Source organism: Pseudomonas sp. ANT_J28 (assembly GCF_008370005.1).
GTDB lineage: Bacteria > Pseudomonadota > Gammaproteobacteria > Pseudomonadales > Pseudomonadaceae > Aquipseudomonas > Aquipseudomonas frigoris.
Genome location: NZ_VOBM01000030.1, coordinates 1 through 55,993 on the forward strand (window position 1 = coordinate 1; position 55,993 = coordinate 55,993).

Genomic DNA, 55,993 nt, shown 5'->3' on the forward strand with positions numbered 1-55,993 from the left:
TGCCTGAAAGTGTCCGGATGGCCGTGGAATCGGTGTCCGGATGCTCGTGGAATGAGTGTCCGGATCAGCGTGGAATCAGTGTCCGGATGTTGGTGGAATGGGTGTCCGGATGGTCATGGAATCCCCACATTATGACTCGCGGCACGGGAATCGTCGGTTACAACGTACAGACAGCGGTCGATACCCAGCACCATTTGATCGTTGCGCATGAGGTTATCAACGTCGGTTCCGACCGCGATCAACTCAGCTCGATGGCCAAGCAGGCCCGCGAGGCGATGGCGTCAGAAACGCTGTCGGTAGTGGCTGACCGAGGTTACTTCAAAAGCGAAGAAATCCTGGCTTGTCACTATGCAGGCATCACTGCCTATGTGCCAAAGCCGATGACCTCTGGAGCTAAGGCCGACGGGCGTTTCAATAATGATGCCTTTATCTATGACGCGGCAAAAAACGAATACATTTGCCCGGCTGAAGGGGCGCTGATCTGGCGCTATACCAACGTTGAAAAAGGCCTGAAGTTGCACCGCTACTGGAGTTCGAAATGCCGGGGTTGCGCAATGAAACCGCAGTGCACACCGAGCACGGAACGGCGGGTTCGACGCTGGGAGCATGAAGCCGTACTGGAGGAAATGCAGAACAGGCTGAGCAACGCGCCGGAAATGATGCGGATCCGAAAACGAACGGTTGAGCATCCCTTCGGGACGCTCAAGCAATGGATGGGTGCGACGCACTTTCTGACCCGGAAACTTAACGGGGTGAGTGCAGAGATGAGCTTGAATGTGCTCGCCTACAACCTGAAACGGGTCATGAAAATCCTCGGCACTACTGGCTTGATGAAAGCGCTAACGGCGTAAAAACCGGTCTTTTTTACCCCCCTCCAAATGACTTTAAGAGGCTGTTGAGCCGTTTTAACTGTTCCTGGAGGCGTCGTGGTATTGATCAGTTTGCGAAACGTCCGCACGGCCTTTGGGCGTCAAAATAAAAACCCAATCAGGCGTTTTTACACACTCTGGGCCGATTTCTGCCTATCGCCACCGGCAGCAATGGGTCGTTCTCTGCCTGTCACCGCCACACAACGTGGCGGTCGGCTGAGGGATCCGTCGGTGTTGGAGGCCCGAAATCATCGAGCGGTGCAGTACTGACCGTGGTCAGACTGAAGGTGATTAGCATCACGGAGAAGGCTCCCGGCCCTCGAAAGAAGGCGAGTGAGCTGTGCTCCGGTGCTGCGATTTTCATGGTTTTCCCCTCGCGTCTGACCCAAATGGCAGCTGCGTTGCAAAGACCGACGCAAAAGCCGAGCCATACCCTGATATGAGGAGAAAACTATTAATAATCAGTAAGTTGTATGAGTTTTATGTTGTCGGCGTGTAAAGGCAGTATTTGCAAATGGGGGATATTCCTCACTGTCGGGGGAACGATCAATAAGGCCAGGTTTTGCGGGTAAAGCTAAGACAGCACGTTATGATAGGCACGCCCGCGAACACACTCTTCACGTCCGCCCCAGAGTCAGAGCCACGAATGCCACAGATCACCCATTTCAAATCCCCGTGCCCCGAGCACATCAATAGCCAGATCCTGCAGATGGTGGTCGATTATCTGACCGACATCAGCATGGTCGCTATCGCGCCGAGCAATCTGTTGTACAACGTGTACCAGTACGCGATCGGCTACGAGGTTCACCTCTATCTGGAAGCATTGAACGGGGTGAAAGGGATTGCGGTGGAATTGCTCGTCGCGACCGACGAAGACGACCCGGAGAAGGTCGTCGGCTTCCTGCTGTACCTGCCGGTCAAGGACGATCCCGATGCATGCGGTGTTGCGTATATGGCGGTGAGTGCCAGCCATCGGCGTCAGGGTGTCGCCCGAAAGATGCTGCGGGAGATGGTCGGCCGCTACCCTCATGCCGAGCTGACGTGCGCGGTCGCCAAGGTTCCTTATTTTGAGGCTATGGGGTTTCAGGTAGTGGGCGTGCGCGCTACTCAAGTGCTGATGAACACCGGCGACCACGGCACAGACGGCTTGATGGCCGTGCTGGACGTGGCGTGGATCTACAGCTCGCACGAGGTGCGGCAGATTCATACGTACCTGCTGCAAAAACACGGCAAGCGGGCCATGCTCGATGCGGAAAAACAGCGTGACCGGCATCTGGACCAGATGACGCGCAAGGCGAACGAGTTTGTGCGGGAGCGACTCGGTGAAGGTGCGGTGTCAGCTCCTTCCCCTCGGCTGCGGCTGGTCTAGTCGCTTCGACTCAACGTAAAAAAAACCCTTGGTGCGAACAACGCGCCAAGGGCTTTTTTGTGTCTGGCATTCATGCAGATAAAAAAAGAGCCTCAAAGCTCTTTGATGGGGAGGAAGTAGAGCCCTCGAGGCTCAAGATGCGCATGAAACAAGTGGTGAGCTTGGTAGGGGTTCATTTCACTCACCACTTACGCAACGGCTTGAGCAAACAAGCGGCTGCGTAGAATCATCGTAGAAAGTTGGGGGTTGGCGCTCAAGTACCGCTAGTCGAATCGATCTTTCCAGCGTCAGTTTCCGCGATTTTTCCAACGTCGCCACGGGCACTTCTTTCGACCATTGCGATGATGGTTTCGTACAGTTCGTCCTGTGCCTGCACGGCGCTGATTTCCCCATTCGCGGCGGCGTGTGACAAGGCTTCCGCCGCACCGAGCATCGCCCGCACTCCCGCTGCCTTGATCTCACCCGCGCCAGCGAAAGGGGCGAGGGTGGTTCGGCATTTGTTCAGGAAAATCGCTTCGTACTCACGCTTGATCTTCTCCAGTTCCGGGGAGCTGGCCAGTGCAGCGATGACCCCGGGAATCTCGTTGCCCTGAAGCAGCACGCAGTCAACGTACGACGAAGCAATCACCCTGGCGGTGCCGGGTAAAGTCGGTTCGCTGCTCTGAAGTGCCGTATCCATCAGCGCTGTCTGTCGGGCATCGAAGTCTTGGTAGAGCGCCGCCAGCAACCCGGGCCGGGTCGTGAAGTGATCGTAAACCACCGGTTTGGTGATCCCTGCTTGCTCGGCAAGGCGCCCCAATGTCAGCGCGTCCGTACCTTCTTCCCGAACGAGTTGCCAGGCGACGTCCAGCAACTGGCGTTGGCGGTCCTCCCGGGACATTCGTCGTCGCGGTTGCGGCGTGGAATCTTGCGCGTCTGTTTCTGTGGTTGACATGGCTATGTACCAAAAGTAACTTACTGATCGTAACTTACCAAGAGTATATAAGGTCCGCCTTGTGCTCTCAATCAGGAGTTTCCAGCATGCACGCGCTTATCGTTGTGGCTCATCACGATCCTCGTTCGCTTACCCATAGCCTGGTTGCGCAAGTCGCTCAGGGCATCACCCTGGACGATCCCGGTCATACCGTTGAAATCGCCGACCTCTCAGCCGAAGGGTTCGATCCGAGGTTCAGCGTCGCTGATCTGGCGGTGCATCACCGGGAGTCGCCGCCTCCTGCTGATGTGGTTGCCGAGCAAGCTCGGATAGACCGCGCCGATGCGGTGGTGCTGGTTTATCCGGTCTACTGGTGGTCGATGCCGGCGCTGCTCAAGGGCTGGATTGATCGGGTGTTCGCCAACGGCTGGGCGTTCGACTTCACTGCGGATGCCAAGCTGGAGAAGAAGCTTGGCCACCTGCGGGTTCACCTGATCGGTTTGGGCGGTGCCGACGCTGCAACCTACGTCCGGCACGGTTATGCCGACGCCATGAAGACGCAGATTGACCATGGGATTTTTGATTATTGCGGTGCGCGGGTGGTGACGTCCGAGCTGCTGCTCGAATCGGAAATTCAGGACCCAACGGCGCACCTGGACGCCGCGAAAAAACTCGGTCGCGAGCTCTTTGCGGCCTCCAGACACCTCAATCCTGTTAGACCTGCTCTCCCGGCCAGCCCGCCCGACGCAAGGCGTTGAGCCGCGTCCCGGCATCCTGTCCCGGCACCGCATGGCCATAGCCTTCGGCGGCGTCGGAGGCCAGCAAGGCATTGATGATCGCTTCCACCATCGCTTCGGTGGCGGCCAGGAACAACATCGCTGATGTGGTCGTTGTTGACCATGCTCAGGTTGTCGGTGGTCGGCGCACGCTTACTCTCGTAAGCGGCCGGCGGCACGTGTTGATTGCCGGTGGCGAAGGCGATGAAGATGTCTCCGCTGTGGTCTTCATTGCCGCCGCCGCCGGTGCGGGCCAGGCCGAGGCTGGCGCGCTGCGCGAGGCGCGTGCACTGATGCGGCAGCAACGGTGCATCGGTGGCCAGGCAGACGACGATCGAGCCCATACCCGGATGCGGCAAGGACGCCTTGAGAAATGGCGAGTCGGCCTTTTCCATGTAGCGCCCGACCGGGTAACCGTCGACCCGCAGTTCGTTGCGGATGCCATGGTTGGCCTGGACGATGGCGCCGACGGCCCAGCCGCCCTGAGCACGGTTCAATTGCCGCGAAGCGGTGCCGATCCCACCCTTGAGTTCGTGGCAGATCATGCCGCTGCCGCTGCCGACGGTGCCTTCGATTACCGGACCACCCATCGCCGTGCGCAGGGCTTCGGCCACATGTTCAGGCTTCACGTGGAAACCGTTGATGTCGTTGAGCAGACCGTCGAAGGTCTCCAGCACTACCGGCATGTTCCAGTAGAGTCGCCCATCATCGGGCTGGTTCTGGCGATCCAGCGCCACCAGCGCATCGCGCACCACACCCAGGCTGTGGGTGTTGGTGAAGGCGATCGGACTGGTCAAAAGGCCTGCTTCGCGAATCCATTCAAGACCGGTCGCGTCGCCGTTGCCGTTGCCGTTGAGCACATGGACGCCGGCAAACCGGTTGCAGGCTGGTGGAACCGGCACGCGGCTCGATCACGGTGACGCCGGTCAAAATGTCGCGACCGTTCGCGGTTCGTCCTCGCACATTGCTGTGGCCGACCCGCACGCCGGGCACATCGGTGATGGCGTTGAGGGGGCCGGGTTGCAGTTGGCCGAACTGGATGTTCAGGTCGCGGGCACGTGGTTTCATCGTTTCTCTCATCTCGTGGCAGAAAAAGCGGGCCAGGTTGGGCGCGGTACCTGTGGGAGCGAGCTTGCTCGCGATAGCGGAGTGTCAACCACCACCACGTCGTAGCCGCTGCGGCTGGCGAGCAATTTTCCCTCCAGAACTTCGGCACTGTCGAAGGTGTCGTAAACCGGCGCGATCCCGGTGTCACGCTTGAAATCCTGCAGGGTCGTAGGGCCAATGTAGTCATACCAATTGTAGACGTGAACCGTCGGGCCCTCGGCGGCAACCGCCGATAAAGAGACCGACAAACAGGCGCCCAGTCCAAGATTGATATACGAGCGGTGACGACTCATGATGCGGCACTCCTGGCCTGCTGCAGGCCGGTGATGATCAGGTGCTTGCAGCGTATCGGCAGGGAGTGGACTCACCCATTCCCATCATGGGTTACTCGAAAGGGGTAGGGCGTGGACGCGTTGTTGAAAGAGTTACCGGTGCACCAAGGACTGGCGCGGGTATTTGGAGCCTTGGGGCAGGACGGGTTCTGGCGTGTGCTGGTCGACACGCTGCGGTTGCTGGTGCCGAGCAAGAAGAACTGGCGGATTGGTGTTGCAGCCGCATTGACTGGAGGGAGCACTGCAAGTCTCCTGTGGGAGCGAGCCTGCTCGCGAAGAGGGCGGCACATTCAATATTGATGTTGGCTGACACGACACCTTCGCGAGCAGGCTCGCACACAGAAAGCAGAAATCAATCCTCCAGCCTGAACACCAACGCCTTCAACCCGCATTCAACATCGGCATCGGGAAACTCCGGCGGATTGTCCAGCCGTTGCTCGAAACGCAGGCTCGGTGCTTCGCGGGTGACGCCGTCGATGAGGAAGTCCGCACCGAACGCCGGATCGTTCATGCACGCCAGCACCGTGCCCTGAGGGCTGAGCAATTCCGGCAGGCGGCGCAGCACGCGCTGGTAGTCCTTGGTCAGCAGAAAACTGCCTTTCTGAAACGACGGCGGGTCGATGATCACCAGGTCGTAAGGGCCCTTGCCGATCACCTTGCCCCAGGATTTGAACAGGTCATGACCGAGGAACGTCACCTTGCTCAGGTCGTGGCCGTTGAGCCGGTGATTGTCGCGACCACGGCTCAGGGCCGGGCTGGACATGTCCAGATTGACTACGTGCGTCGCACCCCCTTCGATGGCCGCCACCGAGAATCCGCAGGTGTAGGCGAACAGATTCAGCACACGCTTGCCCTGGGCATTGGCCCGCACCCAGTCGCGGCCGTAACGCATGTCGAGGAACAGGCCGGTGTTCTGTTTGCGGCCCAGGTCCACCCGGTAATGCAGGCCGCCCTCGGTGATCGTCATCTCGTCGATCGCGTCCCCCAACAGCCACTCGGTGGTGCTTTGCACCAGATAGCGATGTTGCAACAGGAGCGTGTGCGCGCCGGATTGCGTCCACGCAGGCGATTGCGCGATGTCCATCAGCTTCTGTTTCAGCGCGTCCAGTTGCGATGCTTCGGGTTCCTTGAACAGAGACACCAGCACCACGCCCTGCAGCCAATCGACGGTCAATTGCTCCAGCCCCGGCCAACACCGGCCCCGTCCATGGAACAGCCGGCGGGTTTCTGCGGAGGCAGTTGCCAGGGCCGTCAGTAAATGGTCGTGGAGGGTGGAGAGGGCGTCTGAGTTCATCGGGCAGCGTCGGCAATGTGAGGGGGCGGCATTTTAAACATAATTGCGGTGCAAGGACCGCTGCAAGGCACCGAGAGTTATCACGTTTTATTTAACTTTACGTGAGGATTTGGCGATCTGTCGGCTCGCATACTTGGCTCCAACGATCAACCGCCGGGAGCCGAACATGTCGCCGTTACCTGTTTCACCCGTCAGCAGCCATCCCCGCTGGCTACGGCTGACCCACTGGCTGAATGCCCTGGCGGTGCTGGTCATGGTCACCAGCGGTTGGCGAATCTATAACGCGTCTCCGCTTTATGACTTCAGTTTTCCCAAGGCAATCACGTTGGGTGGCTGGCTCGGTGGCGCGTTGCAATGGCATTTCGCAGCGATGTGGTTTCTGGCCTTCAACGGTCTTGTCTACCTGATCATCAACCTCGTCAGTGGTCGTCTGAAACGGCGCTTTTTCCCGGTCTCACCTAAAGGTGTCCTGCATGACTTGTGGGCCGCGTTGAGAGGGCGGTTGGGGCATGCCGATCTGAGTCATTACAACCAGGTGCAACGGGTGGCGTACCTGTTCGTGATGATCGACATCACGCTGCTGGTGATTTCCGGGTTGGTGTTGTGGAAATCCGTCCAGTTTCCGCTGTTGCGTGAACTGCTGGGCGGTTACGAAGTCGCGCGGCACGTGCACTTCATTGCGATGTCGCTGTTGGTGGCCTTTGTCGCGGTTCATCTGGTGATGGTCGCGCTGGTTCCCAAAACGTTGTGGGCCATGATTGTCGGTCGCAAGGAGGTCGTATGAAACAGCGCATTCAAGGCTCAGGGCTGGACGAGTCGTCCATCCTGACAGATGCCAGGAAAATCATTGCCCCACAGATCGAGGACCGCTCACGACGCTCGTTCCTGATGCGCAGCCTGACCCTCGGCGGCGTGGCCATGTTGTCCGGCTGCAACCTCACCGACAACGAAAGCGTCGACACCGCGTTGTCCTCCATGTCCCGGTTCAACGATCGGGTGCAGGGCTGGTTGTTCAACCCCAATGCACTGGCGCCGACCTATCCCGAGTCAATGATCACCCGGCCGTTTCCGTTCAATGCCTTTTACGGCATCGACGAGGCACCGACGGTGGAGGAAGAGAGTTATCGACTGGAAGTGACCGGCATGGTCGCCGACAAGCGCAGCTGGCGCCTCGAAGAGCTGCGCGCCATGGCCCAGACCGAACAGATTACCCGACACATCTGCGTCGAAGGCTGGAGCGCGATCGGGCGCTGGGGCGGCGTACGGTTCAGTGATTTCCTGAAGCGGGTCGGTGCCGACACGGATGCCAAATTTGTCGGCTTCAAATGCGCGGACGACTATTACACCAGCATCGACATGGCCACCGCACTGCATTCGCAAACCTTGTTGACGCTGACCTATGACGGCGCGGTGCTGCCTCGCCAGTACGGCTTCCCGATGAAACTGCGCATGCCCACCAAGCTGGGCTACAAGAATCCCAAACATATTCAGGCGATGTTCGTCACCAACACCTATCCGGGTGGCTACTGGGAAGACCAGGGCTACAACTGGTTCGGTGGTAGCTGATGGCGCCTGGCCACTTCACTGCGCAGCGCCCGCTGCGCTCATTCGCAACCTGTGCTTCAAGGAGTTCCATCATGAAAAAGTTAGCGACCACCGTACTGTCCATGTGCCTGGCGTTTGGCACCGCCAGCGTGTTTGCCGCCGATGCTACAACCAATAACGGCATGAGCAACGACAGCATGAGCAAGGATTCAATGTCTAAAGACGCCATGCACAAAGACACGATGAAAAAGGACGCCATGACCAAGGATTCCATGAGCAAGGACGCGATGAAGAAAGACAACATGTCCAAGGACGCGATGAAGAAAGACAACATGTCCAAGGACGCCATGAGCAAGGACGGAATGAAGAAGGACGCGATGTCCAAGGACACAATGAAAAAAGAGGCTCCTTCGTACTGATCCGAACACCCTCCGTCGAGGCCAGACCCTGGTTTGCAGGCGCCCATACACCACTGTATGGCGCCTGATTTCATCGCCCGCTTGTATCAAAAATGAATTTCCGCGAAGTCCGCTGCTCATACCTGATAGGCAGCGGATTTAAGCGCGCGAAATCATTCAGGCAATCAGGGAGTGGCACAGTCATGAGACCAGTATCGACAGCGGGCGATCATCTCCTTGGCGGGTTGATTCTTGTGGTTGAGGACGACCCGCTGATCCTGGAGTTTCTCTGCGAAATTCTTCAGGACGAAGGCTTTGTGGTCGAACCGCAGATCAGCGCGGATGCCGCATCCGCGTACCTGGAGCAACATTCGGGGGGCGTCCGTCTATTGCTCACGGACATCACCATGCCGGGCAAACTCAATGGTGCGGACCTGGCCAATCTGTTTGGCGACCGCTGGCCCGACAAACCGATCATGATCATGTCCGGTTTCGAAACGCCGGAAAGCGCCGGGGTTAGGCATTCGGTGTCGTTCATCAAGAAACCGTGGGCACTTGGGCAGTTGCTGGACTGTGTGGAAGGTGCCTTGAAGTCGAAACATACCCTGTAGAATGTGGCGGGCCTATACTTCAAGAGTCGGCACACTCGGTGTGACATGCAATCGTGTTTGATGTATGGGGTGGCGCGTCGAGTGATCGTTCACGCAGGCCAAGGCCTGCCTTCGTCGTAGGGAGGAGAAGATCATGGCGCGTAAATACATCGACTGCCGCGAGTTTCCAAGCGATGCCAAATGCTCGGTCGCACTGTCCGCAGACTCTGAAAACGAACTGCTCGAAGCCGCCGCACAGCATGCGGTCAGTGTTCACAAGCACACCGACTCACCGGAACTGCGTGCTCAATTGAAGACGATGTTTCACGACGGCACCCCGCCTGTTGACGCACCGCGTCCCACTTAGCAAGGAAGTCCTCTTCAGGAGTTGCCGAAGGCTCGGACCGCGTTCGGCAGCTCCTCGCAAATGCTACATTGTTCGGCGAACCCGCCTGGCACTTGCGAGAGGAAGCTCCCCCTTGTCTGCTCAAGAATCTGTCTTCAATACCCCGCTCCGCGCTTTTCTGTTCGATATGGATGGCACCGTCCTCAATTCCATCGCCGCTGCCGAGCGGATCTGGGCGGCCTGGGCCTTGCGCCACGGCGTCGATGTCGACTCATTCCTGCCCACCATCCATGGTGTTCGCGCCATCGACACCATCAATCGTCTGGCGTTGCCCGGGGTGGATGCCGCGGCTGAAGCGGCGTTCATCACCGAGGCGGAAATCGAGGATGTCGAGGGGATCATCGAGGTGCCTGGCGCGGCGAATTTCCTGAAATCGCTGCCCGCCAACCAGTGGGCGATCGTCACCTCCGCGCCGAAGGCATTGGCGTTGCGGCGGATGGCCGCGGCGGGTATTCCAGTGCCTTTGGTGATGGTCACTGCCGAAGACGTCAGTGCCGGAAAGCCTGATCCCGCGGGCTATCGACTGGCGGCCAAGCGCTTGGGCGTCGAACCGGCCGATTGCCTGATTTTTGAAGACGCCACCGTGGGCATTCTCGCCGCCGAGGCGGCGGGCGCGGGCCTTATCGTGGTGACCGCGACCCACGACCATCCGCTCCAGACCCCGCATGCCACGATTGCCAGCTATGAGTTAGTTATCACGCTAGTGGACCCCGACGGGCATGTCCGCCTACAGAAAATCTAATGTGGATGTCTAATAAACCCCGGGAATCAACCGCCAACTGCGGGCGCAATAAGCCTCGTATTCGTTGCCGAACTGCGCCCTTAACAGCCCTTCTTCGGCGTGAATGCGGGCGATCAGCGGGATCAGCGTCACCGCGGCCAGCAACAGGCCAACGCCGGAGCGAAAGGCCAGGGCCCAGCCCACTGCAGTGATCATCAGCCCCAGATAACTGGGGTTGCGCAAGGTGCGATAAATCCCGTCGGTGACCAGCGTGTGCCCCGGCTGAATCGCCACCAGTCCACTGAAACGCTTACCCAGCACAAACACCGGCCACAGCCGCAGCGTGCCGCCGATGATGAACAGTAATGCCCCGAGCCAGCGCACACCTTCGCCACCAAAGGTCCAGAAATCGATCCGGTCGGTGTAGGCCGGCAGGTACCCGCTCAATAGACCGATCACCCCGAACGCCGGCAGCACCCAACGATTGGCCCGGTCTTCCTGTTCACCGGAACTCAGGTTGACCTCAGTGAACATGGACGCGATGGCCATCACCAAAGTGGCAAACACAATAACCACCAGCGGTGCATGAGAGAAAAATGCCGAGAATCCGCCAAGCCCCCACACCGCGAGCCCAAGGTAGGCGAGGGTGGAAACAACGGCGAAAAATGCCAATTTGGCTGAGATTTTCATAAGCACCTCGTCTGATTCTTTTCAGTTTAGAGACCCGGCGCCTCTCACGCGTTCAACCCGGCCCTGGCATTACGCCGAATCACCTGCGGCGGCTGTCCGAACGCCCGAAGGAAGGCTTCGCGCATGCGGCGGCAGTCGCTGAAGCCGGATTCTTCGGCGATCTGATCGAGGGTCAGGCGCCCGCGTTCCAGCATCTGCCGCGCCGCTTCCAGGCGCAGGTTCTCGATGGCTTTGGCCGGTGATTGACCGGTTTCCGCCCGAAAGGCCCGGCTGAATTGCCGAGGGCTGAGGCGCGCGACGTCCGCCAGTTGCTCCACCGATAACGTCTCGGTGAGGTGTTCTCGCGCATAGCCGAGCACGGTTTGAATGCGGTCGGATTTCGCCTCCAGTTCCAGCAGCGCCGAGTGCTGCGACTGGCCGCCCGCGCGGCGGTGGTAAATCACCAGTTTCTGCGCCACGGAACGGGCCAGTGCGGCGCCGTGATCCTTTTCCACCATGGCCAGCGCCAGGTCGATGCCGGCGGTCATCCCGGCGGAGGTCCAGATCGAACCGTCGACGACGTAGATGCGGTCTTCTTCGACTTTGATCGATGGAAACCGCGCTTGCAGCTCCCGTGCATAAGCCCAGTGGGTGGTGGCCCGCCGTCCGTCGAGTAAACCGGCCTGTGCCAGGACGAACGCCCCGGAGCATATCGACGCCGTGCGCCGCGCGGTTTTAACGCTGTCGCGCAGGTAAGTCAGTACGCCCTCGGGCGCCTGCTCGAGGATGGCGTCGCCGCCCACCACAATCACCGTGTCGAACACTCGCTCATCAAAAGCCTGGGTGCCGACACTCAAACCACCGGAAGCACGCAACGTGCGGCCATCTTCGGAGATCACGCTCACTTCATAGAGCGCTTCGCCAGCGCTGAAATTGGCGTACTCGAACACCGGCATGGCCGCCAGCGCCATGGACTGGAACCCTTCAAACACTACAAATGCCACGGAAGTCATCGAGATGTCCTCAAAAGGTCATGTCCGAAAAACGTACTTTAAACGTCATTTGAGACGGCCGTTAGACCCTTTATAACGGTTCACACCCGGCGAAGTTATCGCCTCACTGTGAAGGAAATCGACATGGCCCTCTCATCCAAAGGTACCGCTCTGATCACTGGCGCTTCTTCGGGCATCGGCGCGGTGTATGCCGACCGTCTCGCGCGGCAGGGTTACGATCTGATTCTGGTCGCCCGCAGCCAGGCGAAACTGAGCGCCCTGGCCAACCACTTGAGTAATGAAACCGGCCGCGCCGTGGAAGTGGTCGCCGCCGATTTGAAAGACAAGGCCGACTTGCGGCGGGTCGAAGAAATTCTACGCTCCGACGCCAGTATCACCCTGTTGGTCAACAACGCCGGGGTCGGCGCTGTCATGCCGCTGCTCGGCAGCCCCGTGGATGACATGGAAGACATGATCACCCTCAACGTGACCGCGTTGATGCGCCTGGCTTACGCGGTGGTGCCAGGCTTCGTCGCTCGCGGCACCGGGACGGTGATCAATATCTCCTCGATCGTTGCCATCGCCCCGGAAATTCTCAACGGCGTGTATGGCGGGACCAAGGCATTTGTCCTCGGCCTGAGCCAATCGATGCACCGCGAGCTGGCCGACAAAGGCATTCGTATCCAGGCCGTATTGCCCGGTGCCACCGCCACCGACTTCTGGAGCGAGGCCGGCAACCCGGTGGAAAACCTGCCGCAAGAGATCGTGATGTCTGCTCAGGACATGGTCGACGCCGCGCTGACGGGCCTGGCGCAAGGCGAAGTGGTGACCATTCCGGGCCTGCACCAAGGCGACCAGTGGGACGCCTATGAAGCCCAGCGCCAGACGCTTTCAGGTTTGTTCGGCAACTCCACGGCAGCACCGCGTTATCGCTGAAGCGGTAACCGTGGGAGCGGGGTGAACTAAGCTTGGATTAGGACCGTTCACCCTAAAGGAGCTCCGCCATGCTTCACATCAGAACGCCGTTGATTCTGCATCCAGACCTGTCGACCCCATCTCGACGAATATGGCTCAAGCTGGAAAACCTGCAACCGAGCGGCTCTTTCAAACTTCGCGGTATTGGGCTCTTGTGCAGCCAGGCAGCGGAGCAAGGGAAACGCAAAGTGATCTGTCCTTCCGGCGGCAACGCCGGGTTCGCCACCGCCGTGGCTGCCGCCATACTGGGGTTGAAAGCCTGCATTGTGGTGCCGCACACCACGCCGGAAACCACCCGCGCACGGATCAGGAAAACCGGTGCCGAGGTGATCGTCCATGGCAAAGTCTGGGACGAAGCCAATCTACGGGCCAAAGAACTCGCGCAGGGCGCTGATACCGAATACGTACCGGCCTTCGATCACCCGGTGTTGTGGGAAGGGCACAGCACGATGGTCGATGAAATCCTCGAGGATTGCCCTCAGGTCGATGCGCTCGTGATGTCGGTAGGGGGCGGAGGTTTGCTGGCGGGGATTCTCACCGGATTGATCCGCCACAAGCGCATGGACTGCCGGATCATCGCGTGTGAAACCCAGGGTTCTGCGTCTTTTGCCGCCGCTGTCAGTGCCGGACATCCGGTCAAATTCCCCCGGATCGATACGGTCGCCAAGTCGCTCGGCGCGACTCAGGTGGCCGCCTGGCCGGTGCAGCATATCCTCGATTTCCCGCACGAGTGTGTCGCGCTCAGCGATGACGAGGCGATCATGGGCGTGGTGCGTTACGCCAACGACCTGCGTCAGTTGGTCGAGCCGGCGTGCGGCGTTTCGTTGGCGATTGGATACCTGGACCATCCGGCGATTGCCGAGGCCCATGATGTGGTGATTGTGGTGTGCGGCGGCGTGAGCATCAGCGCGCAATTGGTGGCGGGTTGGGCGCGATTATCCACCGGTGTTGAAGCAAGGTAGGGCTGCAAACGCTATCCGGGTGCTGCAGCCCCACCGCTACTTTTTCAGCCTTTATTGACCCGCGGCAACGCCTTCCTGGACGAGGATCGCTCTGGCCAGGTCTTCGTCGCTGGCGTTGAGGCCTGGATGTTCCTGACGAATCTGCTTTAAGTATGACTCCAGATAAACACCACGAATCGCGCCGCCACTGGCAACGAAGCTGGAGGCGTCATCCCGGGCAGGAATCATGAGTTTGTGGTCTTTGAACGTCGAGTACAACGATGCGGAAACCCCGGCTGACGTGGCGACATCGCCCGCATCCACTTTGGCCATAGCGGAGCCGAAGGGTAAACACAGCAAAAGGGAAGAGATGATAATCAGACGGCGCATGACGGTGTCCTCTGAAAGCGTGAAGCAAAAAAGGAAGTACCTCATATTCTAGGATGCGCGGCGGCCGTCAGGAGTTCCCTGTCGAAGCGTTAACAGTCCAACACCTGCGTCTGAAAAAGCTCAGTCCTTCGCCGCACACACGATGATCTCCACCAATAACGCTGGCTCTGCCAGCTTTGCTTCGCCGCAGGCGCGGGCCGGAGCGTGGCCTGCCGGTACCCAGGCATCCCACACGGCGTTCATCGCCTCGAAGTCCGCCATGTCGGCGAGCCAGATGGTGGTTTGCAGGCGCCTCGCCCAACCTCGTGATGCGCAGCATGTTCAGCGGCTCGGCGCTGGTGGCGGCCTTGTGCATACTGGCGGTGGCGTATAGGAGCGAGGCCAGCAAAGCGAGCGGCTTGCTTTGCGTGGCGATATTCTCCAGCCTGATCGATTATCGGGAACGAGGGCTGACGTGAAAGGAGCGCAGGGCAGGTGAGCGTCGATGACCTGCAATGGCTGGACGCCGAACAGGCGCGGGAACTTGAACCGACAGTGTCCTGCATCGCTGCGCTCTGCTCGCCGTCCACCGGGATCGTCGATTCCCATGCCCTGATGCTGGCGCTTCAGGCGGATGCCGAGGCCAGCGGCACGTCGCTGGTTTTTCATACGCCGCTGGCGTCTGCCCGTTGCACCGAGCAAGGTTTCGAACTGCAGATGGGCGGCGCCCAACCGATGGCTTTGAGTTGCCGCGAGTTGATCAATTGCGCCGGCCTGTCCGCGCCTGAGGTGGCGAGCCGGATTGAAGGCTTGCCGTCGCAGCACGTTCCCGAGGCACGATTGTGCAAGGGCAGCTATTTCAGTTTCAGTGGTCGGGCGCCGTTCCGGCATCTGGTGTATCCGGCCCCGGAAAGTGCGGGGCTGGGTGTGCACATGACGCTGGATCTGTGCGGCCAGGCGCGCTTCGGGCCGGACGTCGAATGGATCGGCGAGGGGATTTATAGAAACGTCGCACCGCCCCGTTCGGCTGCGAAGCAGTCGTCAATCCGGACAAATCGGCCTGTCTGAACGGACGCGGGGGCCGCTTCGCGACCCAACGGGGATAAATCCCCTCGCCACAACGCAGCTACACAGGTCGCGGAGCTACCGGTAATCAGCGTTTGCAATGCCGCTCGCCCTGAGGGCTATGCTTGGCAGTGCGCCCATCACAATGGGAGACCTCCGATGATTAACGTACGCACTGCCCGCATGCTTGCCGATTACAAGCGCTGGGCCAATCAACGCCTCTTTGACAGCCTGACCGCCTTGCCACCAGGTGAGGTCAATAAAGAGCGCGTGTCGGTGTTCAAGAACATGATCGGCACCCTGAACCACATCTACGTGGTGGACTGCATCTGGCAGGCTCACCTCGAAGGCCGAGGGCACGGCTTCAAGACGTCACACGATCTGCTGCACCCCGAACTTCCTGAGCTGCGCCTGGCGCAAAAGGACATCGATCACTGGTACTGCGACTGGAGCGAACGGCAGACCGATGCCTCACTGGATAAACCCGTCGAGTTCAGCTTTGTCTCGGGGGAAAGCGGCATCATGAGCGCCGGCGCGATACTGATGCACGTGGTCAACCACGCCAGCTACCACCGCGGCTGGGTGGTCCAGATGTACTTCGAAATTCCGGTCATGCCGCCGGTCACTGACCTGCCGGTCTACCTGCGCGAGACCGACCCCGAGTCTTTCAAATCGATTAATGCCCCGGCAGTGGAGCGGCCATGTGTTGGGCGATTCGCGAGCGCAACCAACGTTCTGCCGGATCGTTATCGTTGACCCCGTTCCAGACCATGGACAGTTCGGACAGCACGATGTCAAACGGCGGGTCGTCGGCCCGCAACTGGCTGCTGCCTTCGATCAGCGCGCACGCCGCGTAGTCCGGCACCGTGGCGAGCATATCGGTGCCGGTCAGCAAGGCGCGCAGGCCGGCGAATTGCGGCACCAGGATCTTGACGCTCAGGTCGCGCAGCTTCTTGCGCTTGGCGTTGGCCGGCAGTTCCTTGGTGTAGCTGATCCCGACGGAAATCTCCCTGCTGGCCAGCATCGACGACATCAGCAAGTAATTCACCCGTCGCACCACCACCACAACGTTCTGCGCCTCTTCGCGTATTTGCTTGAGCAGCGGCGGAAACAGGCCGAACTCGGCGTCGTCGGACAGGCCGATGCGAAACACATCGCGGCTAGTGGACGGGTCGAAATCCTTGGCCCGGCTGACCGCGCCGGAGATGGTGTCCATCGCCGGCTGCAACTCCTTGAGGATCGCCAATGCGCGCTGGGTCGGCTCCAGCACACGACCGTAACGCACCAGCAGCGGGTCGTCGAACAGGTCGCGCAACTTGGCCAGTGAGGCACTGACGGCGGGCTGACCGAGAAACAGCTACTCCCCGGCCCGGGTCAGGTTCTTTTCGAACATCAGGGTTTCGAGAATGACCAGCAGGTTCATATCGACGCGGCGCAGGTCGTTGCGGTTCATGCGGGCTTCTCGCTGGGTTTCGGGGGCTTTTCAGTAAAGCACCAAACATGTGGCGATGAGGCAAGCCCCTCGCCACATGATCATTCCCACGCAGAGTGGAGCGTGGGAACGATCATGTGGCCGGGCCCGATTCGGTCAGCACTTTCCTGAACGTTTCCACCAGCGGTCGCAAATTGATCCGGTGCCATGCGGCCCACAGCGGCGTGGTGAAGGAAATCCATGGCACTTCCCGCAGCACCACGCCGGGTGGTGCGTTGCGGCTCAGGCCTTTCTGAATCATCGCGATGCCCAGCCCCGAAGCCACCAATCCCAATGCGGTCTTCGGCGACGGGCGGTTCGCTGACCAGCGCGATATCCAGACTACGCTTACGCAGGCCTTCGAGTTGTTCGGCGGAATTGAGGTTGTACAGCGCGACGTGCTCGTTCGGCCGGTCGACCCGCAGCACCCGCAAGGCGTTCGGCAGGACGCCGGCGTGTATGGCATTTTCGATGTAGCCGATGCACAAGCCGCCTCTTCACCACGACCTAGGTGCTTGCCCAGGGATTCCAGGCGATTGGCGTGGGTCAGCTGGGCACGGGTTTCAGCCAGGAAAGTCTGGCCGTCGCGGGTCAGGCGAATGCGTTGCTGGCTGCGTTCGAACAGGGTCAGGCCAAGGCGCTCTTCGAGCTGGGCGATCTGTCGACTCAGGGGCGATTGTGAAATGTGCAGGCGTTCGGCGGCGCGACCGACGTGTTCTTCTTCGGCGACGGCGTCGAAGTAGCGCAATTGGCGGATGTCGATCATGTCAGACCTATTGGGTTCGTCTGGGCACCGCGCTGGCGCAGGACGTCGAGATCGTGGTCGGTGGTCCTTACAGCTCGGGCATTTTGGCCGGTGGCACGCACTTCGAATACCAGAAAGCCAGCCCGGCGATCATCAACAAAGTTGAGCAGATCAAACGCATTGCTGCCACGCATGGTGTCGACATCAAGGCAGCTGCGTTGCAGTTCTCGTTGGCTAACCCGGCGGTGGCGGCGGTGATTCCGGGGTCCAGCCGTCCGGACCGGATTGCTCAAGACTTTGCCGCGATGTCGGCCGTCATTCCCGCTGCTTTCTGGCAGGCGATGCGCGAGGCGAAACTGGTGTCCGAACGTGCGCCATTGCCGATCATTGGAGGTTGAGCATGAAAATCGATCTGAGTGGAAAATGCGCCATTGTCAGCGGCAGCACCGCCGGCATTGGCCTGGGCATCAGCAAGGCGCTGGCCGAGTCCGGCGCCACGGTGGTGGTGATCGGCCGCGAGACGGCCAAGGTCGAACAGGCGCTGGCGAGCATTCGCCAGAGTGTGCCGGACGCGCAGTTGCGTGGCCTGACCGCAGACCTCGGCACGGCCGAAGGCGCCGAGTTGTTGTTCGCCGCCGAACCGCGAGCGGACATCCTGGTGAACAACCTCGGGATCTTTAACGACGTGGATTTCTTCGATGCACCGGACAGCGAGTGGACGCGTTTTTATGAGGTCAACGTGATCTCCGGCGTGCGCCTGTCACGGCATTACGTGCCAGACATGGTCAAGCAGGGCTGGGGGCGGGTGATCTTCCTGTCCTCGGAATCCGGGGTCGCAACACCGGCCGACATGATCAACTACGGCGTGACCAAAAGCGCCAACCTGGCGGTGTCCCATGGTTTGGCCAAGCGGCTGGCGGGCACCGGGGTGACGGTCAACGCGATCCTGCCCGGCCCGACATTGACCGATGGCCTGGAGCAGATGCTCAAAGACGCCACTGCCAAATCCGGGCGCAGCGTTCGGGAAGAAGCCGATGCCTTCGTGCGCAAGGCTCGGCCGACCTCCATCATCCAGCGAGTGGCGGATGTCGAGGAAGTCGCGAATCTGGTGGCCTACATCGCCTCGCCGCTGTCTTCGGCCACCACTGGCGCGGCGTTGCGGGTCGACGGTGGTGTTGTCGACAGCATGGCAATTTGAACCTTATTGATTGAGAGAGAATATTTCATGGCTGCAGCATCAGCATTCATCGACATCCCGGCGACCGCCGACCAGGTTTGGCAATTGATCGGCGGCTTTAACTCGCTACCGGACTGGCTGCCGTTTATTCCCAAAAGCGAGCTGAGTGAAGGCGGCCGGGTACGTAGCTTGCAAACGGCGGATGGGGCGGTGGTGGTTGAGCGGTTGGAGGCGTTTGATAACGCTGGGAAGACTTACAGTTATTCAATTTTGCAGGCGCCGTTTCCGGCTACTGACTATCTGGCGACTATCAGTGTTGAAGCGCAGGGGCAGGGCGCGCGAGTGACGTGGTCTGGGCGGTTTGCACCTGTCGGTGTGAGTGACGAGGAAGTGGTGGCGCTGTTTACCGGTATCTACCAGGGTGGTCTGGAGGCCTTGCGGGCCAACTACCCGGCCTGATTGACTGCCGATCGTTCCCACGCAGAGTGGAGCGTGGGAACGATCAATCGATCAACGATCATGCTACGGAGCCGGTAATTTGAGCTCCGCGCACAACCCACCTCCTTCACGATTACTCAACGTCAACGATCCCTCGATCGCCAACGCCAACTGCTGTGCAATCGCCAAGCCCAACCCGGTCCCGCCAGTGCTGCGGTTACGCGAGTTCTCCACGCGATAAAACGGCTCCATCACCTGAGCCAAATCTTCCTCGGCAATCCCCGGGCCACGGTCCATCACCTTCACCGACAAACTGCCGTCAGCCTTCGTTTCCACCCTCAATTCGGCGGCGCCAGCGAACTTCAGCGCATTGTCTGTCAGGTTCACCAGCACCCGCCGCAAGGCGTGCGGCCGGGTGGTGATTACCGCGTCACTTTTACCGCCTAGCTGCACGTCTTTGCCCATGTCCTGATAGTCGAACACCAGGCTGTCGAGGAACGAATCCAGATGGGTGCGGCGACTTTCCTCGGTGGCGCCATGAACGCTGCGGGCATAGGCCACGCCTTCGCGCACCAGGTGTTCGATCTCGCCCAGATCATTCCAGAGTTTGTCTTTCTCGGCGGAGTCGTCCATGAATTCGGCACGCAGTTTCATGCGGGTGATCGGGGTTTGCAGGTCGTGGGAAATCGCCGCCAGCAGTTGCATGCGCTCCTTCAGGTAAGCGGCGATGCGCGCCTGCATCGAATTGAAGGCCATGGCGGCATGCGCGACTTCGGTCGGGCCTTTTTCGTCCAGGTGCACTGCGTGGGTGTTGGGGTCCAGGGTCTCTACCGCTTGGGCGAGGCGGGTGAGGGGGCGGATGGCGATTCTCACGGCCAGCCAGGTGCAGATGAGCATCAGTGCCAGTTGCCCCAGCAACACGATGGGTAACCACGGCGACAACGGCACCATCGAGGGTCGCACGTCGATGGTCAGCGGGCTGCCGTCCGCCAGTTTCAGGTGGACCTGAAAATGTTTATTCGGCCCGGGGATGTCGGTCATCGTCATGGGGTAATCCTTGCCGATGGCCTCTTTGATCGACGTCATCGCGATTGGCGAATCGTTCATGGGCATGCCCGGCGAGCCTTCGTTCAGCAAATAGCGGTAGTTACGTCGATCCAGTTGTTGCAGCCAGCTCATGCGTTCTTCGGGCGGCAAGCGGTCGAGGATGGCGATGGAGGTCGAGACGTCGGTTTCCAGATTGCCCAGCATGGTGTTCTTCGTGCTTTCGTATCGCTCGTAGTACTGCGCGCCGAAGGACAGCGCCTGCGCGAGAATCAAGCCGATCAGGAAGATCAGCGACAGCCGCGAGGCGAGGGTGCGGGGCCAGCGCATCGAGAGATTCATGAGGGCGCCCCGAGCACTTCCACCGGCAGCGAAAACACATAGCCTTCGCTGCGCACGGTTTTTATGTAGGCCGGTTCGCGGGCATCGTCCAGCAGTCGCTGGCGCAAGCGGCTGACCAGCAAGTCGATTGAGCGGTCGAACAGGTCGGCATCGCGGCCTTGGGTCAGGTTCAGCAATTGATCGCGATTGAGCACCCGCTGAGGATGATCGAGGAACACCCGCAGCAACCGATATTCTGCGCCACTGAGCGCGACCATCGTGCCGTCCTCATCGAGCAGGTGCCGGGCCGAGGTGTCCAGGCGCCAGCGCCCGAAGGCCAGCAAACGACCGCTTTCGGTGACCACCAGGTTGGGAGGCAGCATCCGAGTGCGGCGCAGCACGGCGTTGATGCGGGCGAGCAGTTCACGCGCAGCGAATGGCTTGACCAGGTAATCGTCGGCACCCATTTCCAGGCCGATGATGCGGTCGGTTTCATCGTTGCGCGCGGTGAGCATCAGCACTGGCGTGGCCTTGTGTTTGCCGGCGCGTAACTCACGGCACAGCATCAGGCCATCGTCGCCGGGCATCATGATGTCGAGCACGATCAGGTCCACCGGCGTGGATTCCAGGAACGTGCGCATTTGCCGTCCATCCGCCACGACGGTGGTGCGCAGGCCGTTTTTCTTGAGGTAGTTGCCTGCCAGTTCCCGGATCTCTCGGTCATCGTCCACGATGAGAATGTGATCGACGTGTTCCATTTGGCCAGGCCTCTGTAGATGGGGGATGTCGCGCAGTCTATCGAGCATTGGCCCGCTCGCCCGCAGTCCTTTGTATTGCAGTGTATCTGGCATGTCGGCGGATACACGTGGACGCAAAAACACCCATTTTCAGGGCATTTGTATAGCTGTGTATCCCGGCCCGGTTTTGATACGTACCGATTTACACGCGCCTGTTCCCGACACAGTCGGGATACCTCGCGAGCTTCTAATAGGTTCCATCGAGGCAAGCCAAACCGCCTCGGCCCAATCAACGATTGACCTATTGAAGCCTTGAGGAAACCACCATGAACACCAAAGCCGTCTACGCCGCTTGCCTGTTTGCCGCCCTGAGCATCTGCACCTTGTCGGCCCGTGCCGAAGCCGATGTCACCGCTAAAACCTACACCTTCGGCACGCACCTGGACATCAAGAAAGTGGTGTCGCTGAAACAGGACGCCTCGCCTTTCTGTGGGGTTGTGGATGCCCAGCTGACCTACCTGGATTCCCATAACAAAACCCAGGTTCTGGACTATCGCAAATTGGCTGATGGCTGCAACTCAGACAACTGAGTTCTGTGCTCCAGCTGACGCCGGTGGCGCAGAAGGGCAGGAACGCCTTTTTGGCGCAGGACGGTTCCAGCCGGACGCCGCAAGGTCAGTTGCTGGGTAACCAGACGGCCTGATGCCCGGAACACTGATCTGTAAACACCACCGCTCCCACATTAGATGTGTGTGAATCGCCACCCCCCACATGTTGTAGGTGATCCCATGTTTCTCATCGCTTTCCTGGGCGGCATATTGACCGTTCTCAGCCCTTGCATCCTCCCGGTCGTGCCGTTCCTGTTCGCCGGTGTTAAACGCACACGTTCCTCGATCCTGCTCACCCTCGGCGGCATGGTCCTGACCTTCGCCCTGATCTCCAGCCTGGCCGTGGTCAGCAGCGAGTGGGTGGTACGAGCCAATAACACCGGCCGTCATGTGGCCCTCATCGTGATGGTGCTGTTCGCCCTGTCGCTGATTTCCGCCCGTGTCGGTGACTGGCTGGCCCGTCCCTTCGTGGCGCTGGGCAACCGCCTCGACCCGGACACCCGCAAAATGTCCGGCCCGTTGAGTTCGATCATGATCGGCGTTGCCACCGGTCTGCTCTGGGCACCGTGCGCCGGGCCGATCCTCGGGGTCATCCTCACGGGCGCCATGCTGCAAGGCGCAAACGCTCAAACCAGCCTGTTACTGGTGGCGTACGGCCTGGGCAGCGCATTGTCCCTGGGCACCTTGATCTTCGCCGGTCGCGGCCTGGTCAATCGCTTGAAGGCGTCGATCCCGGTCACCGGTTGGCTGCGTCGTGGTGCCGGCGTGGCCGTACTGGCCGCTGCGGCGGTGATTTCCACCGGTGCCGACAAAACACTGCTGGCCGGCACGTCGTCCGAAGGCGTCACCACGGTCGAACAACGCGTGTTGGAAACCGTGCCGAAAGTCGTCGACTACTTCATCAGCAAGGTCAAGGCAGACTCGTCCATGGACAACGCCCAAGGCGCGATGCCGTCGCTGTCCGGTGCGGTCGAATGGCTCAACTCGCCGGCGCTGAGCAACGATTCGCTGAAAGGCAAAGTAGTGCTGGTGGACTTCTGGACCTTCGACTGCATCAACTGCCAGCACACCTTGCCGTACGTGAAGGACTGGGCGAAGAAATACGAGAAGGACGGCCTGGTGGTGATCGGCGTGCACACCCCTGAATACGGTTTCGAGCGCATCATCGACAACGTCAAGGATCAAGTGAAAAAGCTCGGCATCACCTACCCGGTGGCCATCGACAACAACTATGCGATCTGGCGCAATTTCGACAACCAGTACTGGCCGGCTCACTACCTGATCGACGCCAAGGGTCAGGTGCGTTACACCCACTTTGGTGAAGGTAGCTACGAGACTCAGGAGAAAGTGATTCAGCAGTTGCTGGAAGAGGCTAAAGCACCCGCTGCTTAATGCCTCAAATCAATGGCTCACAGGCAGCACGCTGTGGGCCATTGGTTTTTTCTCCTGACTGCGCCGCCACGCTGCCGGTGGCGCTCCAAACTCTCGACGAAAAGCCCGACTGAACGCCGTGTCGGTCTGGTAGCCCACCTCTTCGGCAATCCGCATCAATGAGCTGTTACTGCTGCGTAACAGGTTGGCCGCCAGCAACATGCGCCATTGCGTCAGGTACTGCATCGGCGAACTTCCCACCAGTTGCTGGAAGCGTTCCGCCAACACCGATCTTGACGTGCCGGCAGTGCGCGCCAGTTCATCCAGCGTCCAGGCGTGACACGGTTTTTTGTGCAGCGCGTTGAGGGGGGCGGCGCCGACAATCCGGTCGCCCACACCCGCCAGCCAACCGGTACGACCTTCGCCCTGTTCGTGCATGTACAGGCGCAGCACTTAGATGAATAACACCTCGGCCAGTTTCGCCAGCACACCTTCGCCGCCGTGTCGGCGCTCGGCGATTGGTAGCACCAGGGGGCCGTGAACCTGGCATTGATAAAAATCGCGCCGACCAGGCGGACGACGCGCAGGGTCTGTGACAAGGCATCCATGGTAGTTTTCCCGTGTTGGCGGGGCGGCTTTTGATTGTGATCCTGTCGCGCCAGAGCGTGAAATCTCCGGACGATCGGGCAGGGTTGGCCGACGATCGGGCAGGACGCCAGCGTTGCCCGGCGCGATAGTTGGCACACAGGGTCTGCCGACCCTGTCATCAATAACAAGAATGAGAGGTTGCCATGCCTAAGTTCGTTATAGAACGCGAGATTCCGGGTGCTGGAACACTGTCAGAAAGGGATTTGAAAGCGGCTTCGCAAAAGTCCTGCAGGACGTTGCGCGACTTGCCTGAGGTGCAGTGGCAGCAGAGTTATGTCACCGGTGACAAGCTCTACTGCGTGTACATCGCGCCCAACGAAGAGTTGATCAAGGAACACGCCAGGCAGAGCGGTTTCCCGGCCAACCGCATTTCCCAGGTCACGGCCATCATCGATCCCACCACGGCCGAATAAGCCGGGTTGCGTTCCAACCCGCAACGGAGCGGAATTCATGAGTACACCCATTGATCTTACTGCCTTGAAAAACCGTCAGATGGCCTCTTGGGCCAGTGGCGACTATGCCGTGATCGGCACCACTTTGCAGATCGTCGGTGAGCAACTGGCCGAGGCCTGCGACCTGCTTTGCGATGAACGCGTGCTCGACGTAGCCGCCGGTAATGGTAACGCGACGCTCGCCGCGGCGCGCCGTGGCTGCCTCGTCACCTCCACTGACTACGTGGCCGCGCTGCTGGAACGCGGCGAAGACCGGGCCAGGGCAGAACACCTGGAAGTCACGTTTCAAGTGGCTGACGCCGAAGCCTTGCCGTTCGAGAATGCCAGCTTCGATGCCGTGCTTTCGACCTTCGGTGTGATGTTTACGCCGGACCAACCCAAGGCCGCCACGGAACTGGCGCGGGTTTGTCGCCCCGGAGGGCGGATCGGCCTCGCCAACTGGACGCCCGAAGGGTTCGTCGGCCAGATGTTCAAGACCCTCGGCCGCCACCTGCCGCCACCGCCGAGCGCTCAACCGCCGTCGAACTGGGGCACCGAAGCCTGGCTGCACACGCAGTTCGACGAACGTGACTTTCTGCTGCAGGTGACGCGCAAGACCTTCAACTTCCGTTACCGCTCGGCGGCGCATTTCATCGACACGTTCCGCGCCTGGTACGGCCCGGTCCACAAAGCCTTCGCGGCGCTGCCTCCTGAAGGTGCCCAGGCGCTGGAAAGCGACATGACCGAACTGATCAACCGTTTGAACAGGGCGGGAGAAAAATCGCTGGTGGTGCCGAGTGAATACCTTGAGGTGGTGATTACGCGGCGTTGAACTCATTCACACTCATTCACCTGTCTGAAGAGAACACTGTAGGAGCAGCTATTCATCCAGCCGCTCGGTGTACACCACCCAAACGCTGCACGGCATTTTGTACAGCAGATGCTCCACTGTACTGCCGATCAACCGGCCCATGCCGCGATGGCCGATCCGGCCCATAACAATCACGTCAACGTCATAGGCATCGGCATAACGGGTGAGGACCTTGGCCGGGTTACCCATGATCATGTGCCGCTGCTCCGGCGCGATGCCGTTGCGCTCGGCCAAGTCGTTGAAGGCATCCTCCTGGTAATCGAACACGGTCTTGGCCTTGCCCGAGGAGAAAAACGCCGACCCGTTGTCGAAGCCGAATTCGTCGGCGCTGATGGATGAAAGGTCATAGGCGTAGACAACATCGAGCTCGGCATTACAGGCGCTCGCCAGTTTCGCCGCCTCGTGAAGGATTCGGTCGTTGAAGGTTTTGTAATGGTCATCGCGATGAAAGGGGTCGACCGCCGCGACGATCTTTCGCGGCAAGGCGTGCACGGCGTGGCTGACGAAATGTAGCGGCACCGGGCATTCGCGCAACAAGTGCACATCGAGCGGGGTAAACATCAGCCGCGACAGCAGCGATTCGTGCTCCAGCGCCTTGATCAGCACATCCATCGGCTGCTCTTTGAGGTGAATCAGGATTTCCTCCAGTGGGCGTTCGACCCAGGCCACTTCGGTGGTGACGTGGACCCCGATTTTGCGCAAGGGGCGGGCCTGTTCCTCAAGCCATTGGCGGTGGCGCTCGACGTACCCCACGCGTATCTGTTCCAGGGCCTTTTCGTTGACCAGACTGGCGGTCGCCAGGCCTTCAAGGTAATCGAAGGCGACGATGTGCAGCGCGGCGTCTTCGGCCTTGGCCAGCGCAGCGGCCCTGTCGAAAGCAGGGCTGTGTTCCATCAGCGGGGATGCAACCAGCATGAAGCGGGATTGACCAGACATGACGAACCTCCCATGGATTAGCCGCCCGACGTGCGGCTCCTGTGCCGTACATCCAGTCTCTAAGTATTGACCATGATCAACCTCCCGTCCGTAAACCGGGTGCAGGCTGAGGTTCGTGCTGAACTCAAGCTCATGTGAATGCTCAGGAGAGCCCCGATGGCAACCATGAAAGCCGCGATATTCGTTGAGAAAAACCGCATCGTGCTGGATGACAAGCCGATCCCCGAGGTCGGACCGCTGGATGCGCTGATCCGTATTACTACCACGACGATCTGCGGCACCGACGTGCACATCCTGCGGGGTGAATACCCGGTGGCCAAAGGGCTGACCATCGGTCACGAACCGGTGGGCATTATCGAGCGTCTGGGCTCGCAGGTGCGTGGTTTTGTCGAAGGTCAGCGTGTGATTGCCGGTGCCATTACCCCCAGCGGACAAAGTTACGCCTGCCTGTGCGGTTGTAGCTCGCAGGATGGCCCGGACACCCGCCATGGCTTCCGCGCCGCCGGTGGCTGGAAGTTCGGCAACACCATCGATGGTTGCCAGGCCGAACACGTGCTGGTGCCGGATGCATTGGCCAACCTGTGCCCGATCCCCGATGGCCTCAGCGACGAACAGGTGCTGATGTGCCCGGACATCATGTCCACCGGGTTTTCCGGGGCGGAGCGGGGCGAGGTCAAGATTGGCGATACCGTCGCGGTGTTCGCCCTCGGGCCAATCGGCCTGTGTGCCGTGGCCGGCGCGCGCCTCAAAGGCGCCAGCACCATTATCGGCATCGATACCGTGGCTGAACGGATGAGCGTCGCCCGGCAGTTGGGTGCGACCCACGTGGTCAATTTCAAGGACGGCGACGTGGTCGCGCAGATCATGGCGCTGACCGACGGTCGAGGTGTCGACGTGGCCATCGAAGCGCTGGGCACCCAAGGCACTTTCGAGTCCGCGCTGCGGGTGTTGCGCCCCGGTGGTCGTTTGTCCAGCCTGGGGGTTTATTCAAGTGATCTGCGCATCCCCCTGGAAGCCTTTGCCGCGGGGCTCGGGGATTTCAGCATCGTCAGCACCCTATGCCCCGGCGGTAAAGAACGCATGCGACGGTTGATGGCGGTGGTGCAACGCGGTGGCGTCGATCTGTCGCCGCTGGTGACGCATCGCTTCAAGCTCGACGATATCGAAGCCGCCTATGAGTTGTTTGCGCATCAGCGGGACGGGGTGATGAAGGTTGCGATCACGCCTTGAGGTTGCCCTCAGGGTTTCCAGATATCGACGTCTTTCGCATCCACTGCCTTGGGCAATAAACCCGCGGCAATGTTCTCGAAGCTGCTCGGCCATCGGCGGGCGACAGGTAGGCCGGTTGGATGTCCGAAAACGCCAGGCCTGCTTTTTCCAAGGCAGCGATTAGCCTGCGCAGCCTGAGCAAAAATCGGCACGGTGTCCGCCACGTCAGCGCTGATATCGACGTTGCCGACATTCAGCGCTTCCAGCAGTGGCAAACCACTTGAAAACTCATGCCAGCTCACATCGATGTTCTTCTGCGCGACGGTATTTCGCTTCAGCGTTTCGGTGTCAGCGATGCGTTGCTGCTCGGCCAGCTCATCGACCTTGACCGGGACGATGTCATAGCTACGGCCAGGATTCCCGCCGCCAACGGGTGTTTTTCCGCCAGATGCCGGACATTCATGAGGGTGGTGTCTTCAGGGATCGGAGCGCCCAGCGTGAGCTGGGCGAACTGGCGCAGCGAAGTGATTTCATAGAGCGCCTCTTCCATCGCCGAATCGCCCAATGCAAACCGTTCTGCAGCCGATGAATGCGCAGCATAGCGTCCGGAGAATAAGGTGTGCGCTGCCGCCGGCCTTGGGATACTACGGCTCGATCAGCGCCAGCAGAGCTCATCGGGTTCATGGGCGGCTCGCTCAGGTAGTCAGGACATATATCAGCACATTCGAGGGCTTATTCGGAGAGTCCCTAAAGAGTTTGTTATTTAAAAGGTATTAACTATTGCGTGTAGGGCGAGCGCCAATAAATAGTTATTAAAAAAATTGACGTGTTTCAGTCGCTTTACACTGTGCGGGGAATTTATTGGATACGCTTACAATGTTGCAACGTTGGCATTGCACTGTGTCAGGGCTTTAGGCGTGTCTGTCCGGTAAGTATCGTAAGTATCTGCTTGTTTTTGGTGCGCGGGTATATGTTTTTGTTTGAGGTGTCAGTCACGATAGCTTTTATATACCACTGATTTTAATAGTAATTTTATCAATGGTTAACGTGTTTACGATGTGGGTACTCACTTTGCTGATCTAACTACTCATGTTGTCGGCGCGAAGTGTTCGAAATTTCTTTTAAAAAAAACAGTACGTGCTTGATGTTTGTCTACACTCCAATTTTACGGTGTGGGTCGAGAGTACAAGTTGTACCTAACGGTCGGTTAGTTGGTGCGGTAGAGCGACTGTCGGCCTGCGCGGCATGCCGATGGCATTCTTGAATCAAGGTATACGGGGATTCACCGATGCGGATCAGCATATTTGGTTTGGGGTACGTGGGTGCTGTATGTGCGGGCTGTCTCTGTGCTCGCGGTCATGACGTAATCGGGGTGGATGTCTCGCAAGTCAAGGTTGACCTGATCAACCAGGGTAAGTCGCCCATCGTTGAACCCGACCTGGAGCCGCTGCTCGAACTGGGTGTGAGTTTTGGGCGGCTGCGTGGTGACCGTGATGTGAAGGCGGCAGTGATGGGCACGGACATGTCGTTCCTCTGCGTCGGTACGCCCAGCAAGAAGAATGGTGATCTGGACTTGGTCTACATCGAGTCGGTCTGCCGCGAGATCGGAGAAGCCCTGCACGACAAGCACAGTTGGCACACAGTAGTGGTGCGCAGCACGGTGCTGCCGGGCACGGTGAAGAACGTGGTGATCCCGATACTTGAAGACTATTCCGGCAAGAAGGCCGGGGTCGACTTCGGCGTGGCGATCAACCCGGAGTTCCTGCGCGAAAGTACCGCGATCAAGGATTACAACTGTCCGCCCATTACGGTGATCGGTGAGCTCGACCAGCGCAGCGGTGACATGCTCGCCACGCTCTATCAAGAGCTGGACGCGCCGCTTCTGCGCAGGAGCATCGAAGTGGCGGAGATGATCAAGTACACCTGCAATGTCTGGCACGCGACCAAAGTGACCTTCGCCAATGAGATCGGCAATATCGCGAAGGCCGCCGGCGTGGACGGTCGCGATGTGATGGACGTGATCTGCCAGGACACCAAACTCAACTTGTCGCGGTATTACATGCGCCCCGGCTTTGCGTTCGGCGGTTCCTGCCTGCCCAAGGATGTGCGTGCGCTGAACTATCGCGCCGGGCAAATGGACATCGAGCACCCGCTACTGGCCTCGATCATGCGCAGCAATGCGGTGCAGGTACAGAGAGCCTTCGACATTATCAGCAGTTACGGCAAGCGGCGTGTCGCGCTACTCGGCCTGAGCTTCAAGGCGGGCACCGATGACCTGCGCGAAAGCCCGCTGGTGGAGTTGGCCGAGATGCTGATAGGCAAGGGCTACGACCTGCATATCTTCGACCGCAACGTTGAATACGCGCGTATCTACGGGGCCAACAAGGAGTACATCGAGTCGAAGATTCCGCACCTGGCTTCGCTGTTGTGCCCTGACCTTGCGAAAGTGATCGAGCAGGCGGATGTGATCGTGCTGGGTAACAGTGACGAGGCCTTCAAAGCCATTGCGCTTCAGGTGCCCGAGGGCAAGCAGGTGGTTGACCTGGTGGGCTTCCTGCCACACGCCAGTGACGATCGGCTTGAGGGTATCTGCTGGTAAGCGAGGCGCGGAGCTGATGCGCCCCAAACAACTTGGGTTTATCGAACGGGGGGTCATAGGTATGGCTGATTCCAGGGTTTACTTGCGCGAAGCTGCGGGCTGGTTGTTCTACGTCACCGCGCTGATGGGGCTTGCACTGTTGCTGCCGCGCACCGTGTTCGATCCCCAATCCAGGGACTTTCTCCTGTTGCTGGGGGCGGTCGGTATCTGGCGTTATTCGATGGGCGCGATCCATTACCTGCGGGGGATGCTGTTCCTTTATCTGGTATACCCTTATTACAGACGCAGAGTCACCAGGCTGGGCAGCAGTGCCGATCCGTCGCAAGTGTTTTTGCTGGTTACCAGTTTTCGTATCGATGCGTTGACCACGGCGCAGGTCTACCGCTCGGTGATCGAAGAGGCCATCGGTTGTGGTTACCCGACCACGGTGGTCTGTTCCATCGTCGAGCTGGCCGATGAACTGCTGATCAAAGCGCTGTGGGACAGCTATACCCCGCCGGAGCAGGTCAACCTGAGCTTCGTGCGGATTCCCGGCACCGGTAAGCGCGATGGCCTGGCCCATGGTTTTCGGGCGATCTCCCGGTATTTGCCGGAAGCCGATGCGGTGGTGGCGGTGGTCGATGGCGACACCGTGCTCTCGCCCGGGCTGGTGCGGCAGACAGTGCCCTGGTTCAAGCTGTTCCCGAACGTCGGCGGGCTGACCACCAATGAGTTCTGCGAGGTGCGCGGAAGCTACCTGATGAGCCAATGGCATAAGCTGCGGTTCGCCCAGCGGCACATCAATATGTGTTCGATGGCACTGGGCAAGCGAGTGCTGACAATGACCGGGCGGATGTCGGTGTTTCGCGCCCAAGTGGTGACCGACCCCGGCTTTATTCAAGACGTTGAGAGCGATTATCTGCAGCACTGGCGCCTGGGGCGTTTCCGCTTCCTGACCGGTGATGACAAGTCCAGTTGGTACAGCCTGATGCGGCTGGGCTACGACACCTTTTATGTGCCCGATGCGGCGATCAACACGGTCGAGCACCCCCCGGAAAAGAGCTTCTTCAAGGCCAGCCGCCAGCTGATGTTCCGCTGGTATGGCAATAACCTGCGGCAGAACTCGCGGGCGCTGCACTTGGGCGTGCAGCGGTTGGGCTGGTTCACCTCGCTGGTGCTGTTCGATCAACGCGTATCGATGTGGGCCAGCCTGCTCGGGCCGTCAGTGGCGATCATTGCCAGCCTCAAATACAGCGTGGCCTACCTGCTGATCTATGTGCTCTGGATCGGCCTGACTCGCTTGATCCTGAGTCTGCTGTTGCTGGCATCGGGGCACCCGGTCGGGCCGGCCTATCCACTGATTCTCTATTACAACCAGGTGGTCGGCGCCGTGGTGAAGATCTATGTGTTCTTCCGTCTCGACCGGCAATCGTGGACGCGCCAGAAAACCAGACTCGACCGCGGGCTGGCCAGCTATCAGCGCTGGTTCAATACCTGGTCGTCGCGGGCCATGACCTTTTCGGCCGGCAGTGTGTTTTGCGCGCTGCTGATGTGGATGGTGTAGCGCAGGTGTCAGGGCAGTCGGCATGCCGTGCCGGTCTGCACAGCGGTAAAGGATAAAGGTGCATACCGGCTCTGACCTGCCGGATCGTTCTCAATCGTGGAAGGGAAGGGACGCGTTATGAACACAGCTTGTATTGCTGTTGATGACAATGTTGTGCATGAGTCGGAGGTGCAGCGTCAGCATGCGCGGCTGAATCTACCGGCGAGGCTCAAGTTACACGTGCCGAACCGGGAGATGTTCGATTGCGAGCTGATCGACTTGTCGGCCGGTGGCTTCAGCCTGAGTCAGCTGAACCCACCGCTGATCGTGGGCCGACAGCACAAAGGCAAACTGGTGTTTCAGGTCGATGCGCTTGGGTTTGCCATCGACGTGGAGTTTGTCGTGCGTTCGGTAGGTAGCGAGGGGCTGCGGGTGGGTTGCGAGTTCCACAACCTGCCTCCACGTGCGATCTCCGCATTGCGTTATCTGATCACCTCCTACCTCTCGGGTGGGGTGATCAGCCTGGGTGACATGCTCGCGACCCAGCAGCGCGACAACTTCACCAAGCCGCGAAAGCACGATAGCGGCAACGGCCTGGGCTTTTTCGCACGCTTGCGGGCGACCACGGTGAGCCTGCTGATGTTCCTGGTGGGACTGGGTGCCTTTGGCTATGTGCTGCACCAGTTGTATGGCATTTATTTCGTCACTCACGCCGAATCGGCGCGGGTCAACGTGCCCGGCCAGTTGATCGGCCTGCCGCGCGACGGCAGCGTCAAGTCGTTGGTCAAGGTGGGGGCGGTGGTGTCCAAGGGGGCGCCGCTGGCGACCTTTTCCGCGTCGCTGCTGGATGTGATGAAAGGCAACCTGCCACCCGGGCAGGCGACCCCGGAAAACCTCGAGCGCCTGTTCAGCCGGACCCTGCAAGGGTCGCTGACCAGCCCTTGCGATTGCCGGGTGGTGGCGCAGCTGGTGCCGGACGGCCAGGTCGTCGGCAAGGGCACCACAGTATACGAGTTGATGCCGATCGATGGTGTGGCGACCATCGAGGCGCGCTTCCCCTATAAGAACTTTGCCAAGATCCAGCCTGGCAAGGCAGTGAGCTTCCAACTGGTTGGTGAAGAACAGCCACGCACGGGCAAAATCGCCACGGTGGTGCTGGACAACGGCGGCCTGGCCTCCGACCTGCGGGTCACCATTGAGCCTGACAGCGCGTTGCAGACCGATCTGGCCGGGCGTCCGGTGGAGGTCAGTATCGAAAACCTGCAAAGCAATGCCTGGGTGAAGAATGCCTGGGCGGCCAATACCTGGGTGAAAAGCGCCTGGGAGAATAAAGCCTTGGCGGCCGGAAAATGAACGGCGCATGGCGATCGGGGCTGCGGTTTTCTGCGCTGGCCGCAGCTCTGATGATGATTCATGGTTGTGGCACCCTGCCGGATCAGGGTGTGGCGCGCGAGGCCATGTTGCGCGGCGATTATGAAACGGCACGCAAGCACTATGCGGCGCTGGCCCAGGACGGCTATGCCGATGCCCAGGCCGGGATGGGCGACCTGACGGCGTCGGCGGGCGACCCGGAGAGCCTGAAAGAGGCTGAAGCCTTGTACCGGCAGGCCGCGCCGGAGTCGGTCAAGGCGCAGTCACGTCTGGGCCGCTTGTTGTTGCGTCAGGGACCGAGTGATCCCAAGCAAGTGCGCGAGGCCCAGCAATTATTGGAAGGCGCGCTGGATAAAGGCGAGTTCAGTGCGGTGGTGCCGCTGACGTTGTTGTACCTGGGCTACCCGCAACTGGTGCCTGGGGTGGATCCGCAGCAGAAGGTCGATGGCTGGCGCGCCCAGGGCATTGTCGAGGCGGATCTGGCGCAGATTCTGATTTACCGCAATCAGGGCACCTATAAGGCTCACCTGCCGCAGATCGAGCAGATGTGTCGGGCTCGGCTTGCGGTACTCGATGCCTGTTATGTGGAGCTGGCCACCATCAACCGAATGCGCGCCCAGCCCAAGGCGCAAGAGGCTTTGCTGGTGGAGTTGCGCCAGGGTTGGCGCGAGGGACGAGTCGCGCCCTTGCGGGTCGAGTCGGTGGCACGCGTTCTGTCGTCGCCAGCCCTCGAAGGCCCGGCCGATGCACAAAGCGCCCAGCGCCTGCTCGAGGAACTGGCGCCGGTCTATGCGCCGGCCTGGACCAGCCTGGCACGGTTGATCAACGACTACCCCGTGCAAGGCGATGCGCCGCAATTGCTCTCGGCCTTGCAGCGCGGGCGCGAGGCGGGCGACCCACGGGCGGAACTGCTGACCGGGCGGCTGTATTACCTCGGCAAATGGTTGCCGCAGAACCCGCGTCTGGCTGAAGAACATTTGCTCAAGGCGGCCGCGGCCGGTGAAGTCGGGGCGCATTACTACCTGGGCCAGTTGTACCGGCGCGGTTATCTGGGCCAGGTCGAACCGCAGAAGGCGCTGCAACATTTGTTGCTGGCGGCCCGCAACGGTTCGCCCAATGCCGACCTGGCCCTGGCGCACATGTTTTCCGACTCCCGCGGGGTCAAGGTCAATCGGATCAATGCCTATGTCTTTGCGCAATTCGCGCAGCGTCAGGGCGTGGTAAATGCAGAGCCAGTGCTGTCGGCCCTGCAGTCGGGGCTGACCCCGGCAGAAAGGAAAATCGCGCAGCCTTTGCTTGAAGGGGAAGCCCAGGCCCGTCTGACGGGCGCGGCGCTAGCCAGACTGCAAACTCCGGAAAATGGACAGGACTTACTATGAAGCAAGCATTATTGTCAGGTTGTGGTCTGGGTGTTTCGCTGATGTGCAGTGCCGGTCTGGTGCTGGCGGCGGAGGTGGCTCCGAAGAATTTCGGCCTGGATGTGAAGATTACCGCTGAGTCGCAGGAGGACCGTGACCTGGGCACCGCACCCGGTGGCACCCTCAACGGTATTGGCATCGACTTGCGCCCCTGGGCCTTTGGCCAATGGGGTGACTGGAGTGCCTATTTGATGGGGCAGGCGGTGGCAGCGACCGATACCATCGACACCGATACGGTGAACAACGGCGTCGACGAAAGTAACGCCCGCGGGACCGATGACAGCTACCTGGCGATGCGCGAGTTCTGGGTCGACTATTCGGGCATCACCGCCTATCCGGGCGAGCATTTGCGCTTGGGGCGCCAGCGTTTGCGCGAGGACAGCGGCGAGTGGATGGACACCAACATCGAAGCGCTCAACTGGACCTTCGAAACCACTCTGTTGCGCGCCCACCTCGGCGCGGCTGAACGCTTTTCCGACTACCGCACTGACTTGAGCGACCTGGCGCCCCAAGACAAAGACCGCTCCCATGCCTTCGCCGACATCTCTACGCAATGGGCGCCTAATCACTGGGTCGGCCTGCGCCTGCATCATTCTGAGGACAGCGGCAGTCTGCCCAATACGGGCGAGCAGCTCGATGCGCTCGACAAGACCAACACCGGCAGCCTGACCTGGGTCGGTCTCGAAGCGAACGGTGACGGCTACAACTATCGCTCGACGATGCCGGTCAATTACTGGCTCAACGCGACCTGGCTGACCGGCAGTCGCGACAACCTCACCAGCGTGATCGATGCTAACGGCGATCGAGTTGCGACGGGCCACACCAGTGGCGACGTCAACGCCTGGGGCGCGGACCTGGGCTTGCGCTGGAACATCGATGAAAGCTGGCGCCTCGGCGCTGCCGCAGCCCGCGGCGACGGCGGCGGTAACGACCAGGAGAATCAGTTCCAGCAAACCGGCCTGCAGAGCAATCGCTCGAACTACACCGGCACGCGTTCGCGCGTTCACCGTTTCGGCGAAGCCTTTCGCGGTGAACTGAGCAACCTCCAGGTGGCTACCCTGTTCGGCTCCTGGCAGTTGCGCGAGGACTACGACGCCAGCCTCGTCTACCACCGCTTCTGGCGGGTCGACGACCAGCAGGACACCGGCGACGGCGGGATCATCAATGCGGCACTGGTGGACGGTGAGAAGGACCTGGGCCAGGAAGTCGATCTGGTCATGACCAAGTACTTCAAACAAGGCCTGTTGCCCGCGAGCATGGTGGATTGGGTCGACGAACCCTCGGCGCTGATCCGCTTGCGCCTCGGCGTGTTCTTCCCGGGTGACGCGTACGCCAGCGACACCGACTCGAGCATGCACCGGGCGTTCATTGATTTCGTCTGGAAAATCTAGGCCCGGGTTGTTGCCCGCAGTGATGCCGTCGTGGGCACGGCGCCTTGATCACACCAGGTTGCATTTATTTTGATGAGTGAGGCTTATGGACAATGTCGTCAAGATAGGGCTGTTGCTCGCGGGTCTGCTGTTGGTGCAGACCGCGGGTGTCAGCGCGGCGGGTCTCGTATTCGCGCCGCGCTATACCATCAGCGAGGCACCGGGAAAGCCCTTGCTGATCAAAGAGCCGAAGATCCCCGACCTGTCCGGCTATACGGCCGAGGCAGCCATGGCGAAGATTTCCTACAAGCCCGCCGGCAGTGCCTTGATCCAGCCGATGCTCAAGGAAAACTCGCTCGACGAGTTCATCGGCGGCAAGGAGCGTCTCAAGGAATGGGTGGTGCGCCAGCAGCGAATGCCGGTAGCGATCTTCATCGATCGGGGCTACATGAACTTGACGCAACTGGCGCGCAGCCTGCCACCGACGGCCTTGCGCGAAACTGCGCCGGGGGTGTTTCTGGCACGCTTGCCAATCGTCATACGTCCGGGCGGGACCCTGCATATCGACAAGTCGGTCAAGGAGTTGCGATTGTCCCAGGAGGGCGGTTCCTTCCTGGTCAATGACGGCAAGCTGTTTATCACCGACACCAAGGTCAGCGCCTGGAGCGAGAAGGACGACAGCCCGGCCTGGTACAAGAAAGAGGGGGAGTTTCGGCCCTTCCTGGTGTCCTGGGGCGGCACCGAGACCTACATCGTCAACAGCACCATCACCAGCTTCGGCTACACCGCGAGCAAGAGTTATGGGGTCAGTATTTCCCAGTACAGCCCGAGCATGGCGCCGAAGATGAAGCGCAAGCGGCCGACCGGCTGGCTGCTCAATTCGCAGTTCGTTGACAACTGGTACGGCTTCTATTGCTATGAGGCCGACGACGTGGTGATTCTCGGCAATTCCTACCGCGACAACATCGTCTATGGCATCGACCCGCACGACCGTTCACGCCGGCTGATCATTGCCCACAACGACGCCTTTGGTACCCGCAAGAAGCACGGCATTATCCTCTCACGCGAGGTCAACGACAGCTGGATCATCTACAACCGCGCCTACAACAACCACCTGTCGGGCATCGTCCTGGACCGTTCCAGCGTCAATAACCTGGTGGCCTACAACGAGACCTACAAAAACCGCTCCGACGGCATGACCCTGTATGAGAGCGGCAATAACCTGATCTGGCGCAACCGCGCGGTCGACAATGACCGGCACGGGATCCGGGTGCGTAACAGCACCGGTGTGCGGCTGTATGAAAACGAGCTGATGGCCAATGCCCTGACCGGTATCTACGGTCACATCAAGGATTTGCGCGGCAGCGACCGCGACCTCAAGGAAGACCCCTACGAAGCCAGGCTGTCGCTCACCGTGGTCGGCGGCAAGCTGATCGGCAACGGTTCCAGCCCCATCACCGTGTTTTCACCCTCGCGTCTGGAACTCTATGACTTGACCTTTCTGGCGCCGCAGAAACAGGACGGCCTTGCCTTCACCGGTTTGCTGGGGGAGGTGCAAGGCGACTTGATGGACATTCTCCTGCGCCGCCATGCAGCCGCGTTGATTCTGCCCGAGACACTGTGAGGAGCCTGCCGATGAACACCCTCCATGGATTTGCCGCGTTGTGCCTGCTGTCTGTGCCGACGTGGGGACAGGCGCAGCCGGAGTACACGGCCGAGGCCTGCTGTCAGCTGTGCCCACAAGCGGCACAGGCGACACTTTACGAGCAGCCGGAGCTGAAAAACTACACGACCCTGGTGGAGGCCAAAGACCAGTGGCTCTTTCGCACCCAAAGCGATTTTCGCACTGACTTCGGCCTCGATGAGAGCGGTTACAAAGCCCTCAAGCGTCTGCGCGACGGGCTGGCCCAACGCGGGGTCGAGCTGGTGTTGGTGTTGCCACCCAGCCGCGGCTTGCTGCATGCCGACCGCCTGACGCCGCAGGAACTGGCCAGCTTCGATCAGGCCAAGGCCCGGCAGAACTACTTGCAAACGCTGGACCGGGTGCGCGACTTACGTATTCTGGTCCCCGACTTTACCAGCCTGCTGGGTGCGCCGCAGCCAGTCGGGCAGCCTTTCTACTTCAAGGGCGACCACAACTGGACGCCCTATGGCGCCGAACGCAGCGCCCAGCTGGTGGCCCAGACGCTCAGCGGTAACGATGTGCTCAAGGCGTTGCCGCATCAGGTCTTCGCCAGCCAGCCGGTCGGCTTGTTGGGACGCTCTGGCACGTTGCAAAAAGCCGCCGCGCAGATCTGCGGCAACGGTTATGCGGCGCAGTTTGTCACCCGTTATCAAACCCGGGCCCAAGGCGATGCCAAGGTCCCCGCCAAGGTCGTATTGATCGGTACCAGCGCCAGCGGCGAGGCGTTCAACTTTGCCGGCTTCCTCGAACAGTATCTGCAGACGCCGGTCAGCAACTTCAGCGTGCCGGGCGGTGGCTATGATGATTCGTTGATCGCCTACCTGCTCGGCGACGACTTCCAGAAGCGCCCGCCGACGGTGCTGGTATGGGAAACCGATAATCTCGACAACCTGGGCAAATCCAGTTTCTACCGGCAGGCGATGGCAGCGCTGAGCGATGGCTGCGACAACCAGGCGCCGCTGCTCAAAAGCCTTTCGACCCTGCACAGCGGGCGCAATCAGGTGTTGTTCAACGGCGGTGGCGGCAATGTGTATCCGATCAAGGGCAATCGTTATCAGGTCGACCTAAAGTTCGCCGATCCCGCTGTGCACCTGATGAGCGCGACCCTGACCTACATGAACGGTCGCCAGGAAAACATCAGCTTGAGCCGTTCGCCGACGGTCAATACCCAGGGCCGCTTCGCCTTCGAGCTGCGCGCCGATGCGGACTGGGACGAACTGACTTTTCTTTCCATGGACGTGCAGCCACCGCCTGGACCGACCTCCATGGAGCTCTCGGCCCGCTTGTGTGCCAAGCCCGTCATCTCTGCGACACCTTCCCTGCGCACCGCGCAGACGGAGGGGCACTGATGCGTCAGGCGCACTGGGCCGCCATTGGCGTGGCCTTCATTCTGATGGGGCCGACCGTGCAGGCGGTGGCCGCTCAACTGCGCCCGCCGCAGGGCTATTACGCGTCGGCCGTGGAGAAGAATGGCGACGTGCCGAGCTGTCCGGCGGCGCCCAAACCCTATACCGGTGACCTGTTGATCCCCAGTAAGTACGAGGGCTCGGGCAAGGCACGTGATCAGCTCAACGTGGAATCCAACCAACGCTACAAACAAATGTCAGCCGATATCAACGAACTGGAGAAGGGCGTCAACAAACAAGTCGCCGCCTATTTACGGCTCGGCCGCGCCGGCCATGTGGACTGCACCCTGAGTTGGCTGGGCGATTGGGCCAAGGCGCAGGCGCTGCTGAGTACCACCTACACCCATACCGGCAGGTCGATGCGCAAATGGGCGCTGGGCAGTATTTCTTCGGCGTATCTGCGGCTCAAGTATTCGCGCTCGCAACCTTTGCAGGGCCACGAGGCGCAGACCCGGCCGATCGAGGTCTGGATCGGCCAGCTCGCCGATCAGGTGGTGCGGGACTGGCGCGACCAGCCACTGGACCGACTGAACAATCACCAGTATTGGGCGGCTTGGGCCGTCATGGCGGCCTCGGTGGTGGTCGACCGGCGCGACCTGTTCGACTGGTCGGTAGCGCAGTTTCGCATCGGCGCTTCCCAAGTCGATGCAGACGGATATCTGCCCAATGAACTGAGCCGCGAAACCCGCGCACTGGCTTACCACAACTACGCGATGGGGCCGCTGATGATGATCGCTGCCTTTGCCCGAGCCAATGACATCGACCTGCGCGAAGAAAACCACGGTGCCATGCGGCGTCTGGCGGCACGGGTGGAGGAAGGGATCAAGGACCCACGCACGTTTGAACGCAAGACCGGCTACAAGCAGGAACTCGAGGACCTCGATGAGGATGGCAAGTTTGCCTGGCTGGAACCTTACTGCGCGCTGTACGACTGCTCGTTGCAAACCAACCGCTGGCGCCAATCGTTCGAACCGATGAAAACCTACCGCCTGGGCGGCGACATCACCCAGCTATTTGCTGACCAGAAAGAATAAATGTAACAACCAACACGCTCTGGATACCCGGTGGGGCCATTCGTAATTGGGCTTGTGTTGTAAATGGGAAGGCAGTCCTTCGCTGTTCGAAGCGCCTTCATGTCGAGTGATGAAGGTGCGGGAGGAAAGTGAAATGATTCCAGTCATTCTGTCCGGTGGCAGTGGTTCGCGGTTGTGGCCGTTGTCGCGCAAGTTGTATCCCAAGCAGTTCCTGAGTCTGGCAGGCGAGGGATCGCTGTTTCAGCAGACCCTGCAGCGCCTGGCGTTCGAGGGTATCGGCAAGCCGATCGTGGTCTGTAATCAGGAACATCGCTTTATCGTCAATGAACAACTCGCCGCCATTGGCTGTACGCCGCAGGCGATACTGCTCGAACCCTTCGGCCGCAATACCGCGCCGGCGGTGGCGCTGGTGGCCCTCAAGCTGATCGCCGAGGGCCGCGATGAGCTGCTGCTGGTGCTTCCGGCCGATCATGTGATCAGTGACGTGCCCGCCTTGCGCGCCACGCTGTCTCACGCGCAGGAAGAGGCACTCAAAGGCAATATGGTGTTGTTCGGCATTCCGGCGATGCGTCCGGAAACCGGTTTTGGGTATATCAAGGCCGCCGGCAGCGATGCTGGCGCCGGCGCCTTCAAGGTCGAGAAGTTTATCGAGAAACCCGACCAGCAAACCGCCAGCGAATTTGTCCGGTCCGGCGAGTACTTCTGGAACAGCGGCATGTTCCTGTTCCGTGCCAGTCGCTATCTCGACGAGTTGCGCACTCACGAACCCGACATGTACGACACCTGCGTGCTGGCCCTGGAGCGCAGCCGCAGCAGCGACGGCGTGACCAGTATCGATCGGGTCACCTTTGAATGCTGCCCGGACAACTCCATCGACTATGCGGTGATGGAGCGAACCAGCCGCGCCTGGGTCGTCCCGCTAAGCGCTGGCTGGAGTGATGTCGGTTGCTGGTCTTCGCTGTGGGATGTGCACGACAAAGACGTCGACGGGAATGTGCTCAAGGGCGATGTCGTCAGTTACAACAGCCGCAATTGCTTCGTGCATGGCAGTAGCAAGCTGGTGACCCTGCTAGGGCTGAACGATTTGGTCGTGATAGAAACCAAAGATGCGTTGATGGTCGCGCACCGCGATGCCGTGCAGGACGTGAAAAAACTGGTCAATGCGCTCGATGCCAAAGGTCGCTCGGAAACCCAGAGCCACTGCGCGGTGTATCGCCCCTGGGGCAGTTACGATTCGGTGGACAGCGGCACCCGCCACCAAGTCAAGCACATCACCGTGAAACCGGGCGCGCAGCTTTCCCTGCAGATGCATCACCACCGCGCCGAACACTGGATCGTGGTCTCCGGTACAGCCCAGGTGACGTGCAACGAAAAGGTCTTCCTGCTCACTGAAAACCAGTCAACCTACATCCCGATCGCTTCGGTGCACCGCCTGTCCAACCCCGGCAAAATCCCGCTGGAAATCATCGAGGTGCAGTCGGGCAGTTACCTGGGCGAGGACGATATCGAGCGCCTGGAAGATGTCTACGGCAGGAGCCAACAGGTCAAGAGTTGAGCCCATTTACGAGAAGCGTTGGCTTGTTTATCGAACGAGGAAGATACGCGAGCTTCGTTGGGATCGAACCCACGACTCCTGCCTTCGGAGCGCGGCATGAATGGAGGGGCTGAAATATAATAAAAAAAATGATAGTTAGCTTTGATTAAAATGTGCTTTTTATTATTTTTTTGCTTCCCATAGGCTTGCTGGAGATCCTTAAGGCCCTCTAGGAAGTTTTGCTTTGAGCAGCGTCAGCCCGTTATCCAGCGTCTCGAAAATGTTCGCCAGCGCGTCAGCCCCGAAGAATGGGATGTGCGGGTGAAACTGGCGGCGGCCTATCGGCTGGCGGCCCTGTTCAAGTGGACTGATCACATCTACACGCATTTTTCGGCGCGAATGCCGGGGCCCGACGAGCATTTCCTGATCAATGCCTTCGGGCTGCTGTTCGACGAAATTACTTGGGCCATGCCCCTCGGAGACGTCTTCACCTAGCGGGCTCAAGCGCAGTTCGTAGAACTCTGATTGGCGCGCTACGTCGAACGGGAACAGCGCACGGCTGACAAAGGCGCCGCTGGCACTGACCAGGCGTTTGCTCTGGCTGGCCGACAGCACCGCCACCCCTTCGAAGGCCCGATGCTCAAGAAATGCGGCCACCGACACCTTTAAGCCCTTGGCAATTTTGCACAGCACCTTGATCGACGGCACGCTGCGCCCGGATTCGATCTGCGCCAGGATTGCCCGGCTGACACCGCACTGTCGGGTGAGGGCGTCGAGGGACAGGTGACGCTTGCCGCGCAGACGTTGCAGGTTCTGTGCGACGCGTTCGCAGATTGGTGAGGCAACAGGGATTAGGCCGCGCGCGAGGATATCCAGAACTATTATTTGGGGGCGGTGGGGTAGGGCACAGTTGAACACTAACTACACTTGACGCTAACGGCCTTCGCGGCGCGTTGCAGTTCTTGTTTAACGTCGACAGGTATCCGCTGTTTCACGAGTCGCTGCTCGAGGAATGTCTGATCGCCTCGGGTATCAACCTGAGCGTCAATAGCCGCATCTTCCGCTTCCAGGGCGGCAGCGTGAGCCTCTATGACCGAGTCGACCTCAGCGTCGCTCTTGGCGGCATCGAGCGCAACAATGAGTGTCGCCACTTCGTCTTCTTCAGCCTTGGCATAGGCGTCTACAGACAATCCGGCAGCCAACGCCCGCGCTCGCATTTCCACGCCTTTCAGCGTCTGCTTGGCCTCTCCACACAGCATGTCGTGCTTGTGGCTTTCGACGATTTTCCATTGGAAAAATCCATACGTCATCGTGCCGATAATCGCTACGGTGATACCACCGATCAGGAACCGTTTCATGGCTACAGTCGTGAACGTGTGGGGATTGAGAGTTCGGTGGACATCGCTTCGTTCTCTATTCGAGGAAATGAAAGCGTAGCACCGGAACCGGCCTAGCCCCGTCCAACGTCAATGCAAATACATTGGTGAAGGAGAGGAGCGGCGTGTCTTCAAGATTACAACCTCACGTCCCTTGGACCCTTACTAGTTACCGTCCGCCACCTTCCGTTCTATCTCAGCTATTTTCCGACTGAGTTCCTCAGCTTCCTGCTCTTTGGTTCGAGTTGAAGAGGGCGTTACGGTTTCATCCACACCTTTGGCGTCCGTGTCCCTGTCCTCAAGCTCTCTTTCGGCGTTTGACGTTGCATTTGATTTGACGTCATTAACACTGTCATCGCTGTTCATATCGCTGACCTCCATTGACCTGAACATTGGATTCAACGCTATGGCTTGAGTTCGAGATTTTTTGTCGGCGTTCCTCGATTACCTGACGAAACGTACCGGCGGTCAGACGGCCTGAATTCTACCGGGTGGCAATACTCCACCGTCCGAGGAGCAGTCGCTCCTTGATAGCGGTGGAATCCGCCGGGGGAACACGTAATGCCATCGGTCGAAGACTTCAGGATCCACTCTCACGCTTTCCTGATCGAGCTGGATGCCGCAACGATGGGAATGATGACGCTGGTCTCTTCCAGATGTGTTTCAGGGCCGGAATGGGAAGAGGCAACCAAACGGCATCACGATGCTTATGAGATGTGGAATTCCTTTCTTAATGTCTCTGCTTCAGGCACTGACTCAGTCACTCCGTTAAATGCTTCAGGCGCTGACGCTTGCTAGAGCCCTTGTGTGCGGTATTCAGCATCCCTGCGATTCGCCGTTTCAGTGCTCTTTGACTTTCTTTATGCGGAAAATAATCAGCGCAAGGATGGCGATCGCGAGGGGCGTCATCGCCAGCATCGCCTCTCGAGGGGCCACCTCGGCGCCGAGCAGGTGCAACCCTGAGTAGCCAAGCTTGAGCAGGTTCAGCAGGTAGTAAGTAATGGCAATAATCGACAGACCTTCCACGGCGCGCTGGATCTTGATCTGGGCATCGGCGCGGGCGTTCAGGCTTTTGAGAATTTCCGAGTTCTGCTCTTCCATTTCCACCTGAACCCGGGCTTGTAACAGGTCGCCCAGGTTGGCCACGCTTTTCGCCAGGTGCTCCAGGCGTTGTTCGGTGGCGGTGCAGTACCTGACGGTGGGTTTGAAACGGCGTTCGATGAACACCCCGAGACGCTGGCAATCGCCTACGTGACTTTCCCGCAATTCGCCAAGGCGTTCGTACACGAGTTGGGCATAGGCCTGGGTGGCACTGAAGCGGTGGCGGGTTTTCGCGGTACTGCTGACCACTTGGGCTGACAGGTTGGAGATGTCCGCCAGCAGGGCTTTCGCATTGCCGCTGTCAGCGTCGGCGTTACGCTCGGAGAGGGTGACCAAGGTCTTGTCAAAGACATCAAGCTGCGCGCTCAAGGTCTTGGCTGTGGTCAACGACAGCGAGGCCATCATGCGGTAGGTCTCGATTTCCAGCAGACGGCGGATCATCCGTCCTTGGCGGTAAGCGTTAAGGCGCCGGTTGACGAACAGGATGTGGTTGTTGCCGTCCTCGCTGAGACGAAAATCGCTCCAGACCACCGCATCGCCACCGCCCACGCAGGAACCGCACGGGTCCTTGAAGCCGTAGCCGGCGAGGTCCAGGCCGGCTTCGCCACGCACTACGATCTGCACAGAGTTGATCAGCTGCGGCAAATGCGCTTCGATCTTTTGCGCCAACACCTCGGGCAGCGATGTCCAGGACAGGTCATCGCTGGATGAAGTGACCACCAGGGTCAGGGTGAAGAACTCGGCGTGGCGTTCCCATTTCAGGGCGTGGCCATCGAGTTGGGTGATGCCCTGGGCGGCATGAGGATCGATCGGGATAGGGCAGCAGCGCTCCAGCAGCGCATTGCACTGCGCGTCTGCGCCGAGAAAGGCCAGATGAAACACATGGGCCGGCTCGTCGAAATACAGTGACGGGCGCGCGTGCAGTTCGTTGTGCAGGGTTTGTCTTTGTGGATGCATGCTGTTCAGGCCATTGATCGACTGCTGTTGTAGGTGGGACAAGTCGATGAACTCACGAGTCACAAGCAGCAATCCATGGTTTTGCGCTGAAATGGTCACGCTACGTTGTCACGTCAGTAGGGGGCAAACGAACAATGGCGTGCGGGGAACAATCAAAAAAAGGCGCCTTTTTAATCGTGGATCAGGCGCCCAAAACAGAAGAACGGGTTGCCGCTCACTTTTTGCTTGATTGCTCTCTGATCTGAGTCAGGCTAAGTCGAGGTGTCAATGCTTCTGGGTGGACCCTGACCTCAATCAAGGATGGCCGGGACATACCAAGGCAGCGTTCAAACGCTGGGGCAAATTCCGACGTGGCGGTTACCACCTCGCCATGCAGTCCATAGGCTTGGGCCAGTGCGGCGAAATCCGGGTTGTGCAATTCAGTGCCTGACACGCGTCCAGGGTAATTGCGTTCCTGGTGCATTCTGATGGTTCCGTACATTCCGTTGTTGATCACAACGAAAATCACATTGGCGCCATATTGCGCTGCAGTCGCAATCTCCTGACCGTTCATCAAGAAGCAGCCATCCCCGGAAAAAGAAACCACCACTCGATCCGGGCACGTCAGTTTGGCGGCCACCGCCGCAGGAACGCCGTAGCCCATGGAGCCATTGGTAGGGCCTAACTGAGTGCGGTATTGGCGGAACTGATAGAAGCGTTGAAGCCAGACGGCATAGTTTCCGGCGCCATTGGTCAGGATCGCGTCGTCCGGAAGACTGCGATTCAACCACTCAATGATTTCGGCCATTTGCACATCGCCAGGGGAGGGCGAGTGTTGCAGATTTTCGCAGTAGTTTTTGTTCAGCGTGCGCGTCCATTCACTCTTTATTTGGCTGGTCACCGCTGGAAGTTTTGCGGCTGATTTGGCAAAGGTCGACATGCTGCTGTTTATCGCTAACGCAGGTTGGTAAACCCGTCCCAGTTCCTCGATGCCTTGGTGAACGTGGATCAAGGTTTGCTTGGGTACCGGGATATCCAAGGCCGCATATCCGCCCGTTGAAACCTCACCCATTCTGGAGCCCACGACCAGCAGCAGATCGGCGTTTTTTACCGCTGAGGACAACTGCGCTGACGCGGCGAAACCAAGATCACCGACATAGTTCGGGTGTCGATTGTCGAACAGGTCCTGGCAGCGAAAGGAGGCGGCAACCGGGATATTTTGCTGTTCAGCAAAAAGCCGGATGTCGTGCACTGACTCGGTATCCCAGCCGCTGCCACCCAGCACCATCAATGGACGCTCTGATTGCTCAAGCAGTTGCTGCATGGCGGCCATTTGCTCGGCTGCCGGGGTCATCAATACGCGTATGAAAGGCCCGGCATCACTGACTTCCGCCATTTCGGTCAGCATGTCTTCCGGCAGTGCGACCACTACAGGCCCAGGCCTGCCATTGACCGCTCGGTGGAACGCCTGGCTGATCAGTTCGGGAATTCTGCGGGTGTCGTCTATTTGCACGACCCATTTTGCCAAGGGGCCAAACATCTGGCGAAAATCAACTTCCTGAAAGGCTTCGCGATACTGCTGATCGCGAGCGACCTGGCCAATGAACAGAATCATCGGCGATGAATCCTGGAACGCGGTGTGAACGCCAACCGAGGCGTTCGTTGCACCCGGGCCTCGGGTCACGAAGCAGATGCCTGGCTCTCCAGTGAGCTTGCCGTAGGCTTCGGCCATATAGGCCGCCCCCCCTTCCTGGCGGCACACCACCAGATCGATTTCTTCTTGCACGTCATGCAATGCGTCGAGAACCGCGAGGTAGCTTTCTCCCGGAACACAAAAAGCTCTTTTGACGCCATGGATGCGTAAGGCATCCACCAATATCTGACCTCCGCTACGACGAGAAATGGTTTTATTCATTGTTATCTCCTGAGTCGAATGGTGCGGTGTGAAAGGGTGAATCGCTCTCTTTCTGACAGGTACTGACTCGATCAAATGGAAGAACAACGGCTAGCGTCTGCGCCACGAATTCTGAGCATCATCGAGTAGGGGTACAAACGATGATTGCTCAGCACTTCATTCCCTCAGCTATTGAAGTCGGACTTCAAGTCACCCAGTGACTTTTTTATGCTGCCGCGCGCTTCAGTCATGGCTACAGATCGTGGAATTGCAATTTCACACGACGACCGATTAATATACGGTCCATATACATTTCATATCGGATAGAGCAGTGGGTATCGTAAAAATTTCAGAAGCCATGCACGAGAATCTGCGCGTCGCCAGCGATGCGTTGAGCCGTTCGATTAACGCCCAGGCAGAGCACTGGATGCGCATCGGGATGCTTGCGGAGTTACATCCCAACCTCGACCACAGCGACATCTGCCGCTTGCTGATTCGTGCCGAACTGGCTGGCGGCCTCGATGTAAAACAGCTATGCGCACTCGCCGATTTTTCGCAAAACGCCCAGGTTGATGCAACACCAGGAGCCCAGCAATGAAGGCCAATGTTGCTATCAATACCCCGGCAGAAATAGCCAAGTCTCGCGCTGCGGGCACGCTGGCCGCCGAGGTCCTGGCCATGATCGCTCCGCATGTCAAAGCGGGGGTCACCACCGACGAACTTGATCAGCTCTGTCACGACTACATCGTCAACGTGCAGAAAGCCATTCCGGGCAATGTCGGCTATCACGGCTTCCCGAAAACCGTGTGTACCTCGGTCAACCAAGTGGTCTGCCATGGCATTCCTTCGGCCACGCCACTAAAGGATGGCGACATCGTCAATATCGACATTGCCGTTATCAAGGAAGGTTGGTACGGCGACACCAGCCGCATGTACTTCGTGGGTGAGCCCGGCCCGGATGCCCGGCGTCTGGCAGAGACGACCTATGAAGCGATGTGTGCCGGTATTCGCGTCGTCCGCCCAGGCGCTACGCTGGGTGACATTGGCCATGCCATTCAGAAGGTGGCCGAAAGAGACGGATTCAGCGTCGTGCGTGAATACTGCGGTCACGGTATCGGCAAGATTTATCACGATGAGCCGCAGGTCCTTCACTACGGCTACCCGGGCCATGGCCTGAAACTGAAAGCCGGCATGATCTTTACCATTGAACCCATGTTGAACGCTGGCAAGCGCCATGTGAAAACGCTGGCTGATGGCTGGACGGTGGTCACCAAGGATCACTCACTCTCGGCTCAGTGGGAGCATATGGTCGCAGTCACAGACGACGGCTTCGAGGTTCTGTCCCCTTGGCCCGATAGTGTCGATGGGTATCCCGCCATCGTTTAGGCGCGGTTTGCGAGTGACACACAGCTACGTCACGGCCTCCAGATGGCCTGATCAATCGCAAAATGGCGCTAGTGGTTTTGAAACGTCTGCAGTTAGCATTGAGGTTTAACAACGCACCCAACGACAGGTTGGGTAACGTAACCGAGTAGGTCGAACATTGATCGAACGACGCCAATTTAGCGGAGGCATGAAGGGGAAAAATCTTCGCTATCTGAATGAGAACCCCAACGAGAAAACTCAAATGGTTCGGGCCGGATTTCTGTTGCTTGAGCATTTCTCGCTGCCCGCGTTCACGCAAGCACTGGATACGATTGTCACCGCGAATCTTCTGCGCCCCGGGTTGTTCTCTTCCCGAACGTTCGGCTTGACCGATGAGGAGGTCATCAGCGACCTGGGTCTTGTCATCCGGCCAGATGCCCGTTTCGATTGTTCAGTGATCCAGGACCTGGATCTTCTGGTCATTTGCGGCGGCTACAGGACAGAACTCAAAGCGACGGATGAACTCATCTCTCTGTTGAGGGCTGCATCAGACTTGGGCGTCAGTCTGGCCGGGTTGTGGAATGGTGCGTGGTTCCTGGGGAGGGCAGGCTTGCTTGACGGATATCGTTGCGCGATTCACCCCGAACATCGCCCCGCACTCGCGGAAATCTCCAAGGCGACGCATGTCACCAGTGAGCCCTACGTCATCGATCGACACCGGCTCACGGCTTCCAGTCCCTCGGGGGCATTCCACATGGCGCTGGACTGGATCAAAGGCTTGCACGACAAAGCCCTCGTCGAGGGGATTGAGGACATCCTGGCTTTCGAGGAATCACGTTATCGACGCATCAAACCGACTGAAAATGTCTGCGTGAGTGCGCCTTTACGCGAGGTGGTGAAGCTGATGGATGCCAACCTCGAAGAGCCTCTGGAGCTGGAGCAGTTGGCGGTTTACGCAGGCCGTTCGCGTAGACAACTCGAGCGCTTGTTCAAGGAGCAACTCGGGACAACGCCGCAACGGTATTACATGGAATTGCGGATTACCGAGGCGCGTCGACTGCTCCAGCACACGGAGCTATCCCAGGTGGACGTGTTGGTTGCGTGTGGCTTTGTATCACCCAGCCACTTCAGCAAGTGCTATAGCTCGTACTTTGGATACAGGCCTTCCAAGGAAACGCGACTCGTCAAATAGAACGGCTTTTTGAGTCTGTGCTTACTCGTGATTTGCGCAGATTCAAGCCGACTCTTTGCCAATTAGGCCTGCGACGCAGATTGTTGAAATTTTCAAGGTAGGGTTCCCCTTGTTGTTCATTTTTTTTTTTTTTTTTTTTTGATTTGCGCGCGGAGCGTGGCCAGCCTGCCTTTAATGAAGCTTGGCAATAGATAAGCCAGCTAGCTCTGGCGGGCGAAAGTCCCCAACCTTGGGGTAATTCCTGAAATTGGAGCGGTCTGTCATCTAGATGCTTACCGCACTCAACACCCTGTTCAGATCCTGCATTAACTCCCAGGTACCGCAAAAGATGCCAAAGCAAGGCCTGGGCCAATAGCCAAGTATTTCGACGGGACCGAGAACTCGGAGGCGTCATCCGGGAAGTGATCCGCGAACACGGGATGGTCGCCTGCGCAGCTTTCGCGCGTCGCCTCGTCTTGGGTGACATCGTTCGACCATCACGTCGTCTTCGACGCAATAACTCGTCTGCGTTCTTGCAGACGGGGAAATCCCTGCTTAACTCTGAGCATATGGTCAGTCAGTGACTCATTGGTCACTGTTGCCGTCCGAGCACCCTCGCGCTGTTGTTGCTTGTCCGTGTTGCCAGATTAAGCCCGAGGAGGCCTTCGCGTTGATGCTTGAGAACCACCCTTGTTATTAATGTATTGGCCTGACACTTCGCTGTCAGGCCCACGTGTTCTGCTGTCTGCGATAGGGCCCTGTGGGCATCCCTCACGCTGTGCGCTTAGTCCAATGGGTTCAAGGAAGAAAAAGATATGATGCCGAAAACTGCCATCGTCGAGATCTGCAAGAAGTACAAGGTTTATACCGAGCACTATCTCAACACCGCCGCTGACAAGACCATCATTCTGGTCAATGGCTCACTGGCAACGACCGCATCCTTTGCCCAAACGGTGCGTTACCTGCAGCCGCGATTCAATGTGGTTCTCTACGACCAGCCCTACGCCGGTCAGTCGAAGCAACACAACCTCCACGGCCAACCGATCCGAAAGGAAGACGAGGCAGCGATACTGCTGGAATTAATCGAACACTTTGGTGTGCACCACGTGCTGTCCTTTTCCTGGGGCGGCGCGGCTACCTTGCTGGCGCTGGCCGAGCGGCCGCGACGCATCGAGAAGGCGGTGATCAATTCATTCTCGGCGCGGATCAATACGCCGATGCGCGATTACCTGGAAAGCGGCCTGAACCATCTCCAGGCCTGCGACCGCCTCAATGTCGGTCGCTTGATCAACAGCACGATCGGCAAGCACCTGCCGTCGCTGTTCAAACGCTTTAATGACCGCCATATCAGCAGTCTGGCCGAACACGAGTACAGGCAGATGCATTTCCACGTCAATGAGGTGCTGACCCAAGACACCCATTGCTACGTCGCCTGTGCCAATGCCATCGAAATCCCGCTGCTGTTTGTCAACGGCGAATGGGATGAGTACACCTCGGTCGAAGACGCCCGGCTGTTCGCCGATCATGCGTCTCAGTCCCGGTTCCATACCATCAAGAACGCCGGGCACTTCCTCGATATGGAACACCCGGCGGCCTGGCAAGACACCCGGCAGGCCTTGCTCGGTTTTCTGGCCCCGGCTTCCAAGAGACAGGGCCGTGTTGCCTCAGATATCCAGGTCAATCACGTATGAGCCATTAGTTCGAGGCGTCGACAATGGGTGTCAGGCGCCGCTCCATGATGATAGTGCGCTCGGCACCGTGAAATTCGTCGCGGACTTTTCGATAGCCCAGCTTGAAGTAAAAGGCTCCTGCGGTGATGGAGGAGGGGACGCGCAGTACCTCGATTTTTGCTTCTTGGGCGACAGATTGAATCGTTGCCATCAACTGCCTGCCGAGTCCGCGCCCCTGATGGCCTGGGTCAACGAATACACTGCGCACAACGTCTTGATCAAGGCTGGCCGTGGCGACTACACGCTTATCGAGGGTGGCGACAAAGACCTGGCGATGGCTCAACAACGCGCGGATGGCCTCGGTAGAAAAGCTTTTCTGTACCTGTGTGATGACGTCGGGCGGGTAGTCCCGGGCATTGGACTGGCGCAGCGAGTGAATGATGACCTGGCTTATGGCTGCCGCATCTTCAGGGGTTGCAAGTCGAATCTGGTTATTCACGTTAAGACCTCAATCCTTGTGTCTTTGCCAAAATCCTTTAAGCCGATCTTGAGCGGTCAATGTCGGGGCAGCCTGCCGCAGCCACTAGGTGATCTGCGCACCTCGCGCCTCTAACAACTCCCGCAATACCGACCGATGGCAATGCTCTTCATCTTCGCAATAACAGCCAATGGCCAGTGACGTTTGATGGGACAACGCCGCCAACAAATCGAGCAACTGGCTGGGCGCCGGGTGGTTCATTTCAGTCTTGAATTTGCGCTTGAACACTTCCCACGCCTTGGCGTCTTCCGCCGCTTTGGCTTCTGCGACCAGTTCTGCACTGGGAGACAGCAGCGGCTGCCACACGTCATAAAAATCCCGACTGGCAAACTCGGCTTTCGGCACGCCACGCGGCGGACGACGCACCGTGCCCAAGCGCAGGCCTTCATTGGCGGCGCGCGGTGTACCGAGTTGGACGATATGGATGGCCACGCTCTACAGTCCTTTATCTCCGCGAGTTTTCGAACCACTCCAGCGCCGTGCGCCAGATGCAGATCCCCAGGAAGTAAGCCGACATCAGCAGCCAAAGCCCCATCACCAGTGGGTTGATCACCGGATGGTTGACCACCAGCGACAAACTGCACAGCAGCCAGATGGCCGTTACCGCGATGTTGATCGGCATGAACTTGCGCACGCGGAACGGGTGGAGGAACTTCATCCGGGTCACGGTCAACAGCGCCAGGCCGATGATGGTGAGAAAGGTGATCCACGGCGACGGGGCGATGATGTACAGGCACAGGGCTACCACGTTCCAGGCGGCGGGGAAGCCCTGGAAGTAGTTGTCTTTGCTCTTCATGTTGACGTTGCAGAAGCAAAACAGCGACGAGACCAAAATCAGCGACACGGACAGCAGCAGCGTGTAATCCGGCAAGGGGATGTAACGATAAATGAACAGCGCGGGGATAAACACGTACGTCAGGTAGTCGATGACCAGATCGAGGATCGAGCCATCGAAACTTGGCAGTACCGACTGGACATTGACCTTGCGTGCCAACGCGCCATCCAGCCCATCGACGATCAGGGCGACGCCCAGCCACAGCAGGCAGTTTGTGGCCTGGTTTTCCAGCAGGGCGAGGGTCGCGAGGAAGGCAGTGACCACGCCGGTGGCGGTAAAACCATGGGCGCCCCATGCTTTGAGCCTGGCGATGTGTAGGGTCGATATCACGGGGGCGTTCTCCAGAAAGTGAAGCAAGCCTGTTATCACCCCTTCAATTGGGGGTGTCGGCAAACCAAGTCAGGTTGCATGTATCGACCGGGTATCCGGGGATAAGGTTCACCATCAGTAAATCTTAGCTGGGCCGCAAAAAAATACCCCGGATAAGTCCTGGGTATTAAATGAAACATCGGCGCAGGGCGATACGTTTTACTCAAGAGCAGTGATCGGCAGCAGACAGGCTCATTTACAGCGCCTTGCTCATGAACACCCGACTCGTGCCTGGCGGGTCGCAAGGCACTTCGCCGAAGCGCTGCCAGCCGTGTTTTTCATAGAACTGCGGGGCCTGGAAACTGAGGGTATAGAGCACCGCCGAGCGGCAACCGCGACGACGACCTTCGTCCTCATACGCTTTGAGCAGTCGAGAACCGAGCCCGGAGCCGCGCAGTGACTCGGGCAAGTAGAAAAGATCGAGAAACAGCAGACCGAGCGACGTACGCCCGGTAATACCGCCCAGCACCTGATGGGTATCCGGATCGCGGACCGTTACTGCCAGCGACTGGCGGTCGTTTATGCCGGTCGTCTGATCATTGAAGGCACTCAGCCCGGCGCTGAGTACGTGCTCGACTTCAGGTTTGATGACGTCGCTGACGACAATCAGGTGGCGGTCCATGTGTTCGTTGATCCTGTGGGCATCGAGTTTGCAAGGGTAGAACACTCGCAGCCGAGGGGCATCAGGGTCAAGGGCAATAAGGGTTTCATGTCAGCCAAACGGTGGTGGCGCATTTGCCGGCGAGGACTATCGTTGCCTGACTGGGTCACTCCAACCGATGAGGACATCGTCATGAATACCAGCGATTTGCTCGAACAATTACTAAGGGCCGGCCAGGGCTCAACGTCGCAACAGGGTGGCGGTGGCGCGTCGGCCCAAGGTGGTCTCGGCGGTCTCGGTGGATTGCTCGGCGGCCTGTTGGGCGGTGGTGCCGGTTCAAGCGCCGGGGGCGGTGGCCTGGGTGGTTTGCTCGGTGGTCTGCTGGGCGGTGGCTCCGCCATGGGCGGTTCGACCCAGACCCGGTCGACCCAGACTCGGTCGGGTGGCGGCACCAATTACGCGGCGCTGGCTTCGCTCGGAATGATGGCATTCCAGGCCTATCAAGCCTGGCAACGCAGCCAGGCCTCGGCGCCGCAACAGGCACCGCGCACTGTCGACCTGTTGTCCGGCCCTGAAGTCGAGGACCACAGCCATGCGATTCTTCGTGCATTGATTGCGGCGGCGAAGGCCGATGGGCGGATCGACGATGCCGAGAAGCAGATGATCAGCACCGAAATCGGTCGCCACACCGATGACCCAGAGCTCCAGCAATGGCTGGATGACGAAGTTGCACGGCCACTGGACGCCGCCGATGTGGCGCAGTCGGCCACGGATTCCGGCATGGCAGCGGAGATGTACCTGGCCAGTGTGATGCTGGTGGACGATCAGCAGGACGCCGAACGTAGCTATCTGGATGAACTGGCTGCTGCGCTGAACATCGATCCGGAGCTGCAAGTACATCTGGAACAACAGGCCAAAGGTGGCGCTGTTTGAGGTTGATCGTTCCCACGCGTGGGAACGATCATAAATCACACTGGCTTCGGCACCAGAAACGTAACGCCGAAGCTCTCGGCGATTGCCAGTATCCGCGGCAAATCCTCAGGCACTTTTAGCTGATCCAGCGCGGCAAAGAACTGACCACCACGCGGGTCAGACACCACGCCGATCATCTTTGCCGTCGCGCTGACGTTCTTGTAAGCATGAATAGTCCCAGCGGGTATATGCACATAACCCCCGGGGAAAACGGTAGTTGCCTTGCCCGCAACCGTCACTTCCACCTGCCCGTCAATCACGTAGAACGCTTCGTCCCAGGGGTGAAAGTGCGGGGGTGGCCCGCCGCCTTGCACGCCTTCCTGGATATGCATTTCAAAAGGTTTGCTCAGATCCCCACCCGCGAGAATGGTGATGGCCTCACCTACGACATTGACCGGGTCGGGGTTTTTTTCGGGCTCGATGACATGAACCGTTCGCATGATTGCTCTCCGAAGGATGAGTCCACACCCGCTGAGTATATTCACTTGATTTGGCGCCGGGTGCTGCGGCGCTGCCCGTCTGTCCGAGCAATTTCAACGCCGATTGAATTATTTTCCGGGGGTGTCGCTCTGCTGATGTAGAGACGTGCTGATTCAGCGTCCTGCCATTGGCCTCAGACCGAGAGACGACCCCATGACTGCCCTGACACGACTTGAATCCCCGCCGGCCCACGAACGCGCGATCCTGACCGCCGGCAGCATAAAACCTATCTACGAACAGTTATTGCTGAGCAACGATATCGAACACCAGCGCGCACTCGGCAAAACTTTCCTCGAGGCGCAACTTGCGCACGCAAAGGACCTGCCCGAGGACATGCCGCACGACCTGTCGGCACTGCCAACCTTTGTCGAACATCACTGCGCCGAAGTGGCTCGTCAATACGCCGATTACCTGCAACAGCGCAAGGACGGCGGGCCGCGTCAGTTCTTCACCAACAAGGCACACGCATTGTTTTTCCTGCAAGCCGTTGCCCCGACCAAACTGGTGGACGGCGCATGGCTGTATGGCCTGCTGCGGCACTGGCATGACCCGCGTTTCGAAGGCCTGATTTGCACCTATCTGCAAGAGCTGGGCGACGGTAACCCGGCGCAAAATCATGTGGTGATCTACCGCAAACTGCTCGCCGAACATGGCTTGCTGGACAACGCGTTCATCCCGGACCAGCGTTACTTGCAAGGCGCGGTGCAATTGGCGCTGGGTTATTGCAGCGACGATTTTTTGCCGGAAGTGATCGGCTACAACCTCGGTTATGAACAACTGCCGCTGCATTTGCTGATCAGCGCCTATGAACTCAGCGAACTGGGCATCGATCCGTATTACTTCACCCTGCACGTGACCATCGACAATGCCAGCACCGGCCACGCGCAAAAGGCCGTGCAGTCGGTGCTGCAATTGTTGCCGGTGGAAGCCGACCGTGAAGACTTTCTGCGCAGGGTTGCGCTGGGTTATCGGCTCAACGATCTGGGGCAGGGCAGTCGCGCGATCATCGAGTCGTTCGACCTGTACGGCGAGTTGCTCAACATGCTTGAACGCAAGCGCCCGTTTGGTCAGCACATGCATTCCGACTACTGCCGGTTTGAAGGCAAGACCGTCAATCAATGGTTGTCGACGCCGGAGCAGTTGCCAGGCTTCCTCATCGCCATGGAAAACAAGGGCTGGATCAAGCGCCACCAGGACCCGCAAGCCAGCCGTTTCTGGCAATTGATCGATGGCGACGGCGCGGCCATGTTCGGGGTGTTCAGCCCCTACGAAAAACAGCTGCTGCACGACTGGATTGCCGGGGACTGGCGTCCTGCGCGAGCGCCGGCAGCGGTTCGACGCGGCAGCAGTGCCGCGACCGAACAGCCAGTGCCCGTCAATGACCCGGATGTCCAAAGCCTGCACGCTAC

51 protein-coding genes and 13 pseudogenes (1 of these 64 cut by a window edge) are annotated in these 55,993 nt (G+C 59.3%); 38 read left to right on the forward strand and 26 right to left on the reverse strand.

Annotated features, from left to right (window positions below):
- Together FQ187_RS20115 and FQ187_RS20120 are read left to right on the forward strand one after the other, a co-directional pair.
- Positions 1-851: transposase (locus FQ187_RS20115; protein ID WP_256667371.1), on the forward strand; the 851-nt coding region annotated here is incomplete at its 5' end.
- 664 nt (positions 852-1,515) lie between these two features.
- On the forward strand, positions 1,516-2,238 hold the full coding sequence (locus FQ187_RS20120; protein WP_149630817.1) for a GNAT family N-acetyltransferase: 723 nt from the start codon (positions 1,516-1,518) through the stop codon (positions 2,236-2,238).
- A 253-nt stretch (positions 2,239-2,491) separates the two neighbouring features.
- On the opposite strand, the gene FQ187_RS20125 is transcribed toward FQ187_RS20120, so the two are convergent.
- The gene (locus FQ187_RS20125; protein WP_149630818.1) at positions 2,492-3,172 is read right to left on the reverse strand and encodes a TetR/AcrR family transcriptional regulator; all 681 of its coding nucleotides are present in this window, start codon (positions 3,170-3,172) and stop codon (positions 2,492-2,494) included.
- Positions 3,173-3,258: 86 nt separating this feature from the next.
- Here FQ187_RS20125 and FQ187_RS20130 point away from each other — a divergent pair, with 86 nt between their 5' ends.
- Positions 3,259-3,909: an NAD(P)H-dependent oxidoreductase gene (locus FQ187_RS20130; protein ID WP_149630819.1), complete on the forward strand. Its 651-nt coding sequence runs from the start codon at positions 3,259-3,261 to the stop codon at positions 3,907-3,909.
- Here FQ187_RS20130 and FQ187_RS20135 read toward each other — a convergent pair.
- Together FQ187_RS20135 and FQ187_RS20140 are read right to left on the reverse strand one after the other, a co-directional pair.
- Positions 3,866-4,995 (reverse strand): annotated as a pseudogene (locus FQ187_RS20135) (P1 family peptidase). The gene FQ187_RS20130 and the pseudogene FQ187_RS20135 overlap by 44 nt on opposite strands.
- A 23-nt stretch (positions 4,996-5,018) precedes the next feature.
- Positions 5,019-5,327, reverse strand: a pseudogene (locus FQ187_RS20140) (polyamine ABC transporter substrate-binding protein); the annotation flags it as partial.
- Positions 5,328-5,438: 111 nt separating this feature from the next.
- Between FQ187_RS20140 and FQ187_RS20145 the strand changes: the two are divergent.
- Positions 5,439-5,555 (forward strand): annotated as a pseudogene (locus FQ187_RS20145) (helix-turn-helix transcriptional regulator); the annotation flags it as partial.
- A 163-nt stretch (positions 5,556-5,718) separates the two neighbouring features.
- On the opposite strand, the gene FQ187_RS20150 reads toward FQ187_RS20145, so the two are convergent.
- A complete protein-coding gene (locus FQ187_RS20150) occupies positions 5,719-6,660 on the reverse strand; it encodes a class I SAM-dependent methyltransferase (protein ID WP_149630820.1) in 942 nt (313 codons plus the stop codon).
- 166 nt (positions 6,661-6,826) lie between these two features.
- On the opposite strand from FQ187_RS20150, the gene FQ187_RS20155 reads away from it, so the two are divergent.
- From FQ187_RS20155 to FQ187_RS20180, 6 genes are all read left to right on the forward strand, one after another.
- Positions 6,827-7,444 (forward strand): cytochrome b/b6 domain-containing protein, encoded by a 618-nt coding sequence (locus tag FQ187_RS20155; RefSeq protein ID WP_149630821.1) that lies wholly within the window; start codon positions 6,827-6,829, stop codon positions 7,442-7,444.
- Positions 7,441-8,226: a molybdopterin-dependent oxidoreductase gene (locus FQ187_RS20160; protein ID WP_149630822.1), complete on the forward strand. Its 786-nt coding sequence runs from the start codon at positions 7,441-7,443 to the stop codon at positions 8,224-8,226. The genes FQ187_RS20155 and FQ187_RS20160 overlap by 4 nt, the downstream gene beginning before the upstream one ends.
- A 71-nt stretch (positions 8,227-8,297) precedes the next feature.
- Entirely contained in the window at positions 8,298-8,624 is a 327-nt protein-coding gene (locus FQ187_RS20165; RefSeq protein ID WP_149630823.1) for a pentapeptide MXKDX repeat protein, read from the forward strand.
- Positions 8,625-8,806: 182 nt separating this feature from the next.
- Positions 8,807-9,214 carry a response regulator gene (locus FQ187_RS20170; protein WP_149630824.1) on the forward strand — a complete coding sequence of 136 codons (408 nt, stop codon included), beginning with the start codon at positions 8,807-8,809 and terminating at the stop codon, positions 9,212-9,214.
- Between the two features lie 133 nt (positions 9,215-9,347).
- Positions 9,348-9,560 (forward strand): DUF1059 domain-containing protein, encoded by a 213-nt coding sequence (locus FQ187_RS20175; protein ID WP_149630825.1) that lies wholly within the window; start codon positions 9,348-9,350, stop codon positions 9,558-9,560.
- Positions 9,561-9,672: 112 nt separating this feature from the next.
- Complete coding sequence (locus FQ187_RS20180) at positions 9,673-10,341, forward strand: HAD-IA family hydrolase (RefSeq protein WP_149630826.1); 669 nt, start codon at positions 9,673-9,675, stop codon at positions 10,339-10,341.
- Positions 10,342-10,350: 9 nt separating this feature from the next.
- Here the strand turns inward: FQ187_RS20180 and FQ187_RS20185 are convergent, their stop codons facing one another.
- Both FQ187_RS20185 and FQ187_RS20190 read right to left on the reverse strand, forming a co-directional pair.
- On the reverse strand, positions 10,351-11,010 hold the full coding sequence (locus FQ187_RS20185; RefSeq protein ID WP_149630827.1) for an isoprenylcysteine carboxylmethyltransferase family protein: 660 nt from the start codon (positions 11,008-11,010) through the stop codon (positions 10,351-10,353).
- Between the two features lie 44 nt (positions 11,011-11,054).
- Positions 11,055-12,002 (reverse strand): GlxA family transcriptional regulator, encoded by a 948-nt coding sequence (locus FQ187_RS20190; RefSeq protein WP_149630828.1) that lies wholly within the window; start codon positions 12,000-12,002, stop codon positions 11,055-11,057.
- A 123-nt stretch (positions 12,003-12,125) separates the two neighbouring features.
- Here FQ187_RS20190 and FQ187_RS20195 point away from each other — a divergent pair, with 123 nt between their 5' ends.
- Both FQ187_RS20195 and FQ187_RS20200 read left to right on the forward strand, forming a co-directional pair.
- On the forward strand, positions 12,126-12,917 hold the full coding sequence (locus FQ187_RS20195) for an SDR family oxidoreductase (RefSeq protein ID WP_149630829.1): 792 nt from the start codon (positions 12,126-12,128) through the stop codon (positions 12,915-12,917).
- 68 nt (positions 12,918-12,985) lie between these two features.
- Complete coding sequence (locus FQ187_RS20200; protein ID WP_149630830.1) at positions 12,986-13,918, forward strand: pyridoxal-phosphate dependent enzyme; 933 nt, start codon at positions 12,986-12,988, stop codon at positions 13,916-13,918.
- A gap of 51 nt (positions 13,919-13,969) precedes the next feature.
- Here FQ187_RS20200 and FQ187_RS20205 read toward each other — a convergent pair whose 3' ends face one another.
- Positions 13,970-14,287 (reverse strand): DUF2388 domain-containing protein, encoded by a 318-nt coding sequence (locus tag FQ187_RS20205; protein WP_111449117.1) that lies wholly within the window; start codon positions 14,285-14,287, stop codon positions 13,970-13,972.
- A gap of 120 nt (positions 14,288-14,407) precedes the next feature.
- Positions 14,408-14,575, reverse strand: a pseudogene (locus tag FQ187_RS20210) (Rid family hydrolase); the annotation flags it as partial.
- Between the two features lie 192 nt (positions 14,576-14,767).
- Between FQ187_RS20210 and FQ187_RS20220 the strand changes: the two are divergent.
- Both FQ187_RS20220 and FQ187_RS20225 read left to right on the forward strand, forming a co-directional pair.
- Positions 14,768-15,328 (forward strand): annotated as a pseudogene (locus FQ187_RS20220) (NAD(P)/FAD-dependent oxidoreductase); the annotation flags it as partial.
- A gap of 162 nt (positions 15,329-15,490) precedes the next feature.
- Entirely contained in the window at positions 15,491-16,087 is a 597-nt protein-coding gene (locus FQ187_RS20225; protein ID WP_149630831.1) for a DinB family protein, read from the forward strand.
- Here FQ187_RS20225 and FQ187_RS20230 read toward each other — a convergent pair.
- Together FQ187_RS20230 and FQ187_RS20235 are read right to left on the reverse strand one after the other, a co-directional pair.
- Positions 16,008-16,784, reverse strand: a pseudogene (locus tag FQ187_RS20230) (LysR family transcriptional regulator). The gene FQ187_RS20225 and the pseudogene FQ187_RS20230 overlap by 80 nt on opposite strands.
- Before the next feature lie 112 nt (positions 16,785-16,896).
- Positions 16,897-17,568: pseudogene (locus tag FQ187_RS20235) on the reverse strand (LysR family transcriptional regulator).
- A gap of 20 nt (positions 17,569-17,588) precedes the next feature.
- Between FQ187_RS20235 and FQ187_RS20240 the strand changes: the two are divergent.
- The 3 genes and pseudogenes from FQ187_RS20240 to FQ187_RS20250 form a co-directional block, all read left to right on the forward strand.
- Positions 17,589-17,945: pseudogene (locus tag FQ187_RS20240) on the forward strand (aldo/keto reductase); the annotation flags it as partial.
- A 2-nt stretch (positions 17,946-17,947) separates the two neighbouring features.
- On the forward strand, positions 17,948-18,745 hold the full coding sequence (locus FQ187_RS20245) for an SDR family NAD(P)-dependent oxidoreductase (protein ID WP_149630832.1): 798 nt from the start codon (positions 17,948-17,950) through the stop codon (positions 18,743-18,745).
- A gap of 27 nt (positions 18,746-18,772) precedes the next feature.
- On the forward strand, positions 18,773-19,183 hold the full coding sequence (locus FQ187_RS20250) for an SRPBCC family protein (protein WP_129436758.1): 411 nt from the start codon (positions 18,773-18,775) through the stop codon (positions 19,181-19,183).
- A gap of 63 nt (positions 19,184-19,246) precedes the next feature.
- Here the strand turns inward: FQ187_RS20250 and FQ187_RS20255 are convergent, their stop codons facing one another.
- On the reverse strand, positions 19,247-20,548 hold the full coding sequence (locus FQ187_RS20255) for an ATP-binding protein (protein ID WP_149630833.1): 1,302 nt from the start codon (positions 20,546-20,548) through the stop codon (positions 19,247-19,249).
- A complete protein-coding gene (locus FQ187_RS20260) occupies positions 20,545-21,285 on the reverse strand; it encodes a response regulator (protein ID WP_149630834.1) in 741 nt (246 codons plus the stop codon). Before FQ187_RS20260 ends, FQ187_RS20255 begins: the two co-directional genes overlap by 4 nt.
- 305 nt (positions 21,286-21,590) lie before the next feature.
- Here FQ187_RS20260 and FQ187_RS20265 point away from each other — a divergent pair, with 305 nt between their 5' ends.
- Together FQ187_RS20265 and FQ187_RS20270 are read left to right on the forward strand one after the other, a co-directional pair.
- Positions 21,591-21,854, forward strand: a complete 264-nt coding sequence (locus FQ187_RS20265) for a DUF2790 domain-containing protein (protein ID WP_149630835.1) — start codon at positions 21,591-21,593, stop codon at positions 21,852-21,854.
- 198 nt (positions 21,855-22,052) lie between these two features.
- A complete protein-coding gene (locus tag FQ187_RS20270; RefSeq protein WP_149630836.1) occupies positions 22,053-23,264 on the forward strand; it encodes a cytochrome c biogenesis protein DipZ in 1,212 nt (403 codons plus the stop codon).
- A 9-nt stretch (positions 23,265-23,273) separates the two neighbouring features.
- On the opposite strand, the pseudogene FQ187_RS20275 reads toward FQ187_RS20270, so the two are convergent.
- Positions 23,274-23,851, reverse strand: a pseudogene (locus FQ187_RS20275) (helix-turn-helix transcriptional regulator).
- A gap of 183 nt (positions 23,852-24,034) precedes the next feature.
- Between FQ187_RS20275 and FQ187_RS20280 the strand changes: the two are divergent.
- Complete coding sequence (locus FQ187_RS20280; RefSeq protein WP_033060295.1) at positions 24,035-24,304, forward strand: DUF4242 domain-containing protein; 270 nt, start codon at positions 24,035-24,037, stop codon at positions 24,302-24,304.
- Between the two features lie 37 nt (positions 24,305-24,341).
- The gene (locus FQ187_RS20285; RefSeq protein ID WP_149630837.1) at positions 24,342-25,154 is read left to right on the forward strand and encodes a class I SAM-dependent methyltransferase; all 813 of its coding nucleotides are present in this window, start codon (positions 24,342-24,344) and stop codon (positions 25,152-25,154) included.
- 48 nt (positions 25,155-25,202) lie between these two features.
- On the opposite strand, the gene FQ187_RS20290 is transcribed toward FQ187_RS20285, so the two are convergent.
- Positions 25,203-26,129, reverse strand: a complete 927-nt coding sequence (locus FQ187_RS20290) for a universal stress protein (protein WP_149630838.1) — start codon at positions 26,127-26,129, stop codon at positions 25,203-25,205.
- A gap of 156 nt (positions 26,130-26,285) precedes the next feature.
- On the opposite strand from FQ187_RS20290, the gene FQ187_RS20295 reads away from it, so the two are divergent.
- The gene (locus FQ187_RS20295) at positions 26,286-27,359 is read left to right on the forward strand and encodes an NAD(P)-dependent alcohol dehydrogenase (protein ID WP_149630839.1); all 1,074 of its coding nucleotides are present in this window, start codon (positions 26,286-26,288) and stop codon (positions 27,357-27,359) included.
- A 79-nt stretch (positions 27,360-27,438) separates the two neighbouring features.
- Here FQ187_RS20295 and FQ187_RS20300 read toward each other — a convergent pair.
- Positions 27,439-27,736, reverse strand: a pseudogene (locus tag FQ187_RS20300) (hypothetical protein); the annotation flags it as partial.
- 8 nt (positions 27,737-27,744) lie between these two features.
- Positions 27,745-28,006 (reverse strand): annotated as a pseudogene (locus FQ187_RS20305) (transposase); the annotation flags it as partial.
- Between the two features lie 620 nt (positions 28,007-28,626).
- Here FQ187_RS20305 and FQ187_RS20310 point away from each other — a divergent pair.
- From FQ187_RS20310 to FQ187_RS20355, 10 genes and pseudogenes are all read left to right on the forward strand, one after another.
- Positions 28,627-29,937, forward strand: coding sequence for a nucleotide sugar dehydrogenase (locus FQ187_RS20310; RefSeq protein ID WP_149630840.1), 1,311 nt, complete (start codon positions 28,627-28,629; stop codon positions 29,935-29,937).
- 61 nt (positions 29,938-29,998) lie between these two features.
- A complete protein-coding gene (locus FQ187_RS20315; RefSeq protein WP_149630872.1) occupies positions 29,999-31,480 on the forward strand; it encodes a glycosyltransferase family 2 protein in 1,482 nt (493 codons plus the stop codon).
- Positions 31,481-31,597: 117 nt separating this feature from the next.
- Positions 31,598-32,812: an alginate biosynthesis protein Alg44 gene (locus FQ187_RS20320; RefSeq protein WP_149630841.1), complete on the forward strand. Its 1,215-nt coding sequence runs from the start codon at positions 31,598-31,600 to the stop codon at positions 32,810-32,812.
- Entirely contained in the window at positions 32,809-34,209 is a 1,401-nt protein-coding gene (locus tag FQ187_RS20325) for an SEL1-like repeat protein (RefSeq protein WP_149630842.1), read from the forward strand. The genes FQ187_RS20320 and FQ187_RS20325 overlap by 4 nt, the downstream gene beginning before the upstream one ends.
- Before the next feature lie 41 nt (positions 34,210-34,250).
- Complete coding sequence (locus tag FQ187_RS20330; RefSeq protein ID WP_256667374.1) at positions 34,251-35,639, forward strand: alginate export family protein; 1,389 nt, start codon at positions 34,251-34,253, stop codon at positions 35,637-35,639.
- An 85-nt stretch (positions 35,640-35,724) separates the two neighbouring features.
- A complete protein-coding gene (gene algG, locus FQ187_RS20335; protein WP_149630844.1) occupies positions 35,725-37,242 on the forward strand; it encodes a mannuronan 5-epimerase AlgG in 1,518 nt (505 codons plus the stop codon).
- 11 nt (positions 37,243-37,253) lie between these two features.
- Positions 37,254-38,651 (forward strand): alginate biosynthesis protein AlgX, encoded by a 1,398-nt coding sequence (locus FQ187_RS20340; RefSeq protein WP_149630845.1) that lies wholly within the window; start codon positions 37,254-37,256, stop codon positions 38,649-38,651.
- Positions 38,651-39,742 carry a mannuronate-specific alginate lyase gene (locus tag FQ187_RS20345; RefSeq protein ID WP_149630846.1) on the forward strand — a complete coding sequence of 364 codons (1,092 nt, stop codon included), beginning with the start codon at positions 38,651-38,653 and terminating at the stop codon, positions 39,740-39,742. The genes FQ187_RS20340 and FQ187_RS20345 overlap by 1 nt, the downstream gene beginning before the upstream one ends.
- Positions 39,743-39,875: 133 nt before the next feature.
- On the forward strand, positions 39,876-41,297 hold the full coding sequence (locus FQ187_RS20350) for a mannose-1-phosphate guanylyltransferase/mannose-6-phosphate isomerase (RefSeq protein ID WP_149630847.1): 1,422 nt from the start codon (positions 39,876-39,878) through the stop codon (positions 41,295-41,297).
- 223 nt (positions 41,298-41,520) lie between these two features.
- Positions 41,521-41,738: pseudogene (locus FQ187_RS20355) on the forward strand (class II aldolase/adducin family protein); the annotation flags it as partial.
- Here FQ187_RS20355 and FQ187_RS20360 read toward each other — a convergent pair.
- The 5 genes and pseudogenes from FQ187_RS20360 to FQ187_RS20385 form a co-directional block, all read right to left on the reverse strand.
- Positions 41,739-42,128 (reverse strand): annotated as a pseudogene (locus tag FQ187_RS20360) (helix-turn-helix domain-containing protein); the annotation flags it as partial.
- A 65-nt stretch (positions 42,129-42,193) separates the two neighbouring features.
- Positions 42,194-42,634 carry a hypothetical protein gene (locus tag FQ187_RS20365; protein WP_149630848.1) on the reverse strand — a complete coding sequence of 147 codons (441 nt, stop codon included), beginning with the start codon at positions 42,632-42,634 and terminating at the stop codon, positions 42,194-42,196.
- 183 nt (positions 42,635-42,817) lie between these two features.
- Positions 42,818-43,018: a hypothetical protein gene (locus FQ187_RS20370; RefSeq protein ID WP_149630849.1), complete on the reverse strand. Its 201-nt coding sequence runs from the start codon at positions 43,016-43,018 to the stop codon at positions 42,818-42,820.
- Positions 43,019-43,492: 474 nt separating this feature from the next.
- Complete coding sequence (locus FQ187_RS20380) at positions 43,493-44,710, reverse strand: DUF3422 domain-containing protein (RefSeq protein WP_149630873.1); 1,218 nt, start codon at positions 44,708-44,710, stop codon at positions 43,493-43,495.
- A 214-nt stretch (positions 44,711-44,924) separates the two neighbouring features.
- Complete coding sequence (locus FQ187_RS20385) at positions 44,925-46,604, reverse strand: thiamine pyrophosphate-binding protein (RefSeq protein ID WP_149630850.1); 1,680 nt, start codon at positions 46,602-46,604, stop codon at positions 44,925-44,927.
- 310 nt (positions 46,605-46,914) lie between these two features.
- On the opposite strand from FQ187_RS20385, the gene FQ187_RS20390 reads away from it, so the two are divergent.
- The 4 genes from FQ187_RS20390 to FQ187_RS20405 all read left to right on the forward strand — a co-directional run bounded on the left by FQ187_RS20390 (position 46,915) and on the right by FQ187_RS20405 (position 50,810).
- Positions 46,915-47,181 (forward strand): ParD-like family protein, encoded by a 267-nt coding sequence (locus tag FQ187_RS20390; RefSeq protein WP_149630851.1) that lies wholly within the window; start codon positions 46,915-46,917, stop codon positions 47,179-47,181.
- Complete coding sequence (gene map, locus FQ187_RS20395) at positions 47,178-47,969, forward strand: type I methionyl aminopeptidase (protein ID WP_149630852.1); 792 nt, start codon at positions 47,178-47,180, stop codon at positions 47,967-47,969. The genes FQ187_RS20390 and map overlap by 4 nt, the downstream gene beginning before the upstream one ends.
- A gap of 157 nt (positions 47,970-48,126) precedes the next feature.
- Positions 48,127-49,140: a GlxA family transcriptional regulator gene (locus FQ187_RS20400; protein WP_178122738.1), complete on the forward strand. Its 1,014-nt coding sequence runs from the start codon at positions 48,127-48,129 to the stop codon at positions 49,138-49,140.
- Between the two features lie 794 nt (positions 49,141-49,934).
- Entirely contained in the window at positions 49,935-50,810 is an 876-nt protein-coding gene (locus tag FQ187_RS20405; protein WP_149630853.1) for an alpha/beta fold hydrolase, read from the forward strand.
- Positions 50,811-50,814: 4 nt separating this feature from the next.
- Here the strand turns inward: FQ187_RS20405 and FQ187_RS20410 are convergent, their stop codons facing one another.
- The 4 genes from FQ187_RS20410 to FQ187_RS20425 all read right to left on the reverse strand — a co-directional run bounded on the left by FQ187_RS20410 (position 50,815) and on the right by FQ187_RS20425 (position 53,153).
- Positions 50,815-51,288 carry a GNAT family N-acetyltransferase gene (locus tag FQ187_RS20410; RefSeq protein ID WP_149630854.1) on the reverse strand — a complete coding sequence of 158 codons (474 nt, stop codon included), beginning with the start codon at positions 51,286-51,288 and terminating at the stop codon, positions 50,815-50,817.
- A gap of 84 nt (positions 51,289-51,372) precedes the next feature.
- Positions 51,373-51,759, reverse strand: a complete 387-nt coding sequence (locus tag FQ187_RS20415; RefSeq protein WP_149630855.1) for a DUF488 domain-containing protein — start codon at positions 51,757-51,759, stop codon at positions 51,373-51,375.
- Between the two features lie 13 nt (positions 51,760-51,772).
- Positions 51,773-52,492 carry a phosphatidylcholine synthase gene (gene pcsA, locus FQ187_RS20420; RefSeq protein WP_046046557.1) on the reverse strand — a complete coding sequence of 240 codons (720 nt, stop codon included), beginning with the start codon at positions 52,490-52,492 and terminating at the stop codon, positions 51,773-51,775.
- A 235-nt stretch (positions 52,493-52,727) separates the two neighbouring features.
- Complete coding sequence (locus FQ187_RS20425; RefSeq protein ID WP_149630856.1) at positions 52,728-53,153, reverse strand: N-acetyltransferase; 426 nt, start codon at positions 53,151-53,153, stop codon at positions 52,728-52,730.
- A gap of 171 nt (positions 53,154-53,324) precedes the next feature.
- Here FQ187_RS20425 and FQ187_RS20430 point away from each other — a divergent pair, with 171 nt between their 5' ends.
- Complete coding sequence (locus FQ187_RS20430; RefSeq protein WP_149630857.1) at positions 53,325-54,065, forward strand: tellurite resistance TerB family protein; 741 nt, start codon at positions 53,325-53,327, stop codon at positions 54,063-54,065.
- Positions 54,066-54,100: 35 nt separating this feature from the next.
- On the opposite strand, the gene FQ187_RS20435 is transcribed toward FQ187_RS20430, so the two are convergent.
- Positions 54,101-54,544: a cupin domain-containing protein gene (locus FQ187_RS20435; RefSeq protein WP_149630858.1), complete on the reverse strand. Its 444-nt coding sequence runs from the start codon at positions 54,542-54,544 to the stop codon at positions 54,101-54,103.
- Positions 54,545-54,737: 193 nt separating this feature from the next.
- On the opposite strand from FQ187_RS20435, the gene FQ187_RS20440 reads away from it, so the two are divergent.
- On the forward strand, positions 54,738-55,993 hold the 5' portion of the coding sequence (locus FQ187_RS20440) for an iron-containing redox enzyme family protein (RefSeq protein ID WP_149630859.1). 130 nt of this gene lie beyond the right edge of the window; the window shows 1,256 of its 1,386 coding nt (coding positions 1-1,256); the start codon lies at positions 54,738-54,740; its stop codon lies beyond the right edge, outside the window.

Bases quoted from the DNA above. Each gene is read 5' to 3' on its own strand.
- FQ187_RS20350 (WP_149630847.1), top strand. From the start codon at position 39,876: ATGATTCCAGTCATTCTGTCCGGTGGCAGTGGTTCGCGGTTGTGGCCG.
- FQ187_RS20205 (WP_111449117.1), bottom strand. From the start codon at position 14,287: ATGCGCCGTCTGATTATCATCTCTTCCCTTTTGCTGTGTTTACCCTTC.
- FQ187_RS20175 (WP_149630825.1), top strand. From the start codon at position 9,348: ATGGCGCGTAAATACATCGACTGCCGCGAGTTTCCAAGCGATGCCAAA.
- FQ187_RS20270 (WP_149630836.1), top strand. From the start codon at position 22,053: ATGTTTCTCATCGCTTTCCTGGGCGGCATATTGACCGTTCTCAGCCCT.
- FQ187_RS20330 (WP_256667374.1), top strand. From the start codon at position 34,251: ATGTGCAGTGCCGGTCTGGTGCTGGCGGCGGAGGTGGCTCCGAAGAAT.
- FQ187_RS20345 (WP_149630846.1), top strand. From the start codon at position 38,651: ATGCGTCAGGCGCACTGGGCCGCCATTGGCGTGGCCTTCATTCTGATG.
- FQ187_RS20190 (WP_149630828.1), bottom strand. From the start codon at position 12,002: ATGACTTCCGTGGCATTTGTAGTGTTTGAAGGGTTCCAGTCCATGGCG.
- FQ187_RS20185 (WP_149630827.1), bottom strand. From the start codon at position 11,010: ATGAAAATCTCAGCCAAATTGGCATTTTTCGCCGTTGTTTCCACCCTC.
- FQ187_RS20160 (WP_149630822.1), top strand. From the start codon at position 7,441: ATGAAACAGCGCATTCAAGGCTCAGGGCTGGACGAGTCGTCCATCCTG.
- FQ187_RS20430 (WP_149630857.1), top strand. From the start codon at position 53,325: ATGAATACCAGCGATTTGCTCGAACAATTACTAAGGGCCGGCCAGGGC.
- FQ187_RS20340 (WP_149630845.1), top strand. From the start codon at position 37,254: ATGAACACCCTCCATGGATTTGCCGCGTTGTGCCTGCTGTCTGTGCCG.
- FQ187_RS20120 (WP_149630817.1), top strand. From the start codon at position 1,516: ATGCCACAGATCACCCATTTCAAATCCCCGTGCCCCGAGCACATCAAT.
- FQ187_RS20170 (WP_149630824.1), top strand. From the start codon at position 8,807: ATGAGACCAGTATCGACAGCGGGCGATCATCTCCTTGGCGGGTTGATT.
- FQ187_RS20225 (WP_149630831.1), top strand. From the start codon at position 15,491: ATGATTAACGTACGCACTGCCCGCATGCTTGCCGATTACAAGCGCTGG.
- FQ187_RS20265 (WP_149630835.1), top strand. From the start codon at position 21,591: ATGAACACCAAAGCCGTCTACGCCGCTTGCCTGTTTGCCGCCCTGAGC.
- FQ187_RS20255 (WP_149630833.1), bottom strand. From the start codon at position 20,548: ATGAATCTCTCGATGCGCTGGCCCCGCACCCTCGCCTCGCGGCTGTCG.
- FQ187_RS20245 (WP_149630832.1), top strand. From the start codon at position 17,948: ATGAAAATCGATCTGAGTGGAAAATGCGCCATTGTCAGCGGCAGCACC.
- FQ187_RS20165 (WP_149630823.1), top strand. From the start codon at position 8,298: ATGAAAAAGTTAGCGACCACCGTACTGTCCATGTGCCTGGCGTTTGGC.
- FQ187_RS20435 (WP_149630858.1), bottom strand. From the start codon at position 54,544: ATGCGAACGGTTCATGTCATCGAGCCCGAAAAAAACCCCGACCCGGTC.
- algG (WP_149630844.1), top strand. From the start codon at position 35,725: ATGGACAATGTCGTCAAGATAGGGCTGTTGCTCGCGGGTCTGCTGTTG.
- FQ187_RS20250 (WP_129436758.1), top strand. From the start codon at position 18,773: ATGGCTGCAGCATCAGCATTCATCGACATCCCGGCGACCGCCGACCAG.
- FQ187_RS20155 (WP_149630821.1), top strand. From the start codon at position 6,827: ATGTCGCCGTTACCTGTTTCACCCGTCAGCAGCCATCCCCGCTGGCTA.
- FQ187_RS20295 (WP_149630839.1), top strand. From the start codon at position 26,286: ATGGCAACCATGAAAGCCGCGATATTCGTTGAGAAAAACCGCATCGTG.
- map (WP_149630852.1), top strand. From the start codon at position 47,178: ATGAAGGCCAATGTTGCTATCAATACCCCGGCAGAAATAGCCAAGTCT.
- FQ187_RS20425 (WP_149630856.1), bottom strand. From the start codon at position 53,153: ATGGACCGCCACCTGATTGTCGTCAGCGACGTCATCAAACCTGAAGTC.
- FQ187_RS20315 (WP_149630872.1), top strand. From the start codon at position 29,999: ATGGCTGATTCCAGGGTTTACTTGCGCGAAGCTGCGGGCTGGTTGTTC.
- FQ187_RS20370 (WP_149630849.1), bottom strand. From the start codon at position 43,018: ATGAACAGCGATGACAGTGTTAATGACGTCAAATCAAATGCAACGTCA.
- FQ187_RS20385 (WP_149630850.1), bottom strand. From the start codon at position 46,604: ATGAATAAAACCATTTCTCGTCGTAGCGGAGGTCAGATATTGGTGGAT.
- FQ187_RS20320 (WP_149630841.1), top strand. From the start codon at position 31,598: ATGAACACAGCTTGTATTGCTGTTGATGACAATGTTGTGCATGAGTCG.
- FQ187_RS20260 (WP_149630834.1), bottom strand. From the start codon at position 21,285: ATGGAACACGTCGATCACATTCTCATCGTGGACGATGACCGAGAGATC.
- FQ187_RS20130 (WP_149630819.1), top strand. From the start codon at position 3,259: ATGCACGCGCTTATCGTTGTGGCTCATCACGATCCTCGTTCGCTTACC.
- FQ187_RS20405 (WP_149630853.1), top strand. From the start codon at position 49,935: ATGATGCCGAAAACTGCCATCGTCGAGATCTGCAAGAAGTACAAGGTT.
- FQ187_RS20200 (WP_149630830.1), top strand. From the start codon at position 12,986: ATGCTTCACATCAGAACGCCGTTGATTCTGCATCCAGACCTGTCGACC.
- FQ187_RS20280 (WP_033060295.1), top strand. From the start codon at position 24,035: ATGCCTAAGTTCGTTATAGAACGCGAGATTCCGGGTGCTGGAACACTG.
- FQ187_RS20380 (WP_149630873.1), bottom strand. From the start codon at position 44,710: ATGCATCCACAAAGACAAACCCTGCACAACGAACTGCACGCGCGCCCG.
- FQ187_RS20125 (WP_149630818.1), bottom strand. From the start codon at position 3,172: ATGTCAACCACAGAAACAGACGCGCAAGATTCCACGCCGCAACCGCGA.
- FQ187_RS20150 (WP_149630820.1), bottom strand. From the start codon at position 6,660: ATGAACTCAGACGCCCTCTCCACCCTCCACGACCATTTACTGACGGCC.
- FQ187_RS20310 (WP_149630840.1), top strand. From the start codon at position 28,627: ATGCGGATCAGCATATTTGGTTTGGGGTACGTGGGTGCTGTATGTGCG.
- FQ187_RS20290 (WP_149630838.1), bottom strand. From the start codon at position 26,129: ATGTCTGGTCAATCCCGCTTCATGCTGGTTGCATCCCCGCTGATGGAA.
- FQ187_RS20195 (WP_149630829.1), top strand. From the start codon at position 12,126: ATGGCCCTCTCATCCAAAGGTACCGCTCTGATCACTGGCGCTTCTTCG.
- FQ187_RS20285 (WP_149630837.1), top strand. From the start codon at position 24,342: ATGAGTACACCCATTGATCTTACTGCCTTGAAAAACCGTCAGATGGCC.
- FQ187_RS20325 (WP_149630842.1), top strand. From the start codon at position 32,809: ATGAACGGCGCATGGCGATCGGGGCTGCGGTTTTCTGCGCTGGCCGCA.
- FQ187_RS20365 (WP_149630848.1), bottom strand. From the start codon at position 42,634: ATGAAACGGTTCCTGATCGGTGGTATCACCGTAGCGATTATCGGCACG.